The organism is Novosphingobium panipatense, from assembly GCF_900182875.1.
GTDB lineage: Bacteria > Pseudomonadota > Alphaproteobacteria > Sphingomonadales > Sphingomonadaceae > Novosphingobium > Novosphingobium panipatense.
In genome coordinates this window covers 1-56,031 of the sequence record NZ_FXUI01000010.1, presented here as the reverse complement: position 1 = coordinate 56,031, position 56,031 = coordinate 1, and the positions used below count along the sequence as shown (strand labels likewise).

Annotated in this window: 56 protein-coding genes, 1 tRNA gene and 1 pseudogene (1 of these 58 only partly in view); 44 read left to right on the top strand and 14 right to left on the bottom strand. The window is 65.3% G+C overall.

What is annotated here, in order from left to right; genetic code table 11:
- From tsf to QOL62_RS14260, 13 genes are all read left to right on the top strand, one after another.
- A protein-coding gene (gene tsf / locus QOL62_RS14320; protein ID WP_103730101.1) for a translation elongation factor Ts crosses the window boundary here: on the top strand, positions 1–805 show its 3' portion. The gene continues 119 nt to the left of window position 1, outside the view; the window shows 805 of its 924 coding nt (coding positions 120–924); its start codon lies off the left edge, out of view; the stop codon is at positions 803–805.
- Positions 806–993: 188 nt separating this feature from the next.
- Positions 994–1,533 carry a carboxymuconolactone decarboxylase family protein gene (locus tag QOL62_RS14315; protein WP_103730102.1) on the top strand — a complete coding sequence of 180 codons (540 nt, stop codon included), beginning with the start codon at positions 994–996 and terminating at the stop codon, positions 1,531–1,533.
- Between the two features lie 214 nt (positions 1,534–1,747).
- Positions 1,748–2,470 (top strand): UMP kinase, encoded by a 723-nt coding sequence (gene pyrH, locus QOL62_RS14310; protein ID WP_103730103.1) that lies wholly within the window; start codon positions 1,748–1,750, stop codon positions 2,468–2,470.
- 3 nt (positions 2,471–2,473) lie between these two features.
- Positions 2,474–3,031 carry a ribosome recycling factor gene (frr, locus tag QOL62_RS14305; RefSeq protein WP_103730104.1) on the top strand — a complete coding sequence of 186 codons (558 nt, stop codon included), beginning with the start codon at positions 2,474–2,476 and terminating at the stop codon, positions 3,029–3,031.
- Positions 3,032–3,062: 31 nt separating this feature from the next.
- A complete protein-coding gene (gene uppS / locus QOL62_RS14300) occupies positions 3,063–3,767 on the top strand; it encodes a polyprenyl diphosphate synthase (protein ID WP_283406764.1) in 705 nt (234 codons plus the stop codon).
- On the top strand, positions 3,754–4,530 hold the full coding sequence (locus QOL62_RS14295) for a phosphatidate cytidylyltransferase (protein WP_283406763.1): 777 nt from the start codon (positions 3,754–3,756) through the stop codon (positions 4,528–4,530). Before uppS ends, QOL62_RS14295 begins: the two co-directional genes overlap by 14 nt.
- 5 nt (positions 4,531–4,535) lie before the next feature.
- A complete protein-coding gene (locus QOL62_RS14290) occupies positions 4,536–5,687 on the top strand; it encodes a 1-deoxy-D-xylulose-5-phosphate reductoisomerase (RefSeq protein ID WP_283406762.1) in 1,152 nt (383 codons plus the stop codon).
- Positions 5,688–5,700: 13 nt separating this feature from the next.
- Positions 5,701–7,080, top strand: a complete 1,380-nt coding sequence (rseP, locus tag QOL62_RS14285) for an RIP metalloprotease RseP (RefSeq protein ID WP_283406761.1) — start codon at positions 5,701–5,703, stop codon at positions 7,078–7,080.
- A 172-nt stretch (positions 7,081–7,252) separates the two neighbouring features.
- The gene (bamA, locus tag QOL62_RS14280) at positions 7,253–9,892 is read left to right on the top strand and encodes an outer membrane protein assembly factor BamA (RefSeq protein ID WP_283406760.1); all 2,640 of its coding nucleotides are present in this window, start codon (positions 7,253–7,255) and stop codon (positions 9,890–9,892) included.
- Positions 9,892–10,605, top strand: coding sequence for an OmpH family outer membrane protein (locus QOL62_RS14275; RefSeq protein ID WP_283406759.1), 714 nt, complete (start codon positions 9,892–9,894; stop codon positions 10,603–10,605). The genes bamA and QOL62_RS14275 overlap by 1 nt, the downstream gene beginning before the upstream one ends.
- 17 nt (positions 10,606–10,622) lie before the next feature.
- Positions 10,623–11,075 (top strand): 3-hydroxyacyl-ACP dehydratase FabZ, encoded by a 453-nt coding sequence (gene fabZ, locus QOL62_RS14270; RefSeq protein ID WP_283406758.1) that lies wholly within the window; start codon positions 10,623–10,625, stop codon positions 11,073–11,075.
- A gap of 113 nt (positions 11,076–11,188) precedes the next feature.
- Positions 11,189–11,416, top strand: coding sequence for a 50S ribosomal protein L31 (gene rpmE, locus QOL62_RS14265; RefSeq protein ID WP_103730111.1), 228 nt, complete (start codon positions 11,189–11,191; stop codon positions 11,414–11,416).
- 164 nt (positions 11,417–11,580) lie between these two features.
- The gene (locus QOL62_RS14260) at positions 11,581–12,153 is read left to right on the top strand and encodes a superoxide dismutase family protein (RefSeq protein ID WP_283406757.1); all 573 of its coding nucleotides are present in this window, start codon (positions 11,581–11,583) and stop codon (positions 12,151–12,153) included.
- A 102-nt stretch (positions 12,154–12,255) separates the two neighbouring features.
- Here the strand turns inward: QOL62_RS14260 and QOL62_RS14255 are convergent, their stop codons facing one another.
- Positions 12,256–12,888, bottom strand: coding sequence for a prolyl hydroxylase family protein (locus tag QOL62_RS14255; RefSeq protein ID WP_283406756.1), 633 nt, complete (start codon positions 12,886–12,888; stop codon positions 12,256–12,258).
- 169 nt (positions 12,889–13,057) lie between these two features.
- Here QOL62_RS14255 and QOL62_RS14250 point away from each other — a divergent pair.
- From QOL62_RS14250 to QOL62_RS14210, 9 genes are all read left to right on the top strand, one after another.
- A tRNA-His gene (locus QOL62_RS14250) sits at positions 13,058–13,134 on the top strand.
- A 112-nt stretch (positions 13,135–13,246) separates the two neighbouring features.
- Complete coding sequence (gene ccmC, locus QOL62_RS14245) at positions 13,247–13,981, top strand: heme ABC transporter permease CcmC (RefSeq protein ID WP_283406755.1); 735 nt, start codon at positions 13,247–13,249, stop codon at positions 13,979–13,981.
- Entirely contained in the window at positions 13,981–14,121 is a 141-nt protein-coding gene (locus tag QOL62_RS14240; RefSeq protein ID WP_283406754.1) for a hypothetical protein, read from the top strand. The genes ccmC and QOL62_RS14240 overlap by 1 nt, the downstream gene beginning before the upstream one ends.
- Positions 14,121–14,579: a cytochrome c maturation protein CcmE gene (gene ccmE / locus QOL62_RS14235; RefSeq protein WP_283406753.1), complete on the top strand. Its 459-nt coding sequence runs from the start codon at positions 14,121–14,123 to the stop codon at positions 14,577–14,579. Before QOL62_RS14240 ends, ccmE begins: the two co-directional genes overlap by 1 nt.
- On the top strand, positions 14,576–16,555 hold the full coding sequence (locus QOL62_RS14230; RefSeq protein ID WP_283406752.1) for a heme lyase CcmF/NrfE family subunit: 1,980 nt from the start codon (positions 14,576–14,578) through the stop codon (positions 16,553–16,555). Before ccmE ends, QOL62_RS14230 begins: the two co-directional genes overlap by 4 nt.
- Positions 16,552–17,100, top strand: a complete 549-nt coding sequence (locus QOL62_RS14225) for a DsbE family thiol:disulfide interchange protein (protein ID WP_283406751.1) — start codon at positions 16,552–16,554, stop codon at positions 17,098–17,100. The genes QOL62_RS14230 and QOL62_RS14225 overlap by 4 nt, the downstream gene beginning before the upstream one ends.
- Positions 17,097–17,525, top strand: a complete 429-nt coding sequence (locus QOL62_RS14220) for a cytochrome c-type biogenesis protein (RefSeq protein WP_283406750.1) — start codon at positions 17,097–17,099, stop codon at positions 17,523–17,525. Before QOL62_RS14225 ends, QOL62_RS14220 begins: the two co-directional genes overlap by 4 nt.
- Positions 17,522–18,190 (top strand): tetratricopeptide repeat protein, encoded by a 669-nt coding sequence (locus QOL62_RS14215; protein ID WP_283406749.1) that lies wholly within the window; start codon positions 17,522–17,524, stop codon positions 18,188–18,190. Before QOL62_RS14220 ends, QOL62_RS14215 begins: the two co-directional genes overlap by 4 nt.
- A 123-nt stretch (positions 18,191–18,313) precedes the next feature.
- A complete protein-coding gene (locus QOL62_RS14210; protein WP_103730120.1) occupies positions 18,314–20,269 on the top strand; it encodes a potassium transporter Kup in 1,956 nt (651 codons plus the stop codon).
- A gap of 4 nt (positions 20,270–20,273) precedes the next feature.
- Here QOL62_RS14210 and QOL62_RS14205 read toward each other — a convergent pair whose 3' ends face one another.
- Positions 20,274–20,942 carry an extensin-like domain-containing protein gene (locus QOL62_RS14205; RefSeq protein ID WP_283406748.1) on the bottom strand — a complete coding sequence of 223 codons (669 nt, stop codon included), beginning with the start codon at positions 20,940–20,942 and terminating at the stop codon, positions 20,274–20,276.
- Positions 20,943–21,133: 191 nt separating this feature from the next.
- Here QOL62_RS14205 and QOL62_RS14200 point away from each other — a divergent pair, with 191 nt between their 5' ends.
- From QOL62_RS14200 to QOL62_RS14155, 10 genes are all read left to right on the top strand, one after another.
- Positions 21,134–22,267, top strand: coding sequence for a phosphoserine transaminase (locus tag QOL62_RS14200; RefSeq protein WP_283406747.1), 1,134 nt, complete (start codon positions 21,134–21,136; stop codon positions 22,265–22,267).
- 104 nt (positions 22,268–22,371) lie between these two features.
- The gene (serA, locus tag QOL62_RS14195) at positions 22,372–23,955 is read left to right on the top strand and encodes a phosphoglycerate dehydrogenase (RefSeq protein ID WP_283406746.1); all 1,584 of its coding nucleotides are present in this window, start codon (positions 22,372–22,374) and stop codon (positions 23,953–23,955) included.
- A gap of 332 nt (positions 23,956–24,287) precedes the next feature.
- Positions 24,288–25,430, top strand: coding sequence for an ATP phosphoribosyltransferase regulatory subunit (locus tag QOL62_RS14190; RefSeq protein WP_103730124.1), 1,143 nt, complete (start codon positions 24,288–24,290; stop codon positions 25,428–25,430).
- Positions 25,431–25,595: 165 nt separating this feature from the next.
- Positions 25,596–26,885, top strand: coding sequence for an adenylosuccinate synthase (locus QOL62_RS14185; protein ID WP_283406745.1), 1,290 nt, complete (start codon positions 25,596–25,598; stop codon positions 26,883–26,885).
- Between the two features lie 7 nt (positions 26,886–26,892).
- Positions 26,893–27,399 carry a L,D-transpeptidase family protein gene (locus tag QOL62_RS14180; RefSeq protein ID WP_283406744.1) on the top strand — a complete coding sequence of 169 codons (507 nt, stop codon included), beginning with the start codon at positions 26,893–26,895 and terminating at the stop codon, positions 27,397–27,399.
- A 127-nt stretch (positions 27,400–27,526) separates the two neighbouring features.
- Entirely contained in the window at positions 27,527–27,979 is a 453-nt protein-coding gene (locus QOL62_RS14175; RefSeq protein WP_103730127.1) for a MarR family winged helix-turn-helix transcriptional regulator, read from the top strand.
- The gene (locus tag QOL62_RS14170; protein WP_283406743.1) at positions 27,976–30,030 is read left to right on the top strand and encodes an FUSC family protein; all 2,055 of its coding nucleotides are present in this window, start codon (positions 27,976–27,978) and stop codon (positions 30,028–30,030) included. The genes QOL62_RS14175 and QOL62_RS14170 overlap by 4 nt, the downstream gene beginning before the upstream one ends.
- On the top strand, positions 30,027–30,242 hold the full coding sequence (locus tag QOL62_RS14165) for a DUF1656 domain-containing protein (RefSeq protein WP_283406742.1): 216 nt from the start codon (positions 30,027–30,029) through the stop codon (positions 30,240–30,242). The genes QOL62_RS14170 and QOL62_RS14165 overlap by 4 nt, the downstream gene beginning before the upstream one ends.
- Positions 30,239–31,144 carry an efflux RND transporter periplasmic adaptor subunit gene (locus tag QOL62_RS14160; RefSeq protein WP_103730130.1) on the top strand — a complete coding sequence of 302 codons (906 nt, stop codon included), beginning with the start codon at positions 30,239–30,241 and terminating at the stop codon, positions 31,142–31,144. The genes QOL62_RS14165 and QOL62_RS14160 overlap by 4 nt, the downstream gene beginning before the upstream one ends.
- Positions 31,141–32,559, top strand: coding sequence for an efflux transporter outer membrane subunit (locus tag QOL62_RS14155; RefSeq protein ID WP_283406741.1), 1,419 nt, complete (start codon positions 31,141–31,143; stop codon positions 32,557–32,559). The genes QOL62_RS14160 and QOL62_RS14155 overlap by 4 nt, the downstream gene beginning before the upstream one ends.
- A 16-nt stretch (positions 32,560–32,575) precedes the next feature.
- Here QOL62_RS14155 and QOL62_RS14150 read toward each other — a convergent pair whose 3' ends face one another.
- Positions 32,576–32,746: a DUF1674 domain-containing protein gene (locus tag QOL62_RS14150; protein WP_283406740.1), complete on the bottom strand. Its 171-nt coding sequence runs from the start codon at positions 32,744–32,746 to the stop codon at positions 32,576–32,578.
- A 54-nt stretch (positions 32,747–32,800) separates the two neighbouring features.
- Between QOL62_RS14150 and QOL62_RS14145 the strand changes: the two genes are divergently transcribed.
- The 4 genes from QOL62_RS14145 to QOL62_RS14130 all read left to right on the top strand — a co-directional run bounded on the left by QOL62_RS14145 (position 32,801) and on the right by QOL62_RS14130 (position 36,895).
- Positions 32,801–34,033, top strand: a complete 1,233-nt coding sequence (locus QOL62_RS14145; protein ID WP_283406739.1) for an RsmB/NOP family class I SAM-dependent RNA methyltransferase — start codon at positions 32,801–32,803, stop codon at positions 34,031–34,033.
- Positions 34,034–34,364: 331 nt separating this feature from the next.
- A complete protein-coding gene (locus QOL62_RS14140; RefSeq protein WP_283406738.1) occupies positions 34,365–34,943 on the top strand; it encodes a TetR/AcrR family transcriptional regulator in 579 nt (192 codons plus the stop codon).
- A gap of 160 nt (positions 34,944–35,103) precedes the next feature.
- Entirely contained in the window at positions 35,104–36,084 is a 981-nt protein-coding gene (locus tag QOL62_RS14135; protein WP_283406737.1) for an NAD(P)H-dependent flavin oxidoreductase, read from the top strand.
- Positions 36,085–36,112: 28 nt separating this feature from the next.
- Positions 36,113–36,895 carry an enoyl-CoA hydratase-related protein gene (locus QOL62_RS14130; protein WP_103730135.1) on the top strand — a complete coding sequence of 261 codons (783 nt, stop codon included), beginning with the start codon at positions 36,113–36,115 and terminating at the stop codon, positions 36,893–36,895.
- Between the two features lie 64 nt (positions 36,896–36,959).
- On the opposite strand, the gene QOL62_RS14125 is transcribed toward QOL62_RS14130, so the two are convergent.
- The gene (locus tag QOL62_RS14125; RefSeq protein WP_283406736.1) at positions 36,960–38,204 is read right to left on the bottom strand and encodes a CaiB/BaiF CoA transferase family protein; all 1,245 of its coding nucleotides are present in this window, start codon (positions 38,202–38,204) and stop codon (positions 36,960–36,962) included.
- Positions 38,205–38,349: 145 nt separating this feature from the next.
- On the opposite strand from QOL62_RS14125, the gene QOL62_RS14120 reads away from it, so the two are divergent.
- From QOL62_RS14120 to QOL62_RS14105, 4 genes are all read left to right on the top strand, one after another.
- Positions 38,350–39,135: an SDR family NAD(P)-dependent oxidoreductase gene (locus QOL62_RS14120; protein WP_283406735.1), complete on the top strand. Its 786-nt coding sequence runs from the start codon at positions 38,350–38,352 to the stop codon at positions 39,133–39,135.
- A gap of 105 nt (positions 39,136–39,240) precedes the next feature.
- The gene (locus tag QOL62_RS14115; RefSeq protein WP_283406734.1) at positions 39,241–39,726 is read left to right on the top strand and encodes a VOC family protein; all 486 of its coding nucleotides are present in this window, start codon (positions 39,241–39,243) and stop codon (positions 39,724–39,726) included.
- Positions 39,727–39,837: 111 nt separating this feature from the next.
- Positions 39,838–41,091, top strand: a complete 1,254-nt coding sequence (locus tag QOL62_RS14110; RefSeq protein ID WP_283406733.1) for an MFS transporter — start codon at positions 39,838–39,840, stop codon at positions 41,089–41,091.
- 103 nt (positions 41,092–41,194) lie between these two features.
- Positions 41,195–42,409, top strand: coding sequence for an acyltransferase family protein (locus QOL62_RS14105; RefSeq protein WP_283406732.1), 1,215 nt, complete (start codon positions 41,195–41,197; stop codon positions 42,407–42,409).
- A 95-nt stretch (positions 42,410–42,504) separates the two neighbouring features.
- Here QOL62_RS14105 and QOL62_RS14100 read toward each other — a convergent pair whose 3' ends face one another.
- From QOL62_RS14100 to QOL62_RS14065, 8 genes are all read right to left on the bottom strand, one after another.
- Positions 42,505–43,668, bottom strand: coding sequence for a thiolase family protein (locus tag QOL62_RS14100; protein ID WP_103730141.1), 1,164 nt, complete (start codon positions 43,666–43,668; stop codon positions 42,505–42,507).
- The gene (locus QOL62_RS14095; RefSeq protein ID WP_103730142.1) at positions 43,668–44,072 is read right to left on the bottom strand and encodes a Zn-ribbon domain-containing OB-fold protein; all 405 of its coding nucleotides are present in this window, start codon (positions 44,070–44,072) and stop codon (positions 43,668–43,670) included. The genes QOL62_RS14100 and QOL62_RS14095 overlap by 1 nt, the downstream gene beginning before the upstream one ends.
- Positions 44,073–44,176: 104 nt before the next feature.
- On the bottom strand, positions 44,177–45,097 hold the full coding sequence (locus tag QOL62_RS14090) for a TIGR03619 family F420-dependent LLM class oxidoreductase (RefSeq protein ID WP_103730143.1): 921 nt from the start codon (positions 45,095–45,097) through the stop codon (positions 44,177–44,179).
- A 35-nt stretch (positions 45,098–45,132) separates the two neighbouring features.
- Entirely contained in the window at positions 45,133–46,383 is a 1,251-nt protein-coding gene (locus tag QOL62_RS14085) for a CaiB/BaiF CoA transferase family protein (RefSeq protein WP_283406731.1), read from the bottom strand.
- The gene (locus QOL62_RS14080; RefSeq protein WP_283406730.1) at positions 46,380–47,537 is read right to left on the bottom strand and encodes a CaiB/BaiF CoA transferase family protein; all 1,158 of its coding nucleotides are present in this window, start codon (positions 47,535–47,537) and stop codon (positions 46,380–46,382) included. The genes QOL62_RS14085 and QOL62_RS14080 overlap by 4 nt, the downstream gene beginning before the upstream one ends.
- Positions 47,534–48,289, bottom strand: coding sequence for an SDR family NAD(P)-dependent oxidoreductase (locus QOL62_RS14075; RefSeq protein WP_283406729.1), 756 nt, complete (start codon positions 48,287–48,289; stop codon positions 47,534–47,536). Before QOL62_RS14075 ends, QOL62_RS14080 begins: the two co-directional genes overlap by 4 nt.
- Positions 48,286–49,716, bottom strand: a complete 1,431-nt coding sequence (locus QOL62_RS14070) for an aromatic ring-hydroxylating oxygenase subunit alpha (RefSeq protein ID WP_283406728.1) — start codon at positions 49,714–49,716, stop codon at positions 48,286–48,288. Before QOL62_RS14070 ends, QOL62_RS14075 begins: the two co-directional genes overlap by 4 nt.
- A gap of 22 nt (positions 49,717–49,738) precedes the next feature.
- A complete protein-coding gene (locus tag QOL62_RS14065) occupies positions 49,739–51,022 on the bottom strand; it encodes a metal-dependent hydrolase family protein (protein WP_283406727.1) in 1,284 nt (427 codons plus the stop codon).
- Positions 51,023–51,255: 233 nt separating this feature from the next.
- Between QOL62_RS14065 and QOL62_RS14060 the strand changes: the two genes are divergently transcribed.
- From QOL62_RS14060 to QOL62_RS14050, 3 genes are all read left to right on the top strand, one after another.
- On the top strand, positions 51,256–51,591 hold the full coding sequence (locus tag QOL62_RS14060) for a 2Fe-2S iron-sulfur cluster-binding protein (protein ID WP_283406726.1): 336 nt from the start codon (positions 51,256–51,258) through the stop codon (positions 51,589–51,591).
- A gap of 119 nt (positions 51,592–51,710) precedes the next feature.
- Positions 51,711–53,036 (top strand): cytochrome P450, encoded by a 1,326-nt coding sequence (locus QOL62_RS14055; protein WP_283406725.1) that lies wholly within the window; start codon positions 51,711–51,713, stop codon positions 53,034–53,036.
- Between the two features lie 26 nt (positions 53,037–53,062).
- The gene (locus tag QOL62_RS14050; protein WP_283406724.1) at positions 53,063–53,989 is read left to right on the top strand and encodes an SDR family NAD(P)-dependent oxidoreductase; all 927 of its coding nucleotides are present in this window, start codon (positions 53,063–53,065) and stop codon (positions 53,987–53,989) included.
- 221 nt (positions 53,990–54,210) lie between these two features.
- Here QOL62_RS14050 and QOL62_RS14045 read toward each other — a convergent pair whose 3' ends face one another.
- Complete coding sequence (locus QOL62_RS14045; RefSeq protein WP_283406723.1) at positions 54,211–54,990, bottom strand: alpha/beta fold hydrolase; 780 nt, start codon at positions 54,988–54,990, stop codon at positions 54,211–54,213.
- Positions 54,991–55,006: 16 nt separating this feature from the next.
- On the bottom strand, positions 55,007–55,498 hold the full coding sequence (locus tag QOL62_RS14040; protein WP_283406722.1) for a flavin reductase family protein: 492 nt from the start codon (positions 55,496–55,498) through the stop codon (positions 55,007–55,009).
- Between the two features lie 318 nt (positions 55,499–55,816).
- On the opposite strand from QOL62_RS14040, the pseudogene QOL62_RS14035 reads away from it, so the two are divergent.
- Positions 55,817–56,031 (top strand): annotated as a pseudogene (locus tag QOL62_RS14035) (aldehyde dehydrogenase family protein); the annotation flags it as partial.

Below are 56,031 nucleotides of genomic sequence, written 5' to 3'. Positions count from 1 at the left end.
GCGCGCCAAGGGTCTTGCCGCCGCCGCCAAGAAGTCGAGCCGCACGGCTGCTGAGGGCCTGGTCGGCGTTGCCGTGACCGGCACCAAGGGCGTCGCCGTCGAAGTGAACTCGGAAACGGACTTCGTTGCCAAGAACGACCAGTTCCAGGATTTCGTGCGCAAGACCACCGAAGCCGCCCTGGGCGTTTCGGGCGACGATGTCGATGCGCTCAAGGCAGCGGCATACCCCGGCGGCGGCACGGTTGCCGATGCGCTGACCAACAACGTCGCGACCATCGGCGAGAACCAGCAGGTTCGCCGCATGAAGACCGTCGAAGTGTCGAACGGCGTTGTCGTTCCCTACATGCACAACGCCGCCGCGCCGAACCTCGGGAAGATCGGTGTTCTCGTTGCGCTCGAGTCGGAAGCTCCGGCAGACGTTCTCGAAGCGCTGGGCAAGCAGATTGCGATGCACATCGCGGCCGCTTTCCCGCTTGCGCTCAACGCTGACGACCTCGACGCGGAGCTGATCGCCCGCGAGCGCAAGATCGCCGAGGAAAAGGCAGCCGAATCGGGCAAGCCCGAAGCGGTCCAGGCCAAGATGGTGGACGGTGCGATCGCCAAGTACGCCAAGGAAAACGCACTGCTCTCGCAGGTCTTCGTTATGGACAACAAGACCCCGATCCAGCAGGTCGTCGACCAGGCTGGCAAGGACGCTGGCGCCAAGATCGTCCTGAAGGACTACGTTCGCTTCCAGCTCGGCGAAGGCATCGAGAAGGAAGTCACCGACTTCGCAGCGGAAGTGGCCGCAGCCGTAGCCGGCTGATTTATCCATTTCGCTGAATGAAACGGCGGGCCGGGGAGCGCACAGCTTCCCGGCCCGTTCTGTTTCTCCGCTGACGGATGCCCGATTGACTTGGCGCAGGGCTGGCGTAGCCTTCCCATGGAACCGACCCTTGCACGAGGTCGGCCAAGCCGCCCGCCATGCTTCGGGCGCAGACCGGAGAGGCTCTCATGCGCGTAGAACTGGCTCCTCAGCCGCAGAACCCCATTCCTGACCTGTCGCTGCACTATTCGCCCGAGTTGGTTCGCGCCGGCAGCGCCTTCGGTCTTGCTCCTTATCAGCACTCCAGGCTGCCGCTCCGGTTGTTCGAGGCGTGTCGTATCGCGACGGCGGTCATCAACGGCTGCACGGTCTGCATGAACTGGCGGGCACAGCGCGATCTGCGAATTCTGGGCCACGAGGGCGGTGTCATCGAGCAGGCGGATGCTCCTGACGAGGCCATGTATCAGGCGGTGCTAAGCGGTGAACTGGACAAGCTGACCGAGAAGGAGCGCGTCGCCGTCCGGTTCTCGCAGAAGATGGGGACCGACTCACGGGCACTTGGGGAAGATGAGGCGTTCTGGGCGGAACTGAAGGGGCTGATGACGGATGCGGAGATAGTCGACCTCACGCATTGCACCGCTGCCTGGATGGCCATGGGGCGCGTGGCGCATGTCCTTGGAGTGGATAGCGTCTGCACGATTGGCGGCCCCCTGGCCGAGGCGGCATGACGTAGAGGGACGCTCCCTTCGCTTTGCAGCCGAGGAGAAGGAGCAGTGCCCTTCCGCATGTGGGCAAACCGGCACTAGGCGGTCGGCCGCCCGGAAGGATGCGGAGTCCCGATCCGGGCGCGCGTTCGCGGGCCTTGCGCCACCTCGCCCCTTGGCAATCGGTGCTGGCGCTCCTAAAGCCGGCTCACCCCCCGCCACCAGGAGAGCAAGCGGCATGTCATCCCCCCCCTACAAACGCGTCCTGCTCAAACTGTCGGGCGAGGTGCTGATGGGGAGCCAGCAGTTCGGGATCGATCCCGCTTTCGTCGCCGAGCTGGCGAAGGAAGTTAAGGCGGCCAAGGAGACCGGCCTGGAGATCTGCCTGGTCATCGGCGGTGGCAACATCTTCCGCGGCATGGCCGGAGCGGCACGGGGCATGGACCGCGCGCAGGCCGACTACATGGGCATGCTTGCAACCGTCATGAACGCTCTGGCCATGCAGAACGCGCTGGAGCAGCTTGGCGTCGAGACCCGGGTGCAGTCCGCGGTGCAGATGGACCAGGTCTGCGAACCGGTGATCCGTCGCCGGGCCGAGCGTCACCTTGAGAAGGGCCGCGTCGTGATCTTCGCGGCCGGTGTGGGTGCTCCCTATTTCACCACCGATTCGGGGGCCGCGCTGCGGGCCGCCGAAATGCGGTGCGATGCCCTTCTGAAGGGAACGAGTGTCGACGGCGTCTACGACAGCGATCCCAAGACGAATCCGGCCGCGAAGCGGTACGACACGGTCGACTATGACACCGTCCTTGCCGACAACCTGAAGGTGATGGACGCCTCCGCCGTGGCCCTGTGCCGCGATAATGCCATTCCGATCGTCGTGTTCTCGATCCGTGAGGAGGGCAACCTTGCCACCGTCCTCGCGGGTGGCGGCATCAAGACGGTCGTCCAGAAAGGAGCCTGATACATGGCCAAGTACGACAAGGCGGACCTCGAGCGCCGCATGAAGGGCGCGATTGATGCGCTCAAGCACGACCTCTCGGGCCTGCGCACCGGGCGCGCCAACACGGCGCTGCTGGAGCCGATCACCGTGACGGTCTACGGCAGCGCGATGCCGCTTACCTCGGTCGCCACCATATCGGCGCCCGAACCCCGCATGCTCTCCGTGCAGGTGTGGGACAAGTCCAACATCGGACCCGTCGAGAAGGCGATCCGGTCGGCCGGTCTGGGTCTCAATCCGATCAACGACGGCAACACCCTGCGTCTGCCGATTCCCGATCTCACCGAGGAGCGCCGCAAGGAACTGGCCAAGCTTGCCAGCTCCTACGCCGAGAAGGCTCGCGTCGCCGTGCGCAACGTGCGCCGCGACGGCATCGAGGCGCTGAAGGCCGACGAGAAGAAGAAAGAGATCTCTGAAGACGACCGCAAGCGGGGCGAGACCGAAGTCCAGAAGCTGACGGATGACATGATCAAGGCGCTCGACGAGGAATTCGCGCGCAAGGAAAAGGAAATTCTCGGCAAGTGAAGCGGTTGCGCTTCGCCGAGAAGGGAGCCTGATGGTCAAGGTCGAACCTATCGCACGTGGCGCGGGATCCGCCCGCCACGTCGCCATCATCATGGATGGCAACGGGCGCTGGGCGAAGAAGCGGCTGCTTCCGCGCGCCGTGGGGCACCAGCGCGGCGTGGAAGCCGTACGGCGCGTGGTACGTGGTGCGCGCGAACTCGGCCTCGAGGCCCTGACGCTCTACGCATTCTCCACGGAGAACTGGCGGCGGCCCGAGGACGAGATTTCCGATCTGTTGGGCCTGATGAAGCGGTTCATCCTGTCCGACATCGACGAGTTTGCCGCTGCCGGCGTGCGTCTCAAGATCATTGGCGATTACAAGGCGTTTCAGCCGGACGTGGTCGAACTCGTCGAGGGCGCGATGGCGCGCACGGCTGGCAACAGCGGCACGACACTGGCCGTCGCACTTAACTACGGGTCGCAGGACGAGATCGCCCGGGCGGCCACCAAGGCGGCGGCCAAGGGTGCAATCACCCCCGACACGATCGCCGCCGAACTCGACACCGCCGACCTTCCGCCGCTTGACCTGCTCATCCGAACGTCAGGTGAAGTGCGCTTGTCCAATTTCCTCCTGTGGCAGGCGGCCTATGCCGAAATGCTGTTCACGGATGTTCTCTGGCCGGATTTCACGGCCGACCACCTGCGTGAGGCTCTCGAGGCCTTCACCACTCGCGAGCGGCGCTATGGCGGGCGCTAAGCGGCCAAAGCGCGGCTTGTCCGATCTCGGCGTTAGGACGGCGTCGGCGGTCGTCATGATCGTCGTCGCGGGGGCGGCGCTCTGGCTGGGCGGGGCGGTCTGGACCGCGTTCGTCTGCGCGATCTCGGTGGGGGTGCTGTGGGAATGGGTGCAGCTTGCCCGCGCCGCCACGCCCGCTCCGGGCGCGCGAGCCGCGTGGAACTTCGCAGGTATGCTTTACGTCGGCGTCGGCGCGGCAATGCTTCTGTTCCTGCGCAACCCCGTCTTCACGTTGATGCCGGTCGTCACTCTCCTGCTGACAGTCATCGCCGTGGACGTTGGCGCGTACTTCGCCGGACGCACATTCCGTGGTCCCAAGATCGCGCCTTCCATCAGCCCTTCCAAGACCTGGTCGGGGCTTATGGGCGGTGTGCTCGGCGCTACGCTGGTGCTCTTCGGGGCAGCGCGCCTCTGGCAGGGTGGCGCGATCTGGCTCCATGCTGAAGGCCCAGCGGCCGACGTCCGCGCCTGCCTTGGCGGGCAGCCGTGCTGGTATCTCACGGCGGATGCCCTGTCCCTTTTTACGACCTGCCTGATGATGGGCGCGCTGGCAGCGGTCACGGCACAGGCCGGTGACTTCTTCGAAAGCTGGATGAAGCGCCGGGCAGGCGCGAAGGACTCCGGCGCTCTCATTCCAGGCCACGGCGGCTTTTTCGACCGGGTCGACGGCCTCCTAGCCGTCCTCTTCATGATCGGGCTGCTGATCCTGTTCCAACCGCGATGAGGTCCATGCGTTCACTTACCGTTCTTGGCGCGACAGGCTCGATCGGCGCGTCCACGCTTGACCTGATCCGGCGCAACCGTGACCAGTGGCGGGTGGTCGCACTGACCGCCCACTCGAACGCCGGCGATCTGGCGAAGCTGGCGTTGGAGTTCGGAGCCGAACTGGCCGTCGTGGCGGACGAGGCGCATCTTCCCGCCCTTCGGGAGGCGCTGGCCGGATCGGGTGTCGAGGCGGCGGGCGGCCCTGCCGCGCTGGTGGAAGCGGCAGCGCGCGGTGCCGAGGTGACGGTGGCTGCGATCGTCGGCTGCGCCGGACTGGCACCCACCATGGCCGCTATCGAGCAGGGCGGCGTGATCGCGCTGGCGAACAAGGAAGCGCTCGTTTCGGCGGGTGAGGTGATGATGGCGGCCGTTGCCCGCCACGGAGCCACGCTGCTGCCGGTGGATTCCGAGCACAACGCAATTTTCCAGTGCCTTGCGGGCAACCGCGCCGAGCATGTCCGCTGGATCACGCTGACAGCCAGCGGCGGACCGTTCCGCGACTGGAGCCTGGAGCGGCTTCAGGCCGCCACACCTGCCGAAGCGGTCCGCCACCCGAACTGGGACATGGGCGCGAAGATCAGCGTCGATTCGGCGACCATGTTCAACAAGGGGCTCGAACTGATCGAGGCCTACCATCTTTTCCCTGTCGGGCTGGACCGGCTGCGCATCATCGTACACCCGCAGTCGGTGGTGCATTCGATGGTCGAGTATCGCGACGGATCGACGCTGGCGCAGCTGGGGCCTTCCGACATGCGGGTGCCGATCGCGTCCGCGCTGGCCTGGCCCGAGCGCATGGACACGCCCTGCGCTCCGCTCGACCTTGCAGAGATCGGCGAATTGACCTTTCGCATGCCGGACGAAGCGCGCTTCCCGGCAACCCGTTTGGCGCGGGAGGCGGCGCAGGCGGGCGGAGGCATACCGGCGGTGCTGAACGCGGCCAATGAGATTTCCGTTGCGGCCTTCCTTCATGGTCAGATTTCGTTCACGCGTATCGCCGCATACGTGGAAGACGTGCTAGGTTCGTACGCGCCACCGCCGCCTGCCTCGCTTTCGGATGTTCTGGAAGTCGACGGGGAGGCCCGGGCGAGGGCGCGCACGCTCGTGACCAGCACCTGAAAAGAGGCCAAGCTTGACCGGTTCACCAGGACTTTTGACGACGATCTTCGCCTTCCTCCTGGTGCTTGGGCCGCTGGTCCTCATCCATGAGCTCGGTCACTATCTGGTCGGACGTCTGTTCGGCGTGAAGGCAGACGCCTTTTCTATCGGCTTCGGCAAGGAACTTGCCGGCTGGACCGACCGGCGCGGAACGCGCTGGAAGCTCTCGGCCTTGCCGCTCGGTGGCTACGTGCAGTTCGCAGGTGACATGAACCCGGCGAGCGCGGCGGCCGCCGCCGACCCGCGTCTTACCCCCGCAGAAAGGGCGCAGACCTTCCACAGCAAACCGCTGTGGCAACGTGCCTTGATCGTTCTGGCAGGGCCGATGACAAATCTGCTGCTTTGCGTGGCCATCTTCGCCGCTTTCTACGGTACCCAGGGTCGGCTCGTGGACGACGCCGAGATCAGCGGCTTCGAGGCAGGATCGGCGGCGCAGAAGGCGGGTATGCGCATCGGCGATCGGATCGTCGCGATCGACGGCGATGACGTGGACGGTGCCTTCGACGTGGCAGGGCGCGCCGCATATTTTCCCGGAAAGACGCTTTCGGTGGCCGTCGAGCGCGAGGGACGCACCGTGGTGGTGCCCGTCACGCTCGCCGAACGGGTGCTGACCGACCAGTTCGGCAACACGGCGCGGATAGGCGATCTGGGCGTCCGGATGATGCCGCCGGTCGTGGGCGGCTTCTACGGCGATTCGCCCGCGGAAGCCGCAGGGTTGAAGCTGGGTGATCGCATCGTATCGGTGAACGGCGTCGCCGTCTCCGGATTCGAGGAGATCCCCGAGCTGATCCGCCCGAACGCCGGTCGCTCGGTCGACCTCACCGTGCGGCGGGACGGTGCCTTGCTGACGCTGCCCGTCAAGGTCGCGGAGGCTACCCTCACGGACGCGACCGGGAAGCCCCGGAAGGTGGGGCAGATCGGCGTCCGCGCGGGTCGTCTGGAACAGGTGGGTCCCTTGCGCGCCGTCGGTCTCGGCTTCTCTCAGAGCTTTCGTGTGATGGGAGACATGGTGACCGGCATCATGCAGATATTCACCGGCGACCGATCAGTTCGCGAACTGGGCGGCCCAGTGAAGATCGCGCAGTATTCGGGGCAGCAGTTCACGCTGGGATGGGAGGCGTTCGTATCCTTCGCCGCTCTCATCTCGATTAACTTGGCATTCATCAATCTCCTGCCAATTCCGGGCCTCGACGGCGGGCATTTGGCTTTCTACGCCGCTGAAATGGTTCGCCGCAGACCTCTTGGCGCGCGCAGTCAGGAATGGGCGATCCGGACGGGGGTGGCATTGGTGCTGGCGCTGATGGTCTTCGTCACCGTGAATGATCTGGCTTCTCTCCCTATTTTCGGGGGATAGCGGAGGGGAATCACTACCGATCACATGTTGCCGGGCTTTGTCTGCTTGATTGGACCGGCTCCATCGGGCAGATGGCTGCGGTTGCTTGCGGGGTCTGGTGCCTCCCTGTCGGTGGTCTGTTTTTCATCGCGAAAGCGAATACGGGATTTTTCGTAGAATGATGGGACGGGAAATGGTTCGCAGCACTCGCCTGCGCCGGGCTTCGCAAGTCGCGGCGGTACTGCTCGCAACCACTATCCTCGCGGGCGCTCCCGCAGAGGCGATGGCTCAGGCGGCGGCTCCGGCTGCTCCGGCACCGGCGGTTGCGCCGACTCCCGAAGGGGAACCGATCCAAACCATCGTGGTGAAGGGCGCAGAGCGTCTCGAGGCGCAGACCGTGCTTTCGTACATCAAGCTGCGCGTCGGACAGAACTACACGAAGACCGCAGCCGACCAGGCTCTTAAGGACCTGTACTCGACCGAGTTGTTCAAGGATGCACAGGTCGCGTTCGACGCCGGTGTGGTGACTATCACGGTTCAGGAAAACCCGGTCGTCAACCGGATCATCCTCGAAGGCAACAAGCGGATCAAGGACGACAAGATCCTTCCGGAGATCAAGGTCGCGCCGCGGCAGATCTTCACCCGCTCCAAGATCCGTGCAGACGTTGCCCGCATCATCGAGCTGTACAAGCGCCAGGGCCGGTACGCCGCGACCGTCGAGCCCAAGATGGTGGCGCTCGACCAGAATCGCGTCGATATCGTGTTCGAGATCACTGAGGGCGACAAGTCCAAGGTTCGCCAGATCAACATCATCGGCAATGACCAGTTCTCGGATGGAGAACTGCGCGGCCAGATGGTGACGAAGCAGGCGCGATTCACCCGGCTGCTCAGCTCCGGCACGAGCTACGATCCGGATCGCATGGCGTTCGACCAGCAGAAGCTGCGACAGTTCTATCTGACGCAGGGCTATGCGGACTTCCGCGTGGTTTCGGCAGTGGCGGAACTGACGCCCGACAAGAAGGACTTCATCATCACTTACGTGGTGGAGGAAGGCCAGCGCTACAAGTTCGGTGACGTGAAGGTCGAAAGTCAGCTGCGCGACTTCGACGGTGAGAAGATGGCCGCCAACCTGCCCATGAAAGCGGGCGACTGGTACAACGCCAAGCTGGTCGAAGACACGATCGAAAGCCTGAACGAAACGGCCGGCGCGTTCGGCTATGCCTTCGCGGATGTCCGTCCGCAGTACGATCGCGACAAGGAGAACCTCACCATGGGGTTGACCTTCGTGATCCAGGAGGCCCCGCGCGTCTACGTTGAGCGGATCGAGATCAACGGCAACACGCTGACCCAGGACAAGGTCATCCGCCGCGAGTTCCGCCTTGCTGAGGGTGACGCCTTCAACTCGCTGCAGGTGCGCCGTTCGACGAACCGCATCAAGTCGCTCGGCTACTTCCAAGAGAAATTCGAGGTCGAGCAGAAGCCCGGAAGCGCCGACGATCGCATCGTCCTCGAAGCGAACGTGGAGGAACGCCCGACCGGCGAACTCCAGCTTTCCGCCGGTTTTTCCAGCCTCGAAAGCTTCATTTTCCAGGCGTCCATCCGGCAGCGCAACTTCCGCGGCCGCGGGCAGACGGTCGGCCTGTCCGGCAGTATTTCGCGCTATTCGAAAAGCGTTGAGGCCAGCTTCGTCGAGCCGTACCTGTTCGACAAGAACATTTCGCTTGGCGTGAACGTCTACCGCCGCGACTTTAACAGCTTCCAGTACCTGAACTCCAACCGCAACACGACGTACGAGCAGTCCACCACCGGCTTCGCGGTGCGTGCGGGCGTGCCGCTGACCGAGTACCTGACGGCGGTGGGCAGCTACACGCTGAACTACGACGACGTGAGCCTGGATAAGGACACGTATTACTCGTATCGTCAGAACCCGGACGTCTACCAGTGCGACCCGCTGTTTGCCGGGCGATACCTCTGCGACGCTATCGGCAAGCGCCTGAGCTCGATCCTGGGCATGTCGCTGATCTATGACACTCTCGATAACCGCGTGCGACCGACGCGGGGCCAGACGATGTCGGTCAACGTCGATTTCGCCGGTCTGGGCGGCGACGTGAAATATGCCCGCATCCGCGGCAACGCGTCAAAGTTCTTCAACCTGGGCAAAGGCTTCATCTTCTCTCTTTCGGCTGAAGGTGGCGCCATCAAGGGGCTCTCGGGCCAGGATATTCGCCTGACGGACCGCTTCTACCTCGGTGAACCGCAGATCCGCGGCTTCGCCATTCGTGGCGTCGGTCCGCGCGTGTTGCGCAAGTTCCTCGTCGACACCGACGGCGACGGCGTGCGGGATTCGCCGTCGACCAAGCGCAGCGAATGGTCGGACGATGCTCTTGGCGGCCGGTACTACTACATGGGCCGTGCGGAGCTCGAGATCCCGCTGGGCTCCGGCGCTCGTGAAATGGGCCTTCGCCCGTCGATCTTCGCCGACGTCGGCGCCGTGTGGAGCGTCAAGCGTCCGGAACTGACGCAGTGCGACCCGGGCTGTACGCCGACGTACTACCCGAACAACGCCGACGGCACGCCGAACCAAAGCGGGACGCCGGTCACGACTCCGACCGACCCGACGACTAACGCTCCGCTGACGCCGACCGGTGGCTACGCCTACCAGTTCGTCGAAGAGTTCGTGGGCGACACCGTCAAGCCGCGCGTCGCGGTGGGCATCGGTGTAAACTGGAACTCGCCGTTTGGTCCGTTCCGAATCGACTTCTCGCGCGTCCTCCTCAAGCAGGAGGGCGACGATCCCAAGGCCTTCACATTCAACGTGGGAACCCAGTTCTGATGACTACCAAGACCAAGATCGTCGCGTTGGCCGCCGGCCTCGCGCTTACCGCCGTCGCCGCTCAACCCGCGTTCGCGCAGAAGAAGGGCGCCACCGCTGCCACCGGCACGATCGTGCAGGGCCTGGGCGTTGCCAGCTTCGACGCAGTCATCGCCAATTCGAACGCCTTCAAGACGGCCGAGCAGCAGCGTCAGACCACGTTCAAGGCCCAGTTCGATCAGGCGCGCACCCGCCAGGATGCGCTTAACGCCCAGATCAAGCCGCTGATCGACAAGTTCAACGCCGATCGCCAGAGTGGCAAGGCCAGCCAGACCGCTCTCGAGCAGCAGGCCGCCTCGATCCAGCAGATCCAGGAGAACGGCAAGGTCGAACTGCAGCGCATCCTGCAGCCGGTCGGCATGTCGCAGGCCTATGTGAACGAGCAGATCGAAGAGAAGCTCGACGGCGCGGTCAAGGCCGCCATGACCAAGAAGGGGGTCTCGATCCTTCTGTCGCCGGACGCGATCCTTGCCGTCAACGGCGGGGCCTACAACCTCAACCAGGACATCCTGAACGAGCTGAACACCGCACTGCCTTCCGCGCAGTTGGTGCCGCCGGCCGGTTGGGAACCGCGTCAGATCCGCGAACAGCGTGCTCAGGCTGCGGCGGCTCAGGGGCAGGCCGCTCCCGCCGCTCCGGCTTCCAACCCGGCTCCGCAGCCTTCGGGCCGCTGATCGGACGGACATCGCGCATGAGTGACGCTACCACGCCGGTCTACGATACGGCCAAGATCCTGTCGGCGCTTCCGCACCGCTACCCGATGCTGCTCGTGGACCGCGTGGTCTCGATCTCCGAGGAGGAGATCGAGGCCGTCAAGGCGGTGAGCTTCAACGAGGATTTCTTCCAGGGGCATTTCCCTGGGCGTCCGATCATGCCGGGTGTCCTGCAGATCGAAGCGCTGGCACAAGCGGCCGGCATCCTCGCAATCGAGAGCCTCGGCCTAGCCGGAACGGGCAAGCTGGTGTACTTCATGGCGATTGAAGACGCGAAGTTCCGGGCTCCCGTCACCCCGGGGCACCTGCTCACGCTGCGCACCGGCTTTGTCCAGAAGCGCTCGCGCGTCTGCAAGTTCTGGGGCAAGGCCTCCATCGACGACAAGGTGACCTGCGAGGTCAACTTCACCGCGATGATCGCCGATAGCTGACGAGGGCGGCGGGCAGGGTCCGACTGCTCTTGCTTCCCGGCGCCTTTCGCAGTAAGGGCGCCGCTTTCCAAGCCAGGCCGGTCGGAACCGGCCACATGCGAAAGAGACATACCATGAAGGCCGATACGCATCCCGACTATCACATGATCACGGTGCAGATGACCGACGGCACCACGTTCCAGACCCGCTCGACCTGGGGCTCGGAAGGTGACACGCTGGTTCTGGACATCGACCCGACGTCGCACCCGGCCTGGACCGGCGGCACGAAGCAGCTTCAGGAAGGTGGCCGCGTCGCGCAGTTCAACAAGCGTTTCGGCGGTCTCTCGCTCAAGAAGAACTGATTTCGGCTTCGCCGCCGAATCACTTTATTCAAGGAAGGCGGTCCTGCGGGGCCGCCTTTTTTGTTGCCTGCGGAACTTTCATCCTCTGATACACTTGGCTGAGCGATGTCCGGTCGGATCGCATGCGTCGGCCGGGGGCAAAGCCTGAACAACGGAGAGACTACATGAAACGACCGATGCAGATCCTTTTGGCTTCAGCGATCACCGCGCTGGCGCTTGGCGGAGCGGCTTATGCGGCGGACGAACACGCGGGGCACATGGCGAAGGGTAATTCGGCAGCGCCGATGGTTCATGCCGACGTGATTGGGCAGGACGGCAAGAAGATCGGCATGGTCATGCTCCATGAGACTCCTGCCGGCGTTCTCGTGAAAGCCGATGTGCGCGGAATTCCGGCCGGTGAGCACGGGTTCCATTTCCATCAGAAGGGGTCGTGCGACACGGCAACCAAGTTTGAGAGTGCAGGGGGGCACTTCACGGGCGGCGACCGTCAGCATGGCTACATGGTTGCCTCCGGCCCGCACGGCGGCGACATGCCCAACCAGTTCGTGGGCGCGGATGGCGTTCTGAAGGCGCAGGTGATGAACACCGGCGTCACGCTTTCGGCTGGCCCGCGATCGCTGCTCGACGCCGACGGCTCCGCGCTGATGATCCACGCCGGTGCGGACGACTACACCTCGCAGCCTTCAGGCAACGCCGGCGGCCGGATCGCCTGCGCGGTGATCAAGGCCGCCAAGTAAGTCCCGGACGGTCGCCTGGCTCCACCTCTTGCGAGGTGCGAGCCTGTGCGGCGCGTTACCCCTCCTTTCGCCCGCGCCTCGGGCCAACCCTGTCGCACGATCTCAGCCCCAGGGGCGTTCGCGATACCACTGGGTGATGACGTACTTGCGCCCCCGCCGGACGGGCATGGCGTGGTGCAGGGTCGATGGGTTGGGGTTGCCGTCGGGCTTGCGATTGTTCCAGCCGATGAGCTTTCCCGTCTCCGGTTGGACCAGCTTGTCGATCACCTTGAAACGCGTGGCGCCGCCGGCCTCCACCTCGTTCAGATAAATCATGAAGGTCCATGTCCGCTGCCCCGGGACGGCGCAGTAGCGGTCGAAATCATGGCTTGCAGGCTCGAAGTAGTCCGTGTGCGCCTTGAATTCCTGCCCCACTTCATACCTTTGCCCCTGTAGCGGTTCCGCGTGTGCGGGATCGATGCCCGATAGCGATGAAAGCGCTGCCACCACCTGCGCCACCACGGCATGCTCCTGCGGGAGGTCGCACGTCGAACTCGTGCGGAACGCATCATCGCCGTTGTAGTCGGCGATCGTGGAGGGGCGATGATTCGTCTCGATCAGCTCGATGAGCGCGCTGCACTGAGCCGGGCTCAGGAACCCGCGCGCCGTGAACAGGTCAAGCCGGGACGACGGGAAGCGCTGAACGCCAGGACGTGAGAGAAGCTGTTCCGCAGACGATTCGCCGGAGCCATTCATGGTTCGCAGTCTAGCCGCCCGTTTTACGTGGGAAAATGCGGCGTTGTGCCGTGAAGCCGAATATTTGCTTTGCAAGAGTGCTCATCCTGTGCAAAGGGGCGCTCCCGCACCGGATGCAGCTGCTTCCGGATGTGGAACAGGCGAAGCCCGAAGGTCGGGCACGCATGTGGCGATCGTAGCTCAGTTGGTTAGAGCGCCGGTTTGTGGTACCGGAGGTCGTGGGTTCGAACCCCATCGATCGCCCCATTTTCTTCAACTCACCACTTCACAGGAATCCGCTGCCAAGGCGGACGAAAAGCGCGCGGTTTGATCTGAGTCACTTGCTCCTTTCAAACGGCGCTATAGAAGCGCGCCTGTGATGCACGGCTTTGCCAATCCTGCCCGTTTCCTGCGTATTGCCCGATGGCTCATGCCGCTTTGCATGGGGGCGGGGCTTGTCGTGGCTGCGGCCGCGCTTGGCTGGGGGCTTTTCGTGGCCCCGGCCGAAAGGCTGCAAGGCGAAACGGTTCGCATCGTCTATCTGCACGTCCCCGCCGCCTGGTTGGGGATGGCCGGGTGGATGAGCATAGCAGCAGCAAGCTTTGCGGAACTGGTGTGGCGCCACCCCCTGGCGGGGATCGCCGCAAGGGCCAGCGCTGTGCCCGGGGCAGTCTTCACCGGGGTCTGTCTTGTCACCGGTTCCCTGTGGGGACGACCGGCCTGGGGCACCTGGTGGGTGTGGGACGGCCGACTGACCTCCATGCTGGTGCTGCTGTTCCTCTATTTTGGCTGGATGGCGCTGTCCCAGGCCAGCGAGGCGGCCGACGGGGGACAGAACAAGGCTCCGGCGATCTTCGGGCTGGTGGGTGCGGTGAACATTCCCATTATCCATTATTCTGTGATCTGGTGGAACAGCCAGCATCAACCGCCCAGCATCACCGTCGGCAAGTCGGCCATGTCGGGCGATTTCCTCTACCCGCTGCTCTTCGCCATGCTGGGCTTCACCCTGGTCTTCGCAGGCTGCGTGCTGGCGCGGATGCGGGCGATCCTGGCGGATCAACAGGCCGAAGCACGGCTACGGCGCAAGGCGCGCGCCGATGTAGAGGCATTCTGATGCGTGAAGCGATGAACCCGTGGACCTTCGTGATCGCTTCCTACGTCATCGGTGTGGGGGCGACGCTGGCAGTGGCGGCGTGGTCCATGCTGACGATGCGCCGCGCGGAAAAGCGCCGCGATTCGGTGAGGAACCGCTGATGGCGGGTGGTTTGAAGGCAAAGCACCAGCGCCTCGTCCTGCTATCCCTTGCCCTCGTCGTGCTCCTGGCCGCGGGGCTGTTGGCGGCATGGGCGCTGCGCAATCAGGCGAGTTACTTCTACGTTCCCAGCGAAATCATCGCCGCGCCGCCGGAGCCTGACCGCGCCGTCCGCCTCGGCGGGATGGTCGAGAACGGATCGCTCAGGACTGCGGCTGACGGCGTCACGATCATGTTCGCCGTGCAGGACGGCAAGGCGCGCGTGCCCGTGACATTCAAGGGCATCGTTCCCTCGCTCTTCGTCGAAGGCTCGGGTGTCGTTGCGGAAGGCAGGATGAGAGCGGACGGCACCTTCATCGCCGACAACCTCCTTGCCAAGCATGACGAGAACTACGTCCCGCGCGAAATGCAGGACATGACCATGGAACAGGCCGAGAAGGTCGTGCGCGAGACGAAATGATTGCTGAACTCGGACTTGCCGCCCTCTGGCTGGCCGCGGCGCTGGCCGGCCTGCAACTTGTTGCGGGGAGCCTTGGGCTGACGGCACGTGGCGCTTCACTGGCGGCGGCGGTGCGCCCGGTTGCCGTCATGCAGGGGGCGCTGGGGCTGCTGTCCTTCACGTGCCTGGTCTACGTCTTTTCGGTTACTGACCTTTCCGTCAAGCTGGTCGCTCTCAACTCCCATTCGATGAAGCCGCTGGTCTTCAAGGTGGCAGGCAGCTGGGGCAACCACGAGGGGTCGATGCTGTTGTGGGTGACGGTGATGGGCCTTGCCGGCGGCTTCATGGCGCTGGTGGAAAAACGCCTGCCGGAGCGCACGATGCTGGCGACGCTGGCGGGGCAGGCCTTCGTCAGCCTTGGCTTCTATGCGTTCCTGCTGTTCGCTTCCAACCCGTTCGAGCGCCTTTCGCCGGCTCCCGCCGAGGGCAACGGGCTGAACCCGCTGCTGCAGGACCTGGGTCTCGCGTTCCACCCACCGACGCTTTACCTCGGCTATGTCGGCCTTTCGATCGCCTTCAGCTTCGCGATCGGGGCGATGGTGACGCGCGAAGTCGGCCCGGCTTTCGCCAAGGCCATGCGCCCGTGGGTGCTGGGAGCCTGGATCTTCCTGACGATCGGCATCACTGCCGGTTCCTACTGGGCCTATTACGAGCTCGGCTGGGGCGGCTGGTGGTTCTGGGACCCGGTGGAGAACGCCTCGCTTATGCCGTGGCTTGCCGCAACGGCCTTGCTTCATTCGGCCGGCGTGCTGGCCGCCCGCAACGCCTTGCGCGCATGGACCGTGATGCTGGGTGTCGTCGCCTTCTCGATGTCGATGATCGGCACTTTCCTTGTACGCTCGGGCATCCTCACGAGTGTGCATGCCTTTGCCGTCGATCCGCAGCGCGGGACCTTCATTCTCGTGTTGCTGGCGATCTACATCGGCGGTGCCCTGACGCTGTTCGGCCTGCGCGCATCGACCGTGACGGAAGGGGAGCGTTTCGCCCCAATCAGCCGGGAGGGCGCGCTGGTATTCAACAACGTGATGCTGTCGGCGATACTGGGCATCGTGCTGTTCGGGACTCTCTACCCGCTGGTTGCGGAAGCGATGGGCGCGAAGGTCTCGGTGGGGCCGCCGTACTTCAATCCCATGGGCGCGCTGTTTACCGTCCCGATGCTGGTCGTTCTTGCAGTCGGCCCGCTGCTGCGCTGGCGCCGCGACAGCTTTTCCCGGGTGGGGCGTAGGCTGGTCCTGCCGGGGATGCTCATTTTGGCCGGAGCCATGGCCCTGCTGCTGATGGGGGGAATTGCCCTCCTGCCGTTCCTCGGCCTTGCGCTCTCGGTCGGCCTTGCCGTGGCGACGCTCCTGCCTTTGCAGAACCGCAACCTTCGCCGCACGCCGCTGGCGGTCTGGGGCATGGTGATCGCCCATTTTGGCGTTGCGGTGTCGCTGTTCGGGATGAGCAGCGAGAGTGCCTTTTCCGTGGAGAAGCTGGTGGCGGCGCGACCGGGCGATGTGACGCAGGTTGGGCCTTGGGCGGTAAAGCTGGACGCGGTGGAGCCGGTGGCCGGTCCCAATTGGACAGCGCTCGAAGCGCGCCTGCTCGTGCGGTATGGTGATGACGGGAAGGTCATGCGCCTGCAGCCGCAGTCACGCAGTTTCTGGGCGCCGCCGCAGCAGACGAGCGAGTCGGCCTTGCTGACCCGCTGGAACGGCCAGCTCTATGCCGTCCTGGGGGGTGAGGCGCCGGGCGCGGGAACTGCGGGGCTCGGCCGGGCCGATAGCCGCTGGCAGCTGCGCCTCTGGTGGAAGCCGTTTGCGCCGCTGATCTGGATCGGTGGCTTGTTGATTGCACTTGGCGGCCTTCTGGCGCTCATCGGCCGCGTGGCGGCGGACCTGCGGCGGATCGTCGCGAAGGACAAGATCGCGTATCGCAGGGAGAGGCAGGGCCGATGAGCACGCAACGCACCGCGCCCCGCTGGGCGATCTGGCTGCCGCTGGCCCTGTTCCTCGGCTTTGTCGCGCTGGTCATGATCGGGCTCTACCGCCCGGCCGATCGGGTGGTGACGAGCGCGCTGGTCGGCAAGCCCATGCCCCACTTCAACCTGCCGCCCGCGCTTCCCGGGCGTCCGGGGCTCGACAGCAGGGTTCTGGCCAACGGCAAGCCGCACCTCGTCAACATCTTCGCAAGCTGGTGCATCCCCTGCCGGGTGGAGGCGCCGCAGCTTGCAGCGCTGGCCAAGGCCGGTGTCCCGATTGAGGGGATTTCGGTGCGCGATACGCCTGAGAACCTCGATACCTTTCTTGAGCAGAATGGGGACCCCTTCCAGCGGATCGGGGCGGACGACGACGGGAAGGTTCAGCTGGCTCTCGGATCGTCCGGCGTTCCGGAGACCTACGTCGTCGATGGCAAGGGGATGATCGTCTACCAGCACATCGGCGAGATCCGGCCGGAACACGTGGCCCTGCTGATCGAGAAGCTGCAGGAGGCGCAGGAATGAGGCGGCTGGCCCTTACGGCGGCGCTGCTGCTCGCGTTCCCGCTGCCTGGGGCCCCCGCGCGCGCGCAGGAGGAGCAGTCCACCGCGCCTTACGCCTATCGCCAGTTGGACGATCCCGCCAAGGAAGCAAGCGCGCAGGATCTCATGGAAACGCTGCGCTGCCTGCAGTGCCAGGGGCAATCCATCGCCGATTCGGACGCGCCGATCGCGGGGTCTATGCGCTCGCTCGTGCGGGAAAGGATAGCAGCCGGTGAGACGCCGGAGCAGATCCGTACCTGGCTGATCGAACGGTATGGCGACTACGTCAGCTATTCCCCGCAGCTCACCGGCCTGACCTGGCCGCTGTTCGCGGTGCCGGCCATCCTCATGCTGATCGCCTTCCTGCTACTGCGACGCCGCTTTTCGAGCCGGGGAGAGGTACAGTGACCTGGGTACTCGTGATCGCTTTGGCCTTGGCGGTGCTGATGGTGCTGCTTTTCGCCTTCAAGATCGGGCCGGGCCCGCGCGAGGCTGTCGCGGCGGCGGTGTTGCTGGGAGTCGCGGGCTACGTGACGCAGGGGTCTCCGACCCTGTCGGGCGCGCCCCGGCAGGCGGCCGCGCCGGTTGCTTCCGATCCGGCGGCGCTCGTGGAGGGACGGGCGAAGGTGACCAACAGCGGGATCCCTACCAACAACCGCTGGGTCGTGATCGCGGACGCACTCGCCCGCAATGGCCGCTACGCCGACGCCGCCGAAGTCCTGCGCGGCGCGATCAATGATGATCCGCACAATGCCGACGCTTGGCTGGCGCTGGCCAACGCCCTGGTCGCGCACGCCGACAACAGGCTGACGCCTCCGGCTCTCCTGGCGTATGGCCGCGCGATCGAGGCGGAGCCGGACGCGCCCGGACCTCGCTTCTTCCTCGGGCTCGCCTACGCGCAGGAAGGGCGCCTCGTCGAAGCGCGCGAGCTGTGGCTCGACCTGGTGAAGAGCGCACCGGAAGATGCTCCGTGGCGGCTCCCTCTTGCCCGGCAGTTGATGAGGCTCGACGAAGCGCTTGCCGGGCAAAGTGGCGAATCGGCAGCCGTTCAGCCGCCGCCACCCGCTTCCTGAACACTGGATGGCCGATAGGCGTCGCGACGCAACTATCGTTGCCTGCCCCCCATCATGCTGCTAACGGCGCAGGTCTGCCGCAGCCGCCTGAGCGTGTCTGCCAGTCCATTACAGGACGCGTGAATGAGTGATTCTTCAGCGGACACGTCTTACGTACCTACGACGGTCGACGAGTCTCATGCCCATTATCGCCCAAAGGATGGCCACGGCTCGGGCAATATTACCAAGCTGGCACTTGGGGCCGTGGGTGTGGTCTTCGGCGACATCGGAACCAGCCCGCTCTACGCCTTTCGTGAAACTTTCGTTGGCCCGCACCCGCTGGCCATCGACGAGTTGCATGTGCTGGGTGTCGTCAGCCTGATTTTCTGGTCGATGACGCTCGTCGTCTCGATTCAGTACGTGACCATCCTGATGCGCGCGGACAACAAGGGGCAGGGCGGAAGCCTTGCGCTCGTCGCTCTGATTTCAGGCGCTATCCGCAAGTCGGGATACGGCTCGCTGGTGGTTCTGCTGGGGGTGTTCGCAACCTCGCTGTTTTACGGCGACTCCATGATCACGCCGGCGGTCTCGGTGCTCTCCGCGGTCGAGGGCCTGACGGTCGTCCAGGCTGACCTGGCGCCGTTCGTCCTTCCCATCGCACTGGTCCTGTTGGTCGCGCTGTTCGTCGTCCAGAAGAGCGGCACCGCCAAAATCGGTGCGTTCTTCGCGCCGGTCATGGTGGTCTACTTCACCACGCTCGCCGTGCTCGGGATCTACCATCTCGTGCAAATGCCCGAGGTGCTGGTGGCTCTGAATCCATGGTATGCGATCCAGTTCTTCCTCACGGACAAGATGCTGGGCTTCCTGGCGCTCGGCTCGGTCGTGCTCGCCGTGACCGGGGCCGAGGCGCTCTATTCGGACATGTCGCACTTCGGGCGAGGGCCGATGCGGCTTTCGTGGTTCGGCTTCGTCATGCCCTGCCTGCTCATCAACTACTTCGGGCAGGCGGCCATGATCCTTGGCCTCGACGATGCGCAGGCAGCCGTGGCGATGGAGAACCCGTTCTTCAATCTCGCGCCCGAATCGCTGCGCCTTCCGCTGGTCATCCTCGCTACCGCCGCGACCTTCATCGCCAGCCAGGCGGTGATCTCCGGGGCCTTCTCGATCACGCACCAGGCGATGCAACTGGGTTTCATCCCGCGTCTTTCGACCCGCCATACGAGTGAACACGAGGCCGGGCAGATCTACATCCCGTTCATCAACTGGGCGCTGATGACCGGCGTCATCGTGCTGGTGCTGGTGTTCGAGAATTCCTCCAACCTTGCGTCGGCCTACGGCATCGCGGTGACCGGGGCGATGCTGATCGACACCTGCCTCATGGGCGTTCTCGTAATCGTCCTGTGGCGCTGGAAGCTGTGGCTTGCCATTCCCGTCCTTGTCCTGTTCTTCGTGGTGGACGGCGCGTATTTTGCCGCCAACGCGGCCAAGGTGCCGGACGGCGGCTGGTTCCCGCTGCTCATCGGCGGTGTCGCCTTCACGCTGCTGACGACCTGGAACAAAGGCCGCCATCTCATGCGTCAGCGCATGACCGAGGCCGCGCTGCCGCTCAACGTCTTCGCCAAGAGCGCGCACGGCAGCGCCGCGCGTGTTCCGGGTACGGCTATCTTCATGGCCTCCACCAACATGGGTGTGCCCTCGGCGCTGCTGCACAACATCAAGCACAACAAAGTCCTGCATGAGCGCGTGGTCGTCCTGACCGTGGAGGTCCAGGACGCGCCCTACGTCGAGCGGGACGAGCGCTTTACCGTTGTCGATCTGGGGCAGGGTTTCTACCGCATGACCCTGCGCTACGGCTTCATGGAAGAAACGGACATTCCCGCCGCGCTTGCTCATGCGCCGATGTGCGGGGCGCCCTTCGAGATGATGAAGACGAGCTTCTTCCTCTCACGCCAGACCCTCGTCGCGTCCGAACGGCCCGGCATGGCGATCTGGCGGGAGAAGCTCTTCGCGTGGATGATGCGCAACGCGGCCAGCGCGATGGAGTTCTTCCGCCTGCCGACCAACCGCGTGGTCGAACTGGGAAGTCAGCTCGAGATCTAGGCCTTCAGCGGCAGAACCTGGCGCCGTCCGCTTCGAGGTGGAAGTGGTCGGCGTGGGCTTCGTTGTAGCCGGGCCCAAGAGTGGTTCCGAAGCGCTTGCAGGCGCTGCCGTGAACCACGCGCAGGAAGCGTCGCTCCTCGGCTGTGCCGTTGTTCCAATGCTGGCGCACGGTCAGTCGGCGGCCATCACCCAGCACGAACCCAGAGACGTCGATGGCGTTCGCAAGGGCGTGGCCTGACCGGCGGGAGGTGCCTGCGACATTCCGGCACGAATAGCTGCCGAACGTCTCGATCTTGACCAGACGTGTGCCGAGGATCTGGTGCGCGGCCCGGTCCACTCCATAGCGCGCCCAGGCGGCAAAGGGCCGTGCCGCACTGCAGGTCACCGGGCCAAGGTTGGCAAGAGACACGGTGGCGTTGTCGGTGTTCAACGCCGCCAGCTTCACTGTGCCCACCGTCGCGCAGGAATTGCCATACCAGCGATCCTCCACCGGCGTGAACACGGCCTGCTGTGTCTTGAGGTTGGACAGGCACTGGCGCAGATCAGGCCCGGGCCGGCTTTGCGGCGGGGTTTTGGCCGCCGGTCGGGCGGGTTGGCGTCGGGACGGGGCCGGGCTCTCGATACAGCCGCCGACCAGGGCGATGAGAGGCAGGGCGAGCACAAGTTTTCGCATCGGGCAACTTCTGGATGGCTTGGCTGAACCGAACCTTACCCATGCGCGGGCGCTACCGGCCAGACGCCAGCGGCGATTTTGCACAGGCGATTCGGTTGCAAGGCGATTGACATATCGGTGCGCCACTTTAGGACCGGCTCCGGGCCACGCGGTCCCAACGCCGCGCGAGCTCTCTGCAAGGAGAGTCAGACATGACTGACATTACGGTTCCGGCGCGCAAGCCTGCGCGTCCGCATTTCTCTTCCGGTCCCTGCGCGAAGCCGCCGGGATATTCCCCCGCAAAGCTCAACGTCGAATCGCTCGGTCGCTCGCATCGCGCCAAGATCGGCAAGACGCGTCTCGCCTACTGCATCGACCTGATGCGTGAAGTGCTGCAGCTGCCTGATACGCACCGCATCGGTATCGTTCCCGGATCGGACACGGGCGCCTTCGAAATGGCGATGTGGACGATGCTCGGCGCGCGCGGCGTAACCACGCTGGCATGGGAAAGCTTCGGTGAGGGCTGGGTGACGGACGCGGCCAAGCAGCTCAAGCTGGATCCTGTCGTGATCCGTGCCGACTATGGCCAGCTGCCGGACCTCTCGCAGATTGACTGGAGCACCGACGTGCTCTTCACCTGGAACGGCACGACCTCGGGCGTGCGCGTGCCCAATGCCGACTTCATTCCCGACGATCGCGAAGGTCTGACTTTCGCGGACTCGACGTCGGCCGTGTTTGCCTGCGACATCGACTGGTCGAAGATCGACGTCGCCACCTTCTCCTGGCAGAAGGTGCTCGGCGGCGAAGGCGGCCATGGCGTCCTGATCCTCGGCCCCCGCGCGGTCGAGCGGCTGGAAACCTACACTCCGGCATGGCCGCTCCCGAAGGTGTTCCGCCTCGTCTCCAAGGGCAAGCTGGCGGAGGGCGTCTTCAAGGGCGAAACCATCAACACGCCGTCGATGCTGGCCGTCGAAGACGCAATCTTTGCTCTCGAATGGGCAAAGTCGATCGGTGGTCTGGAAGGCCTGAAGGCGCGTTCCGATGCCAACGCGGCAGCGCTTTCGAAGATCGTCGAGGAGCGTGACTGGCTTGGTCACCTCGCCGTTGACCCTGCGAGCCGTTCGACCACCTCGGTGTGCCTCACCGTCGAGGGTGCAGACACCGACTTCATCAAGAAGTTTGCCGCTCTCCTCGAGAAGCAGGACGCTGCCTACGACGTCGCCGGATACCGCGACGCTCCTGCCGGCCTGCGCATCTGGTGCGGCGCCACCGTCGACACGGCGGATATCGAGGCTCTCGGTCCCTGGCTGGACTGGGCCTACGCCACTCTCAAGGCCGAGGCCTGATTTTCAACGTTGTCCCGGCGTGAGCCGGGACCGCTTCCCCGAAGGTGCCGCGCATGCGGCCAGCGATCCCGGCATCGACCGGGATGACGAGAAGGAACACTTCCATGACCAAGCCTAAAGTCCTCATTTCCGACAAGATGGACCCTAACGCTGCCCGCATCTTCGAAGAGCGCGGCTGCGACGTCGACGTCATCACGGGCGAAACGCCGGAGCAACTGATCGCCCGCATCGGCGAATATGATGGCCTTGCGATCCGCTCCTCCACCAAGGTCACGCAGGCCATTCTTGATGCCGCGACCAACCTCAAGGTCATCGGCCGCGCCGGTATCGGCGTCGACAATGTCGATATCCCCGCCGCTTCGGCCAAGGGCGTCGTCGTCATGAACACGCCGTTCGGCAACTCGATCACGACTGCCGAACATGCGATCGCGCTCATGTTCGCCCTTGCCCGCCAGCTGCCCGAAGCCAACGCGCAGACCCAGGCCGGCCTGTGGCCCAAAAACGGCTTCATGGGCGTGGAAGTCACGGGCAAGACGCTCGGCCTCATCGGCGCGGGCAACATCGGCTCGATCGTCGCGAGCCGTGCACTCGGCCTGCGCATGAAGGTCGTCGCCTTCGACCCGTTCCTGACGCCTGAGCGTGCCGTGGAAATGGGCGTCGAGAAGGCGGACCTCGACACGTTGCTTGCCCGTGCCGACTTCATCACGCTCCACACGCCGCTGACCGACCAGACCCGCAATATCCTCTCGGCTGAAAACCTCGCCAAGACCAAGAAGGGCGTGCGGATCATCAACTGCGCCCGCGGCGGACTGGTGGACGAAGCCGCGCTGAAGGCCGGGCTCGATTCGGGCCACATCGCCGGCGCCGCCCTCGACGTGTTCCAGACCGAGCCGGCGAAGGAATCGCCCCTGTTCGGTACGCCCAACTTCATCTGCACGCCGCACCTTGGCGCTTCGACCACCGAGGCACAGGTCAACGTGGCGCTGCAGGTCGCCGAGCAGATGGCCGATTTCCTCGTCAACGGCGGCGTCACGAACGCGCTGAACATGCCGTCGCTGAGCGCCGAGGAAGCGCCCAAGCTCAAGCCGTACATGAAGCTTGCGGAACTGCTGGGCTCCATGGTCGGCCAGCTGACCCGTGATTCGATTCCGCGGATCTCGATCCATTGCGAAGGCGCGGCTGCCGAGTTGAACCAGAAGCCGATCGTGGCAGCGGTTCTTGCCGGGTTCCTGCGGGTGCAGTCGGCCACGGTGAACATGGTCAACGCGCCGTTCCTTGCCAAGGAGCGCGGCCTTGAAGTGCGCGAAGTGAAGACAGAGCGGGAAGGCGACTACCACACCCTCATCCGCGTCTCGGTGAAGACGGAGGCAGGTGAGCGTTCGGTCGCCGGCACGCTGTTCAACAACGTCGAACCGCGACTTGTCGAGATGTTCGGCATCAAGGTGGAGGCGGAGCTCGCTGGCAACATGATGTACATCGTGAACGAGGACGCGCCGGGCTTCATCGGGCGCATCGGCACGCTCCTGGGTGAGAACGCGATCAACATCGGCACCTTCAACCTCGGCCGCCGCGAAGCGGGTGGCGAAGCGGTGCTGCTGCTTTCGGTCGATAGCCCCGTCGCCGGGGAAGTGCTGGATCAGGCCGGCAAGCTGCCCGGCGTGAAGACGGTGAAGGCGCTGGCGTTCTAAGCGCTCGAAACACGCTCCCAACGGAAGAGGGGTCGGTGCGCATGCGCCGGCCCCTTTTTCGTACAATCGGCAAAGTCTACTGGTAGCCGCCTTCCTCTTCCCGCTGTTCCGCAGCGTCTTCCTGGGCTTCCTCCAGGGCCTCCTGCTCTTGGTCCTGCTTGTTTTCGTCCCTGTCGTCCGGCTCGTGAGGCATGATCAAAGTCCTTCGTGAGAGTACAGGAGGGCAACAACCCTGCGCGGCGCGCGGTTCCGCAGGCCCGGCTGGTACGAGCCGCATTGTCGGCGCTTCGCCATTCGACAAGTGCGCGGCGCATCGCTAAGGCGCGGCCATCATGCACGAAAACGATCGCGATCTTCTGCCCGAAGGATTGGGCGACCGCCTGCCGCAGCAGGCCTGGGCTTCCCAGTCGGTGCGCCGCGCCGCGCACGACGTCCTTGCCAGCCATGGCTACGCGCGCGTGGAAACGCCCGTTCTCGAGTTCGAGAAAGCTCTGGCCAGTCGTATGGCGGGTGTGCAGGTGCGCCGCATGTTCCGCTTCGTCGACCCTGTGTCGGCGCGAATGCTGGCGCTGCGATCGGACATGACGGCCCAGGTGGCGCGTATTGCCGCAACGGGTCTTGCCCACGCGCCGCGGCCGCTGCGGCTGAGCTATTCCGGGCAGGTGGTCACCATCAAGGGCGACGGTCTTGATCCGGCGCGGGAACGCCTGCAGCTCGGCGCGGAACTGATCGGCGCCGACTCCACTGAAGCGGCTGCGGAGATCGTGGAACTGGCGATCGAGACATTGCGCGGCGCGGGCGCGACCGGAGTCTCGGTCGACTTCACGCTTCCCGACCTTGTCGACACCCTCAGCGCCGGTCCCCTGCCGCTGCCGGCGCGCAGCATCGAAGCCGTGCGTCAGATGCTCGACGCCAAGGATGCAGGCGGTCTCGTCGACGCCGGTGGCGAGGGCTATCTTCCGCTTCTCTACGCCATCGGACCGTTCGAGGCCGCGATTGCGCAGCTTGCCGCCTTCGACGTGCATCCCTCTCAGGGTGGCGGTGTTCTCGCCAGCCGGATCGCGGCGCTGCGCGCGATCGCGCAGCGCGTCGGCGCGAAGGCGCGCCTGACGCTCGATCCCTCCGAACGCCATGGCTTCGAGTACCAGTCCTGGTTCGGCTTCACCATTTACGCCGACGGTGTTCCCGGCAGCCTCGGTCGCGGCGGCACCTACGCGATCCTCGGGCAGGCCGGACGCGACCCTGAACCGGCGACCGGCTTCTCGCTTTACCCCGACCCACTCATCGAAACGCTCACCGCCACTGCCGGAGAGGAACGCCGCCTGTTCCTCCCGCTCGGTCATGACCGTGACGTCGCCGCGCGGCAGAGGGCGATCGGCTGGAGCACCGTGGCAGCGCTTTCCGACCAGGACGATCCCATTGCGCTGGGGTGTTCGCACCGGCTCGAGAACGGGGAAGCCGTCGCTCTCGTCTGAGTGGCTTACGGCGGCAGCGGGCCGCCCTCTTGACTACCCCGCTGCCTTCACCCTAGGGCGCGCACCGAAAAGCCGGGGCGCTCCCGCCCCACTGTCCATCCATTTCGCCGAGTCCTGTCGAAGGGCGTTATTGGATCCACCTTGGCAGGGTGGAGGAGTATACCCATGGCTAACGTTACCGTGATCGGCGCCCAGTGGGGCGATGAAGGCAAAGGCAAGATCGTGGACTGGCTCGCCAGCCGCGCGGACGCCGTCGTTCGCTTCCAGGGCGGGCACAACGCAGGCCACACGCTGGTGGTGGGCGAGCAGGTCTACAAGCTCTCCCTGCTTCCCTCGGGTATCGTCACCGGCACGCTTTCGATCATCGGCAACGGCGTCGTGCTTGACCCCTGGCACCTCAAGTCCGAGGTCGAGAAGCTGCGCGGACAGGGTGTGGAGATCAACGACGAGAACTTCGCGATCGCGGACAACTGCCCGCTGATCCTGCCGGTCCATCGGGAACTCGACGGTCTGCGCGAGGCTGCCGCCGGCGCAGGGAAGATCGGCACGACCGGGCGCGGCATCGGCCCCGCCTACGAGGACAAGGTCGGCCGCCGCGCCATCCGTGTCTGTGACCTTGCGCATCTCGATGCGCTGGAACCGCAGCTCGATCGCCTTTGCGCCCATCACGATGCGCTGCGCGCCGGCTTCGGCCAGCCGCCTATCGACCGTGAGGCGCTGCTTAACGAGCTGCGCGAGATCGCACCCTTCGTTCTTCAATTCGCGCAACCGGTGTGGAAACGCCTGAACAAGGTGAAGAAGGCCGGCGCCCGCATTCTGTTCGAAGGTGCGCAGGGCGTGCTGCTGGACGTCGATCACGGCACGTACCCGTTCGTCACGAGCTCGAACACCGTATCCGGCACCGCTGCCAGCGGTTCGGGTCTTGGCCCTTCGGCCACGGGCTTCGTCCTCGGCATCGTGAAAGCCTACACCACGCGCGTCGGCTCCGGCCCGTTCCCGACCGAACTCGATGACGAAACCGGGCAGCGCCTTGGCGAGCGAGGCCACGAATTCGGCACCGTCACGGGTCGCAAGCGCCGTTGCGGCTGGTTTGACGCGGTGCTCACCCGTCAGTCCTGCGCCATCTCGGGCGTCACGGGCATCGCTCTGACCAAGCTCGATGTCCTCGACGGATTCGAGAAGGTGAACATCTGCACCGGCTACCGTCTGCGCGGCAAGGTGCTGGACTACTACCCGAGCCACGCCGCCGACCAGGCGGCGGTCGAGCCGATCTACGAGGAAATGGACGGCTGGCAGGGCACGACCGCGGGCGCACGATCCTGGGCCGATCTCCCGGCGCAGGCGATCAAGTACATCCAGCGCGTGCAGGAACTGATCGAGACGCCGGTGGCGCTGGTATCCACCAGCCCTGAGCGCGAGGACACCATCCTCGTGCGCGATCCTTTCGCGGACTGATCGGAAGATGCGGGGCCTGCTTCGGTTCGCCCCGCTTTTCCTGGCGCTGGCAATCGGCGGCGCCGCGACGGGAGCGCAGGAATCCTCGGCGCTCCCGCAGATCGACCTCATCCGTGTGCGCAAGGCCGCGCGGATCATGGAGCTTCACTCCGGCGGGCAAGTGGTCCGGGTGTTGCAAGACCTTCAGTTCGGTCGCGTGCCCACAGGTCACAAGCGGTTCGAAGGGGACGGTCGGACGCCCGAAGGCCGCTATACGATCGACTGGCGCAATCCGAAAAGCGCCTTTCACCTGTCCCTTCACATATCCTATCCCGGCGAGGCCGACCGTTCGTACGCCCGGGCAAGAGGGCGGTCGCCGGGCGGCATGATCATGATCCACGGGCAGCCGAACGCGTGGCCGGCAGGGCGGGTGCCGGGTGACTGGACCGATGGCTGCATCGCGATCACGAATGCTGAAATCGAAACGCTCTGGTCACTGGTGCCGGATGGCACGCCCATCGAGATCGAGCCCTAGCGCCGCGGAGGACAGCCGCGTTGCAAATAGGTCCATTGCTGCATTGTTAAAAGCAATGGCAACTCTCACTGCCTGGTAATAGTTAGGAGCCTAAGCACCGCTCCTCCTCCAAGCGCTTTCCGGAACCATGTCTGAACGATCGAAGCTCGCCAACGACCTCGCCACGCAGCTCGCGCCCGTTGCGCGCAGCTGGCGGCAGCTGGCGGATCGCATCCTCGCCTCGCTCGCGATCTCCAACTCGGCGGGTTGGGCGCTCGTCCGCCTCAAGCGGCTGGGAGCAGGGACGCGGCAGGCGGATCTTGCCCGGGCTATCGGCATCACAGAGGCGTCGCTGACGACTACAATCCGGCAGCTTGAGGCGACGGGTTTGGTGGAGCGGCTGGCGGATGAGCAGGACCGGCGCGCGAACCGGCTGCATCTGACGCAGGAAGGCACCAGGATCGCTCGCAAGGCCGACGCGCGGCTGGTGGCCCTGCGGGCTGAACTTCTGGACGGAATACCTGACGCCGATCTCGAAACGACCGTGCGCGTCATCGGCACGATCGGCGCGCGCGTGGCCGACATGCGGGCGCGGACATGAACAGGGAGGCCCTGGCACGGTGGGGCGTGCCCGCCGCCGTGTTCTCCCTCAAGGCCTTTGTGGCCGCGATGCTGGCGGCGTACATCTCGTTCTCCATCGGTCTGGAGCGGCCGTACTGGGCCTTCCTGACGGCCTACATCGTGGCGGCGCCGCTTGCGGGAGCGGTGGTCTCGAAGGCCCTGTTCCGCATCGTGGGGACCTTCATCGGAGCGGCGGCATCCGTGATCATGGTGCCACCCCTGGCGCACAGCCCGGAACTTCTGACGCTCGCAATCGCCGCCTGGCTGGCGCTCTGCGTGTTCGTTTCGCTGCTGGACCGCACGCCGAGGGGGTATGCCTTCGTTCTCGCGGGGTACACCGCGTGCCTCATTTCCCTGCCGGCGGTGAACACGCCCGACCTCATCTTCCACGATGCCGCCCTGCGCGTCCAGGAGATCCTGATCGGCATCCTGTGTGGCAGCCTTATCCACGGCGTGGTGTTGCCGGGGTCCGTGTCCACTTTCCTGCTCGGCCGGGTGGCCATGATGCTGCGCGACGCGGAGCGGTGGTCGCGCGATTCGCTGGAACTGGACCCTGACCCCTCGGTGGAGACCGAAAAGCGGCGTCTCGCGCAGGACGTGACGGAGCTGCACCAGCTTTCCATCCACCTGCCGTTCGAAACCAGTCGTATGGCGCCGCGCGTGCGGACGGTGCGGGCGCTCCAGGATCAGCTTTCGCAACTCATGCCGCTGGGCGCAGCCGTGGCCGACCGCATCAAGGCGTTGCGGGAAGAAAACGCGCTGACGCCCGAAGCGGAGGCGCTGCTGGCCGATACGCGGGCGTGGCTTGCCACGATCGAGGGCGACCGGGAGCAGCGGGAGCGGACGGCGGTTACACTGAAGCAGCGCTGCGCTGCGATCGAACCGGATGTCGGGCCGCAGTCGGGCTGGGGCGCGATGCTGCAGCTCAGTCTGGGCTCGCGGCTGGCAGATCTGATCGAAGCGCATCTCAACTGCCGCGACCTTGCCGCGCAAATGGGCACGATGAGCCGCAAGCCGGTGTCGACCCGCATCCCGGTGCTCCTTGAGGGACGCCGAAACCGGGAGCTTCACCGGGACTATCGTGGCGCCTTGCGGGGTGCGGCGGGGGCGGCGCTCACCATCGTGGTAGGGTGCGCCCTGTGGATTGGCAGCGGCTGGCACGACGGGGCGGCGGCGGTCATGCTCGCGGGCGTGTTCCTGGCGCTGTTCTCCGCTTCGGACAACCCGCTGCTGCCGCTGCGGCTCTTCTTCAACGGCACCGTGATCGCGACGGTCCTTGGCCTGATCTATGCCTTTGCGATACTTCCCGCGATCGACGGGTTCCCGATGCTGGCGCTAACCCTGGCGCCTCCGCTGCTGGTGCTGGGGGCGCTGATGCATTCGCCGCGCTATGCCGGTGTCGCCTTGCCGGCGCTGCTCGGGATGGGAAGCCCGTTCATTATCGCGCAGTCGTACTCCGATGATTTCGCCACCTTCCTGAACCAGGCGATCGCGCAGTTGCTGGGCACGCTTTTCGCCATTGTCATGGCCCGCCTGCTCCATACGGCCGGCCTGCAGAGCGCGATCCGGCGGACGCTCCGTGCAGGCTGGCAGGACATCGCGGATCGGGCCAATCTGGCGGGGCCACCGGACGTGCGGGGCTGGGTTAACCGGATGCTGGACCGCATCGCAGTGCTCGGCCCGCGTGTTGCGCTCACGGGTAGGCACCCGGGCGAGCCGCTCTACGACGTCCTGCGTGATCTGCGCACGGGGGTTGCCATCGCTGAGCTGCGCGAGCTGCGGCTCGGGCTTCCCGCCGCCCGGAGTGCGCCGCTCACGAGCGTACTGGCCGATGTCAGCGACTACTACCGGCGCATGAACCCTGACCACCGGAACCCGGCCGACGTGTCCCTGCTGCGCGACATCGACAGGGCGCTGGGCCTGTTCACCCGCGATGAAAACCATGACGTGCGCCGCAAGGCCGTGCTCGCGCTCGTGTCTCTGCGGCGCAACCTCTTCCCCGAAGCCGATGCGCTGAAAGGTCAATCATGAACGGCGAGATCGCCATCTTCGGCGTCTATATGCCCACCATCCTCCTGATCGCGGTCGCCGCGTCGGCCCTGACCCTTGCACTCATGCGGGTGGCGGACTTCGTCGGCTTCTACCGTATCGTTGGCTACCGCGCGCTGGTCGACCTGTGCCTCTATGTCATGGTGTTCGGCCTGCTTTCCTTTCTTGCCATCCACTCTGGTTTCCACCCATGAAAAACCTGCTTCCCGCGATCGGCCGCAGCGCCGCCACTATCATCATCGTCATCGTCGCGGCGTTGATCGCCTACTGGATGTGGGCTCATTACGAGCGCAGCCCTTGGACGCGCGACGGCCGGGTTCGGGCTGACGTCGTACGGGTCACGCCCGATATCGGCGGCCTCGTCACCTCGGTGCAGGTTCGTGACAATCAGACCGTCAAGGCGGGTGACCTGCTCTTCGTGATCGATCGCCCGCGCTACTCACTCGCTGTGGAGCAGGCGCAGGCATCGGTCGCCAGCGCGAAGGCGACGCTTGGGCAGGCCGGCCGCGAATCCGCCCGCGACCTCGCCCTCGGCGACCTCGTGGCGACCGAGACGCGGGAGCAGAACACCGCTCGCGTTGCCACGGCCCGCGCGGCGCTGGCGGAGGCGGAATCGGCGCTGAATGCGGCGAAGCTGAACCTGGCGCGCACGCAAGTCCGCGCCTCGGTCAACGGCACGGTGACGAACCTCGACCTCCATCCAGGCGATTACGTCGCGGCCGGCACGCAGGCCATGGCGCTCGTCGACGACGACTCGATCCGGGTGGAAGGCTATTTCGAGGAAACCAAGCTCCCGCTCATCCACGTCGGTGCCCCCGTTACGGTGAAGCTGATGGGAGAGGGGCAGGTGCTGAAGGGCCGGGTGGAAAGCATCGCGGCCGGCATCAACGACGAGACTCGCAGCGATGCGGGCAACCTGCTGCCGAACGTCGAGGCGACGTTCTCCTGGGTGCGTCTGGCGCAGCGTATTCCGGTGCGCGTGAAGCTGACGCACGTGCCGAAGGACGTCCGCCTGATCCTCGGACGCACGGCGACGGTCACGATCGACGAACCGACGGCGGGCAGGAAGGCTCCGGCTAACGGAGTGGCGAAGTGAGCGCGCGGCGTTGGCTATCGTCGGCGGTGCTCCCGCTCGCGCTTTCCGCCTGTGCCACCGCCGGCCCGGATTACCATCTTCCTGAGGATGCGGTTGTGAACGCACCTTCGGCTCAGGCGAACTTCACCGCTGCGAAGGGCCCCGGCTTCTCTCAGGAGCCGCTTCCCGAGCGGTGGTGGCGGCTGTATGAGGATCCCCGGCTCGACGGTCTGGTCGAACAGGCCCTTGCGGCCAATACCGATCTTCGCGTGGCGGAGGCAAACCTCGAGCGCGCCGAAGCTATCCTGCGCGAAGCAGCCGCCTCCCGCACGTTGCAGACCGGCCTTACCGGGGGCATCGACCTGTCGCGCCAGTCGGCTACCGGGCGTCCGCTGCCCGGGGTGATTACCGACAACCTCGGATTGGCGCTCAGCTATCCGCTGGACCTCAGGGGCAAGCTGCGCCGCGCGATCGAGGCGAGCGCGGCGGATCGCGAAGCTGTGGAAGCGGCGCGCGATGCCGTTCGCGTCAGTGTGGCAGCGGCGACCACGCGCGCCTACGCGCAGGTCTGCGCGGCAAACTATCAGCTCGGCGTCACGCAGCGGGTGGTGCAACTGCAGCGCCAGACCCTCTCCGCAACGCAGCGGTTGCAGAAGGGCGGGCGGGGGACCGCCTTCGACGTCAGCCGCGCGTCGGCGGCCGTGGAGAGCAGCGCGGCGGCTTTGCCGGCGTTTACCGCTCAACGCCAGAACGCGCTCTATCTTCTGGCCACTCTGCTGGGACGGCCCCCGGCGGAATTCCCCGCAAACGCGGCCGATTGCTCCACGCTGCCGCGCCTTGCCACCGGCGTTCCGGTAGAGGACGGCGCCGCGCTTCTGCGCCGCCGTCCCGACATTCGACAGGCGGAACGGGTCATCGCCGCCGACACAGCGCGCATCGGCGTGGCCACGGCTGACCTCTATCCGTCAGTGAGCATCGGCGGGTCGTTGGGCCTTTCCGGAAGGGCGGAAGACTTCTTCAGCGGTGACAGCTTCGGCTTCAGCCTTGGCCCGCTGCTGAGCTGGTCATTTCCCAACCGGCCTGCGGTCCACGCCAGGATCGCGCAGGCCGACGCACAGGTGCGCGCCGATCTGGCCAGCTTCGACGGCACGGTGCTCGAAGCGCTGCGCCAGGCGGAGACGGCGATGGAGACCTACGCCCGGAACCGGGAGCGGGTGGCAGCGCTCGGCCGGGCGGCAGATGCGGCGGCCTTGTCGGCTGCACAGGCCAACAAGCTGTTCCGCTTCGGCCGGAGCGATTTTCTCGACGTCTTGAGCGCGGAGGCAAACCTCGCGACGGCACGCGTCAACCACGCAGCGGCGGAGGCCTCTCTCGTGGACGACCAGATCTCGGTCTTCCTTGCCCTTGGCGGCGGCTGGCAGCAGACGGGCGGTTAAGCCAGCGGCACCGCCGTCAGAAATCGATGGTGATGCCTTTCTGCACCCAATCGCCGTACCGGGTCGGCGAAAGGCCGTCCGGATCCTTGTCGTCCTTCGACTGGGGCGCCGGTGCGGGCGCAGGGTCGTTCGTCCAGTGAGCGGGCTTGGTGAAGCTGGCGGGACGCTGGGTTGCGCGCTTGGTCATGGCCTCCATGTGGTGCCGCTGGCAGGAAAACGCAATCCGGTATAGGGGGCGGCAATGGACATTCCCGGCCTTCCGGCGCGCCGCGCCGCACTTAACCTCATCGATGCCGTACTGCGCAGGGGCGAAACACTCGACCAGGCGGGTGGCTCTGCGCTGGCGCGCGTGAAGGGCGATGCGGATCGCGCGCTTGCCCGCGCCATTGCCGGTGAAGCGCTGCGCTGGAGGCAGGATCTTGACGAACTGATCGATTCCGCCACGCGCCTGCCGCTTGCCGAAGACGCCAAGGCTCGCGCCGTGCTGCAGATCATGCTGGCGCAGGTGCTGCGGCTGGACACGCCCCCTCACGCCGTCATCGCGACAGCCCTGCCATTGCTGATGGGCGGCCCTCGGCGCCTCGCCCATGGCGTGTTCTCCACCCTGACGAAGCGCGGCGTCACTCTGCCTGACGTGCCGACGCTGCCCGAGACCGCCACGCACCGCTGGGGCGAGCGGGCGAGCGCCATCGCGGCAGGCCTGGCCGAGCCACCACCGCTTGATCTGGCGCTGCGCGATCCATCCGCGACGGCGGAATGGGCGGAGCGTCTCGGCGGCGTTTCGCTGATGCCGGGCCATGTGCGCCTGCCGCGTGGCGCGGCGGTGGAAAGCCTCGAAGGTTTCCGCGATGGAGCCTGGTGGGTGCAGGATCTTGCGGCCAGCCTGCCTGCACGGCTGCTCGGAGCGGGGCAGGGCAGGCGCGCACTGGACCTGTGCGCCGCGCCGGGCGGAAAGACCATGCAACTGGCGGCGGCGGGCTGGCAGGTCACCGCCGTGGATAACGCGAAGCGCCGGCTGGAGCGGCTGAGGGAAAACCTGACACGCACCGGCCTTGAGGCGGACGTGGTACTGGCGGACGCCTTTGCCTGGGAGCCGGAGGAAGGCTTCGACGCGATCCTGATCGATGCGCCGTGTACCGCCACGGGTACGGCACGCCGCCATCCCGACGTCCTTCACCGTATCGGAGAGCGGCAGATCGACGATATGGCGGAAGTCCAGAGCCAAATGCTGGCCCGGGCGAGCGGCTGGCTGAAGCCGGGCGGAACCCTGGTCTACGCCGTCTGCTCCATCGAGCGGCAGGAGGGCGAGGAGCAGGCCGCGCGCGTCAGCCTGACGCCGGTTCCGATCGCAGCGGACGAACTTCCACAGGGTGTCGCTCCCGCGGAGGAGGGCTGGGTGCGGACCGATCCCGGGATGCTGGGTGATGCGGGTGGCCTGGATGGCTTTTTCATCGCCCGTTGGACGAGGGACTAACCCAAAGTTCGGAGGCTCCGCATCTCCGGCCTGTCATCTGCGCCAAGGCTGCCCTGCGTGGCCGCCGGATTTCGCTCGATCACGGGGCTGCGCAAGTGTGCGGCAGACCGGCACCGTCAGTACCGCCAGTAGCATGACCGTATTCATCCCGTTCACGTCTCTTTGACTCCTTGAGCCGTCCTCATTGCGCATCTAGGGGTGGGTGGCGGGGCCCAACGGCGCAGGCCATCCTCGCACCGGCAATCACAAACCGTAAAACCGGCAGGACACAGTGGCGAGCCCCGAACAGACATCCCCCCTCCCTGTACGACGCCGCCGCAGCTCGGAAGAGGTGGCAGACCGCATCCTCGAAGCGGCTGCCGAAGAATTCGAACAGTCCGGCTACGCGGGGGCGACAACGGCGGCAATCGCGCGGCGCGCAGGTGTGACGGAAGCGCAGATATTCCGCCTTCATGCCTCGAAACAGGCGCTTTTCCGGGCGGCGATCTTCACGCCCCTGAACCGCCACTTCGCGGATTTTCAGGCGCGCTCCGCCAGCGACCCCGGCAAGGGGCGCGATGTCGCGGCGGCCTACATCGGCGAATTGCAGGAGTTCATGGCAAGGCACGCGCGCATGTTCCTCTCGCTGCTGGTGACGAATGCCTACTCGCCCGAGGCGTCGGCAGGGATCGACGCGCTCGATGGTCTGCAGGACTACTTCCGACAGGGCGAGGCCATGTCGCAGCGGAGGCTGGGTGAAAACCCCCCGGTGGCGCCCGAGCTCATGGTGCGCATCGCCTTTGCCGCCGTGCTGGCGAACCAGATGTTCCGTGAGTGGCTTTTCCCCGCCGGCATGGCGACTGACGACGAGATCAGGGACGCGATCGCCGCCTTCGTCATTCAGGGGATCGAGGCGAACGGCCCGGTCTGACGTGAGCGCCGATGGTCACGCAGGCCCGCAACTGGCTTCGCTGCGGCGATGGTCAAGCGCTCTGCTCGCAGGGTGAACGCCGCCGTCTTGAAGGGGTGCGCGCCATCGCATAGCCCACCGGCAAGGGCGGATCCGTCCACCAGAGGGAGCAGCGAAGACCATGCCATTCAAGACCCGCATTACCGATAGGCTCGGGATCGAGCATCCCATCGTTCAAGGCGGTATGCAAGGTGTGGGCTATGCCGAACTGGCAAGCGCCGTGTCCAACGCCGGCGGCCTCGGCACGCTCACCGCACTGACGCAGCCCAGCCCGGCTGCCCTGCGCGAAGAGATCGAGCGGTGCCGGGCAATGACCGACAAGCCCTTCGCCGTGAACATCACTGTCCTGCCGACGATCCTTCCGCCCGATTACAAGGCCTACGCAGAGGCGGTGATCGAAGGCGGCGTGAAGATCATTGAGACGGCCGGCACGCAGCAGGTCCGGGAGATTTGGGAGATGGTCAAGCCGCACGGCATCACCGTGCTTCACAAGTGTACCGCTGTACGCCACGCGCTCTCGGCCGAGCGCCATGGATGCGACATCATCTCGATCGACGGCTTCGAATGCGCGGGTCACCCGGGCGAGGACGACATTCCCGGCCTGATTCTGATCCCAAGCGCCGCGGATAAGGTGAAGATCCCCATGCTCGCCTCTGGCGGCATCGGCGACGGACGCGGTCTGGTCGCGGCTCTGGCCCTCGGCGCCGAGGGCATCAACATGGGCACACGCTTCTGCGCGACCAAGGAAGCGCCGATCCACGACAACGTGAAGGCCAAGTACGTCGAGAACGACGAACGCGGCACCAATCTCATCTTCCGCAAGTTCAAGAACACCGCCCGGGTTGGCAAGAACGAGGTGTCGGACGAAGTCGTGGCGATCTCGGAACGCCCCGATTCACGCTTCGAGGACATTCGCCATCTGGTCGCCGGCGCGGTGGGCCGCGAACTCCTGCAGACGGGGGACCTCACGAAGGGCATTTTCTGGGCCGGGATGGTTCAGGGGTTGATCCATGACGTTCCGACCTGCAAGGAACTCATCGACCGGATCATGGGGGAGGCCGAGGCGATCGTGCAGGATCGGCTGGGAGCCATGCTCGCCTGACCAGTCCAACCGCTGGAGAGGACTTTCAATGAGTTACGAGCACATCCTCTATTCGCTGGAGGAGGGCGTGGCGCGGATCTCGCTCAACGACCCGAAGACCATGAACGGGGTTACCGAAGCGATGGGCCACGAAATGGTCGATGCGCTCGACATCGCGGCGCGCGATGCACGTGCCGTGCTCCTGACGGGTGAAGGGAAGGCCTTCTGCTCGGGTGCGAATCTCGCTGCGGCGCAGGATATGCTGAGCGATCCCATGCGCGACGTTGGCGGCATGCTGGATCGTGCGTTCAACCCGGTGATCATGGCGATCAAGGCTATGGAGCAGCCGGTTATCACGGCCATCCGGGGCCCGGCTGCCGGCTATGGTGCAGGGCTCGCGGCCGCCGGCGATGTCGTCCTGATGGCGGAAGGATCGTACTTTTTCTGCGCGTTCTGCCACGTCGGTCTCGTTCCCGATGGCGGCGCCACGTACCTTCTTTCGCAGGCCGTGGGACGTGTGCGCGCCATGCAGATGATGCTGCTCGGCGAAAAGGTGGACGCGCGCACTGCACTGGATTGGGGCCTGGCCACCAAGGTCGTGGCTGACGAAGATCTGGACGGCGAGGCGATGGCGCTGGCCAGGCGGCTGGCCAGCGGGCCTCGATCACTCGGCCTCATCAAGCGCATGGCGTGGGATGCGCTGGACTCCACCCTTGAGACGGCGCTCCAGGCGGAACGCCGCGGGCAGCAGATGGCTGGCCGGACGGAGGACTTCCTGGAGGGAGTGAACTCCTTTATCGAAAAGCGGAAACCCGTTTTCAAAGGCCGTTGACCCGCAAAAGGCGCGGGCACGGTAAAGAACAAGGGCCGTAGCGCAAGCCGCAGCCCCTTGTTCTTCAGATGACCTGTGCGTCACGGAGCGCCTTCACACGCTCTTCGTCGTAGCCGATTTCGGCCAAGATCGCGTCGGTGTGCTCTCCCAGCATGGGTGGGGCGAGCCGAATCGTGGCGGGGCTTGCCGACATCTTGGCTAGCGGGCTGGCGATGAGGTCTACCGAGCCGCTCTCCGCGAACGCGTGGGGGGTCGTGGCGCGCAGCTGTCGGTGCTGCACCTGGGGATCTTCCCAGACATCCGCCAGTTCGTTGTAGCGCGCCGCCGGGATGCCGGCTTCATCCAGCATGGCCTGCATGTCGGCGGCGGAGAAACCGCGGCTCCACGTGTTGATGATGTCCATCAGTTCGGCGCGGTTGGTCTTCCCGCGCTTCAGGTTGGTGTCGAAGCGTGGGTCTTCGTTCAGTTCCGGCTGCTTCATCACCACGGTGAGGCGGCGCCAGTGCTCGTCCGTCCCGGCAGTCAGGTAGATGATGCCGTCCGCGCAATGGATGAGATCGGCCGGGCCGCCCCCGTTCCCCCCGTTCCCGAGGCGGGGCGGCGCGTTTCCGCTGATGAGGTAGTCCTGCATGATGTGGCTCACCATCGCCACCGAACTGTCGAGCAGGGCGATGTCGATGTACTGCCCCTCTCCCGTCGCGTTGCGGTGCATCAGTGCTCCCATGACGGCGAGGGCGGTGTTGTGGCCCGTCATGAAGTCCACCAGGCTCGGGCCGGTCTTGAGGGGCCCCGCGCCCGGCTGGCCTTCGGGAACGCCGGTGACGGCCATCATGCCGCCGGTGGCCTGAAACAGGCCATCGTAGCCCGGCAGCGCGGCCATGGGGCCCGTTTGCCCGAAGCCGGTGACCGAGCAGTAGATGAGGCGCGGGTTGATGGCCTTCAGGCTCTCGTAGTCGAGGCCGAAGCGCTTCAGGTCACCGACCTTGTAGTTCTCGATCAGGACGTCGGCGGTCTTGACGAGATCGCGCAGGACCTCCTGCCCCTCCGGCCTCGCGTGGTTGAGGGTGATGGACCGTTTGTTGCGGTTGGAAACAGTGAAGAAGCTGGATTGGCGTGTCTCGATTCCGCCCTTCCCCGGAACCCAGGAGAAGCCGTATCCGCGCCCGTCGTCACCGATCAGGGGCCGCTCGACCTTGATGACGTCCGCTCCGAGGTCACCAAGGATCTGGGCACCGACGGGAGCGGCAAAGACGCGGCTCATGTCGATGACGCGAATGCCTTCGAGGGCGGCTCTGGAAGTGGTTGTCATGTCGTGTCAGTCGCTTGTTCAGGGTGTCCATCTGACTACCCGGCCCATGGACGGGAGCAAGGCGGCGCGCGCCAATACCGCCCCGGCGGTTCGACGCTTCACGGCCTCGCGGCTAACACCGAAGGGCAACGGCGGAGGATCTGAAGTGAACGTAGCGATCATCACGGGCGCGGGCAGCGGCATCGGGTTGGAAACTGCCAGGATCCTGCACCGCGAAGGCTTCGCGATCGTGGGCGTCGGGCGCTCCAAGGACAAGCTCGCCACCCTCGAAGCCGCGATCGGCAACCCCGATCATGTGCTGGCGATCAGCGCCGACGTGACCGATCCGGCGGCACCGAAGGAGATCGTGGACCAGGCCCTGTCCCGCTTCGGTCGCATAGACGCGCTGGTCAACAACGCGGGCGTCGGGAGCCCCAAGCCTTTGGACGAGACGGATGACGCGACCCTTGACGGGTTTCTCGACATCATGCTCGTGGCTCCTTTCCGCCTCTGCCGGGAGGTGATCCCGCACCTGGAAGAGGGGGCAAGCGTGGTGAACGTGACCAGCACCTTCGCCCATATCGGCGGCCGGCGTGGCGGTGCCTATTCAGCGGCCAAGGGAGGGCTCAAGTCCCTGACCGAGCACATGGCCTGTGAATACGGACCGCGCGGTATCCGCTCGAACTGCGTGGCGCCCGGGGTGACGATGACGGACATGGTGCGCCATCGCTTCGAGGATGAAGGGTTCAGGCGCAACAACGTGGAAACCACGCCTTACCCGCGCCTTGCCCAGCCGGAGGACGTGGCCTCCGTCATCGCCTTCCTCTGCCTTCCGGGAAGTGAGATGATCAACGGCCAGTCGATCGTGGTGGACGGCGGCTGGACGGCGACGAAGTACCTGTCCCCGCGCGTGACGCGCACCACCTGGGTCGAGCCGGACGAATCCGCGTAAGGCACGCTGGCGGCCGGTGCCCTGATCCCTCACAGACAAGCATCGGGCGTTGTCATGAGAAAGCGTCTCCCGATAGCCTGCGCTGAAAAGGCAAGGGAGAAAGCCATGATCCGCGGCATTCATCACATCGGCATGAACTGCCGCGACCTGAAACGGATGAAGCGGTTCTACTGCGAGGCGCTCGGCTTTGAACCCGTGGATGAAGAGGGCTTCGGCTGGGCCGATGAGCCGGTGATGGACCATATCACCGATGTTCGCGGCTCGGCGGCCCGAGGGTGCATGCTGAGAGCAGGCACCTGCTATATCGAAATGTTCGAGTATAGTGCCCCGCCTTCCGATCTCGCGCGTCCGCTTCGCCCGAACGACCGTGGCTACACGCATTTCTGCATCGACGTGACGGACATCGCACAGGATATCGAGCACCTGATAGCCTGCGGCATGACCTTCAACGAAAGGGACTTCGTCGATGTCGGGCATGTGAAGACGCTCTACGGCTACGACCCGGAAGGGAACGTGATCGAAGTGCAGCAATGTGCCCCGGGCAACGGTTTCACCCTCGAAGAACTGCGTGCCGCGATCCTGTCGGCCTGACGCAGGTCCCCTGCATCGCCGGGGCGACGTTGGGTCGCGTGCATTTGTCTTCAGAGACGCCGCAGGGCAGGTTCCGGCTGTCGCGCCTGCTGACAGGGCCGGGAGAGAAACTTGCTCGAGGAAAACCTGACGGCGCGGGAGGAGTTTGGCCGCCACTGGCGCATGGTCGTCGCAGCGGCGGTGGGCTTCTCCTTCACGTCGGTCGTGACGGCGTCCACCGGCCTCTTCATCGGTCCCATCAGCCGCGAGTTCGGCTGGAGCATCACGCTGGCCGCCTCCGGCGTGTCGATAACGGCGGTCCTCACGTTCCTGTTCTCGCCGCTGTTCGGCCTGTTCATCGACAAGTGGGGCGTGCGCCGCATGGCGCTGCCCGGCCTCCTTCTGATGGGGCTGGTGATAGCGTCTCTGAGCCTGCTCGACGGTTCGGTGTGGCAGTGGTTCGCGATATGGACGTTCTATTCGCTCGCCGCGCTGATGACCAAGTCTACCGTTTGGACGGCATCGGCAAATAGCACCTTCAGGGCAGGCCGGGGCATAGCCCTTGGGCTGGTGCTGTCGGGGTCGGCCCTTGCTCAGGCCTTCACGCCGGTGATCGCGGAGTACCTCATCCGCCAGTACGGCTGGCGGCTGGCATTCGTCTACCTCGCGGCGGGCTGGGGTATCCTTGCCGTGACGGTGTGCTTCTCCTGGCTGCGGGACGGCTACGAGATCGGACGAGAGGCGGGCCAGACGCGCGGCGGCCCTCTGCTGGACGTTCCCGGGCTGACCGTGCGCGAGGCACTGCGCAACGGCGCTGTCCTGCGTGTTGCGGCATCGACGTTCCTTGTCATGATGGTGACGATCGGACTGGTCGTACACCAGTTCCGCATCCTTACCGGCTCCGGGTTCAGCCCCCAGACAGCGGCACTCGCGTCGGTTCCGGCCGGGTTGGCGGGCATCGCCGGGAAACTGATCACCGGCGCCCTGCTGGACCGCTATCCCGCGCGGTGGGTCGGTGGGCTGACGATCGGCGTGTCGGCGGTGACGTTTGCTGCCCTGCTCATCCCGCACGCGCCTGTGTGGATGGTGGTCGGCGCCCTGGTCGTCAACGGCTACGCCAGTGGGACGAAGCTGCAGCTCGTCGGGTACCTGACTGCGGCTTATACGGGCATGCGGCAGTTCGGCGCGATCTTCGGACTCATGGCCAGCCTGATCGCGGCCGGGTCGGGGCTTGGCCCGGTTCTGGGGGGATGGATCTACGATACCTGGCAGAATTACGATGTGGGGCTTTGGGCAGGCCTTCTGCTGACGCTCATCAGTTCATGGTTGCTGCTGCGCCTGCCGGCTTATCCGGACTGGAGCGAGCGTCGCGGGGCGCAGGGCTGATCCTGCCTGACGCACGCGCGCGAAGCCCGATACTCTCTGTTACAAGCGGATCGTTGCGAAGAGCAGACAACGCGCCTAATGAGCGGGCGATCTGCGGGCCCGCATGGGACGGCCGCTTTTGCAATGGAACGTGATGACCGCCGCCACCAGCCAGCGTCACTATGGAATGGATTGGCTGCGCATCGGTGCGTTCGTCATGCTGATCTTCTACCATGTGGGCTTTTCCTTCACCCCTTGGGGATATCAGACGCCCACCCGGGGCGTGGTTTCTTGGGCGGAGATACCGCTGCTGGGCCTCAACGCATGGCGGCTCGCGCTGCTCTTCGCGATTTCCGGCTATGCCAGCGCTGCCCTTCTGGCGAAGGACGGAGACACCGGCCGCTTTCTCAAGAGCCGCCTGCTTCGGCTGGGCCTGCCGCTGCTCTTCGGATTGACCGTGATCGTGCCGCCGCAGCCGTACCTCGGGCTGCTCAACACGGGGTACACGCACAACTACGCCTATTTCCTCTTCCATGACGCCTTCAGCTTCCGCCGGGTGATCTACGAGAACCTGCCGGCGGTCATGCACCTTTGGTTCGTGATCTACCTGCTGGCGTACACCATCATCCTGTGCGCGGCGTTGATGGTCATGCCGCGTTCCTGGCGCCAGGGGCTGAAGCGGGGCGTTGAGCGGGCCATAGCCGGCCCCTGGCTGCTGCCACTTGGCTGTCTTGCCACCTATGCTGTTCGTGCCGGAGACGGCTGGACAGACACGCATAGCCTGTTCACCGACCTGCGGGCACACCTTCACTACGGAAGCATGTTCCTGTTCGGCATACTGCTGCGCGGTTCCCCAGGTCTGCGGGAGGCGATCGCCCGCCAGTGGAAGCCCGCCTTGGGCCTGGGAGCGCTGGGCTACGCCTTCGTGGTGGTCGAGGCCTGCTACTTCCCCGGCAATGTGCGCACGCCGCCGAGTTGGATCGCTCCGCTCGATTTCGCGAAGGCTGTGCAGTGCTGGGGCACAGTAATTGCCCTTTTCGGCATCGCAGATCGTTTCTGGAACCATGATGCGCGCTGGCGCGCAACTTTGGCCGAAGCGGTGTTCCCGGTGTTCATCGCACACCAGACGGTCATGGTGCTTGCCGGATACTGGCTGCGCGACAAGGGCCTTACCGCGCTACCGGAATTCCTCGCGCTCTGCTTTGCGGTGGCGGCAGGGTCGTGGCTGTTCTACCTCGCGGGGCGAGAGATCGGGCCGCTGCGCCCGCTTATCGGCCTCAAGCGCGCCAAGCAGAAGCCTTCGGCGATCACCGTTGCGGTCGCGTCCGGCGCCGTCTGACCGCCATCCCCGACCCCGCAGAAGGAGAGCCTGCAGGGTCGGAGCCGGAACGATCACAGACCTGGTCGAGCTGACTTCCTTGAAACCGCGGGTATTCAGTCCCTGGCCAGAAGAAGAGCCGCCGCCAGCGGACCACCGCCCGATGTCGCCACCGCGACCTTCGGGCTTCCGGGGATCTGGCGCTCGCCGGCGTTCCCGCGTAGCTGTGTGACCGCCTCGTGCGCGAAGCCGAAGCCATGCAGGCGCCCCGCTCCCAACTGGCCACCGGCAGTGTTCAGCGGAAGTTCGCCATCGCGGGCGATCCGGGTGCCGCCTTCGATGAAGCGGCCGCCTTCGCCCTTTTCGCAGAAGCCCAGTCCTTCCAGCCAGGTGATCGGCAGGAACGCGAAGCCGTCGTAGAACTGTGCGGTGTCGACATCGTCCACGGTGTAGTCGGTGTGCGCCCATAAGTCCCGGCCGGCGTCGTAGGCCGCGGGCCATTCGACCTGGTCCCACGAGTAGCGGTCCACGGAGCCGGACATTGCCGCAATGCGGATGGGTTCGCACGTGACCTCGTCCAGCGCGTCTCCGGCGGACACGATGACGACAGTAGAGGCATCGGAGAAGCGGTCGCAGTCGTAGAGGCACAGCGGCGTGGAGATCATCCGCGCCGACATGTACTTGTCCAGCGTGAGCTCCTCCTTCGTGATGGCCCGCGCCCGGGGGTTCAACATGGCATTTTTGGAGCCGTTGATGGCGATCTGGCCCAGCTGCTCGCGTGTCATTCCGTACTTGTGGACGTGCCGTGCAGCGTACTGTGCGGTCCAGCAGGCGGCCGAAGTGGCCCAGAAGGGGCTGGTCCACTGCGAAGCCCCTGAAACCGTGTCAGATCGTGCGGGCATGTACTGCGCCGGATCGGCCATGCCGCCCGCTTCGTAGACGGTGCGAAAGCAGAGTACATGGCGGCAGATGCCTTGCTTCACCGCCCAGGCGGCCATGCCGATTGCGGAAAGCTGCGCGGGCTGTTCCATGCCGCCCATCTGCCACTTGGACCTGATTCCGAGGGCTTCGATCACGTCATCCGTCCCGACGGGCGAGAACGCGAGATATCCCGAAACCTTGCCGGGGAACGAGAACACGCCGTCGATCTGATCGAAGGTGAGGCCGGCTTCGGCGATGGCTTCGCGGGCGGCGTCCACCGTCAGCAAAAGGGGGTGGCGCGGCAGGCGCACGCCCACTTCGGACTGGCCGACGCCGGTGATGTACGCTTCGCGGCTCATCAGGCAACTCGCTCGAACAAGGGGTAGTGGATGCCGTCCTGTTCTTCGAAAAGGACACGCACCCGGTCCCCGAAGGCCACGTCTTCAACGGCGCAATTGACGATGTTGGTCGTGAGGTACACGCCCGGAATGCCGTCGAGCGCGACGCGGGCGATCACGTAGGGAACCTCGAGATCCTTGGCCCAGGGCTGATAATTGATCGTGAACGTGTCGATGACGCCGGTCCCGGGTGCGGCCTTCGGCGCGATGTTTTCCGATTGGCAGTGGCGGCACAGGACGCGCGGCGGATGGGTATACTGCCCACAATCGCCGCAGTGGACGATGTTCAGCCGTCCTTCCGCGCCGCCGGTCCAGAAGGCCATGTTTTCCTGATCGAGCTTGGGCCTGGGCCGCTTCGGCTTCATGACTGCGCGCTCATGATCGTTTTCTCCCCTTTGTTGCTGCATCAGTCCGGTGGACCTGCGCGAAGGTCAAGTGGACCCGCCGCAGTCATCGCCGCTACGTTCGCTCAGCGCAGGGCAGGCATGATCTCCTCGGCGATCCATTGCGTATAATCGTAGTAGGCTTCGATGCTCGGCAGGGCGGGTATGGGCACGGAACTCCAGGTGACCCCCTGAGCGGCGAGCCAGCCCAGACGATCGACGATCTCCTGCCGGGTCTGACCGGGGCGGGCGGTCGGATCATCGATAACCGCATGGCCTTCGCCCACACGGCTGGTGGACATGCCGTAAAACACGTCCGCAAGCTGGCCGTTGTAATCCGGCTGCGAGCGGATGAAGTCGATGCGCGCGGCGATGTTCTCGGGCTTGGTGAGGAAGGGCCACCAGCCCTGTGCATAGCGGGCGACGCGCTTCAGGACTGGATCGGCATCGCCCCCGAACCAGATCGGCAGGTGCGGCTTCTGAACGGGCTTGGGTTCGAACGCGACGTCGCGAAAGGAGACATACTTGCCGTCGAACTCCGGGTTCTCCTGTGTCCACAGCGCGAGGATCGCCTGGATGTACTCCTCGGCCATGGCGCCGCGCTCGTGGAATGGGATGCCCAGGATCGCGAACTCCTCCTCCAGCCACCCCACGGCGAAGGTGATGGTCACGCGGCCGCTTGAGAGCCAGTCCATCGTCGACAGCGCCTTGGCGGTGATGATCGGGTTCTGGGCGGGAAGAATGGCGATGCAGGAGTTCACGCGCACGCGTTCGGTCGCCCCTGCGAGGTAGGCCATCGCGGTGTAGGCGTTGAAGTAGAACGGCCCCGACAGATCCACATGCGCGCGGGGGATGATGTGGTGTTCCGGAACGGCGATCATTTCGAAACCGAGCGTCTCCGCCCATTTCGCGAGTCGGGTCTGGTCGGCACCGGTGACGCGCGTCTCCCACGGCTGCATCGTTGCCTTGAGCCGCAGCATGTGCGGCATCGCGAAACCCAGTTTCATGATCGTTTCCCTCCGTGCCGCCGGGCCGCGCCGCCCTAGTCGATCACCTTGCGGGCAATCAGATCGTTCATCTCGTCCTCGCGCAAGCCCATGATCGTACGGAAGACATGGGCGTTGTGCTCCCCCAGCCGGGGAGCGCCATTGTTCAACAAGGGGGGGTCGGGGTTCATGCGCCAGGACGGGCCGATGACGGGGCGGCTGCCGGCGTTGTCGTCGGATACCATGCGGAAGGCTTCGCGCTGCCATAGGAAGGCGTTCGTCGTGAGGTCGAGCGAGCTCATGCAAGGGTATGCGGCGACCCCCGCTTTCCGCAGCTTTTCCGCCAGTTCGGCTGCGTCGTGGGAGATGGTCCTTGCGGCGATCTCTGCCTCGAGGGCAGTGCGGTTGGCGAGGCGGGCGGCCAGGCTCGAGAACCGCTCGTCCGCAGCCAGCGGTTGCGCGCGCAGCACAGTGCAGAGGGCCTGCCACTCTGCCTCGTTCGCTATGGCGATACTTGTCCAGCCCTGGTCGGCGCAGGGATAGGCGCCGTGCGGGCACATGTCGGGGTGCCGGTTGCCGTCGGCCTGCGGCACCACGCCCGTCACATTCGCGGCGAAGAGGCTGTCACCGACAAGGCTCGTCATCGCCTCCACTGCCGAGAGGTCGATGAACTGGCCTTCGCCTGTACTCTCGCGATGGTGGAGGGCCGCGATGCAGGCGAGCGCCGCCAGCGCACCGGCCGTGGAGTCGCCATAGCGGATGTTCATCCCCTTGGGCGCCTCGTCGTCATGGCCGACCAGCGCGGTGAGCCCGGACAGCGCGGCGAAGCACGGAGCATAGCCGGTCTGATAGCCGAGAGGGCCTTCGCTGCCCCACATCTTGATCGAGCACTGTATCAGATCAGGCTTGATGCGCTTCAGGCTGTCGTAATCGAGGCCGGAACGCTCCAAGGCTCCGGGGCGTATGTTGTCGATGAAGATGTCCGCGCGAGCCACGAGGCTTTTCAGAAGGTCGAGACCTTCGGCGGTCTTCAAGTTGATCTGCGCCGACAGGATCTCCTGGTTGATCGAAAGGAAATAGGGGGCGGCGTCGATGTCCACACCCCCGTAGGCGCGCATCTCGTCCAGATTCGAGCGGCTTTCGATCTTGATGACCTCTGCGCCCAGGTGCGCCAGCATCTTCCCCGCGTAGGGACCGGCCCAAACCTTGGTGAGCTCGACCACGCGGACGCCTTTCAAGGGACCGCCACGATCGGGCAATTCGCTGGAGGTCTGGTCGAAAAGGGCGGGGGGCGGGCGGCGTGTCATGCCGACAATTCCCCCTGGTCCGCGCCGAGAGCGGGAGCGGGCGCGCGCACCCCTGCCGGAGTCGCGCTCATGCGGTAGCAGGCGCCCGGGTAGGCTACCGGCCCAAACGTCGGATGATCGGCAGGCTGGAAGAAGGCGCGGTGGACGAACTGCTCATGCACCGGAAGGTCGGCGGCGGTGTTGATCGGCACCATCGCTACGCCCGCCTTCTGCGCGGCCACGGTTACGGCGTGTTTGTGCCGCAGCGCGATCCAGGAGGCGAAGTTTTGGCGAAAGGCCGCGACGTTGGCGGGCGTGCAATCGAACTCCAGCCAGTCCTGACGGAAGTTCCGGCTCCAGTCCGGATCGCCCATCAGGCCGCAAAGCGCCTTCCAGTGCAGGCTCGTCGTCATGAACAGGAACACGTGGCCATCGATGCAGGCGAAGGAAGTGCCCGGACCGCCCATGTCATAGGCGGTACGTGCGACCGAAGGGTCTGCCTCCCCGGCGAGCATCCTGCCCAGCACGGCATCCGCCCGGTTGAGCTGCACCTCCACTTCGGAGATGTCGATGAACTGGCCCTTTCCGCACCGGCGCAGGCGCAGGAGCGATGCCATCGTCGCCATCGCCGCGTCTATGCCTGCCTCATAGTCGGGGAGAAAGCGGCCTGCTCCCTTCAGGGGCGGCTTGTCGGGGGGAGCCTCGCTAGGGCTGTGATAGCCCCAGCCCCCGGCATTGATGACATTGACGGAGCGCAGAACCTGCAGGTCCTGCGGAGCGTCCTGTCCGAACGGAGTGACGATGGTATGGACCAGGTGGGGGTGCCGCCGCGCGACGTGGTCGGGGCTCAGTCCGCTCCGCTGCGTCCACGCCTCGCTGTGGTCGTCCACGAGGCCGTGCGCCCGCGCCAGCAGCCTGTCCAGCAGCGCCTGCTCTCCTGTGTCCTCAAGGGCCAGTGCGACGGACTGCTTGTTGGTGTTGAGGTAGGCAAAAAGCGTGCTTTCGCCCTTGTGGTACGGCCCCATATGCCGCGTGGGCGCGCCCTTCGGACACTCCACCTTGATCACCTGCGCACCGAGGTCCGCCAGCAGCTTGCCGGTGTATTCTCCTGCTGGCCGTTCCGCCGTCTCGACGATCAGCAGCCCGGCAAGTGCGCCTGCAGTGGTCTGGGTCATAGGGATTGGCCATCATCGATTGTGAAGGTGCTGCCGGTTACCTGCGCAGAGGCATCGGAGAGGAGATAGAGGAGCATGGGGTTGAGAGCATCGGCTGCGAGAAGGCGCCGGCGGTGGAGGCCTGCGATGTCCCTTCGGCCGCGTTCGCTGCCGAACCATGTGGAGTTGATCCCGGTGGGTATCCACCCCGGCTCCAGAGTGTTCACGTTGATGCCCTGGCGGACCCATTCGCGCGCGAACTGACGGCCCAGGTGCGCAAGCGCGGCCTTGCTGGCTGCATAGAGCGCATCGCCCGTGCCGTTCTGCCGGGCCGTAATCGAGCCGATCAGGACGATCCGGCCGTCGTGCCGATGGCCGCTGCCGCTCGCGATGAGCCGGCGGGCTCCTTCACGCGCGACGAGGTAGGCGCCGAGAAGGTTGGTGTCGATCACCCCGCGAAGCGCAGTGACCGGCACGTCCGTCGAGCGTCCGCCGGTCCCGATGCCGGCGTTGGCGACCACGCCATGAACGATGCCGAAGTGCGCCTGCGCCGTATCGAAAGCCGCCGCTATGGAGGCCTCGTCCGTGACGTCCATCGGCACTGCCAGCGCTGCCGAGCCGATCTCTCGGGCAAGCGCCTGGGTGCGCTCAAGGCGGCGGGCTGCGAGGATGACCCGTCCTCCGGCGCCGGCAACGGCCCGTGCGAACGTGGCTCCGATGCCGGAGGACGCGCCGGCGATGAGAGTGGTCCGTCCCTGCAGGGTGAAGCTCACGTGCGTTGCAGCGCCGTCCAGTCCGGGAGCTTCGGCGGCATGGCGATGTACTTGTCGATCGCGCGCTCGAAGTGACGGATGCGGATCTCCTGGTAGTCGCCCAGCGTCAGCCCCGGCTTCGCGGAGGCCTCCAGGCCCTCCTGCTGGGCGTGGAGATTGTCGGTGTCCTGGTCGAGGATGATGCCGAAGCCGGGATCCATGCCGTCCGCCTCGGCGAAAGACTGGTGATCCTGCAGGATCTGCATCTCTGCCGTTTCAACCTGGCTGCCGTCGCGCGGCTTGGGCCGCATGAACATGACTTCGTAGATAGTGCGCCGGTGGTCCCTGGCGTCCGGGCGGAAGCGGTAGATCATCGGCAGCGAGATGCCCGGGAACAGGAACAGGTTCGGGAAGAACGTGTAGCTGTAGGTATCGAGAAGTTCCGTGTCGGATACGGCCGAAAGATCGGAGTTGGTGGCACTTTCGAACAGGGTGCGGAACATGTCCGCCATGACCTGCCGCGCGCGTTCCCCGTCCTTGAGTTCGGGCCTGGTTCCTCCCAGCGAGGAACTGTCGCCCAGCGTGAAATTGTCGATGATGTCCTTCTCGGAGTATCTGTTGCGCAGCTTGGGGCTGACGACGCCAAGCGCGGAGATGAAGCGGTTCACATGCTCTCCATAGACGTCGTACTGCGAGTTCACGTCGCCGTTGGCAGGCGCCACCTGGGGGTGCGTGTCGCCAACGTGGTAAGCCTCCATGAAGGCTTCCATCGTCAGCTTCCAGTTCGCCGGGTAGCTCTTCTGGACGTGGAGGTAGATGTAGCGGTCTTCAAGCCGCCAGGCCGCCATGTGTGCCTTGATCTCCGGCCCGAGATATTCGGCAAGGGAGGGAGCGTCCGGGTCCATGTTGATCCACACGAAGCCGCCAAGCCGTTCCACCCGCGCCTCCGGAAGGCAGGTCCGGCGTGTGATGGCGTGAGCGAAGTCCCATCGCTCCGGGATTTCCTTCAGCGAGCCGTCAAGATTCCAGGTCCAGCCGTGGAAGGGACATTTGAGGTTCATGGTGTAGCCGCTTGTTCCGGAAGGCTTCAGCTTCGTCCCGCGGTGCAGGCAGGCGTTGAAATACGCATGAATGGCGCCGTTCTCGTTGCGGGTGACGATGAACGAATAGGGGCCCACATCGTAGACGTAGTAGTCTCCCGCTTCCGGGATGTGATCCTCGCGGCAGGCCATCTGCCAGGTGCGGGTCCACATGCGCTCCATCTCGGCGGAGGCGAAAGCCGGGTCCACGTAGCGATCCTTGGAGACATCCTCGCTGCCAAGATACTCGTAGCTTTCGCTCGCGGCCCACACAGGCGCCGCCACCTTGTCGCGGGCGATGATCTCCTGCGTGGTTTCTGCCGGACACCGGGCCTCGCCCGGCTGCAACGTGCCGGTCTGGACGTTCATAGCCTCTAGCTCCTGATCGAAGTCATTCCGCCGCCTGGAGCACGGGCGAAAGGCCGCGCGCCGGGATTGGCAGTGTGGATTTGTGGATCGCGCCGCCCTTCATGACGAAGACGACCTTTTCCGGTCCCGCCAGAACCGCGATGTCGGTAAGGGGGTCGCCGTCGATCAGGATCAGGTCGGCCAGGTTTCCCGGCTCGAGCGTTCCCAGATCGTCATACCCCATCGCCTGACCGCCGTTGCGCGTGGCGCAGAGCAGCGCCTCGGTTGTGCTGTATCCAAAGTGGTCGACGAAGAACTCGAGGTCGCGCCCCTGCGTCCCCTGCTTGCTCCACCCGAAGCCGTAGTCTCCGCCGATGAGGTGTCGGATGCCGCGCTTGCGCAGTTCTGTGTGCGTGTGAATGGAATTTTCAAGCAACTCGGGAATGTTCATGTAACCGCCCACTTCGGGCGTGAGCCCGTGGGCCGAGGCCTCCCCTGCCATGATCTGCGCGAAAAGGCCGATCGTGGGCACCACGAAGATGCGATCGCGCGCCTCTTCCATGAGGTCGAGCAGTTCCTCGTCGGAATATTCTGTGTGAAAGAGGCCATCGACGCCGGCACGCACGCACCGTTTCGACCCTTCGATGGATCGGGTATGCGCGTTGATCCTGCGCCCGTAGGCGTGGGCGGTTTCCGCCGCCACGCGGATCTCCTCGAAGGTCATGGGCGTAACGTGGGCGGGAGTGTTGGGATAGAAGGGGTCGCCCGAGACATCGAGCTTCACGTTGTCGACCCCTTCGCGGCAGTGCAGGCGCACGGCCTTCCGCATTTCCTCGACGCCGTCGACGATGGTGGATGGGCCGACGCGCGGATTGTGGAGCCGGCTTTCGTCACCCATGGCGCCGGTGACGCTGATCTCAAGCCCGCCGGCCCGGATGCGAGGGCCGGGGAGCCGCCCCGCGTTGACTTCGTCGCGCACCGCCACGGCCAGCTTGAGCTTCGCCTCCGACGCGCCGTAGGCACTGGTGAAGCCGGCGTCGATAAGTGCCTTCGCTCCGCGTGCGGCCGTGAACACCTGGGTTTCGGCACAAGGCGTGATGAGGTCTTCGGTGGCGCACACGTTCTCGAAGGAGAGATGCGCATGTCCTTCGGTCATGCCGGGCATGCAGAACAGCCCCGTGGCGTCGATGACGATATCGTCCGGGCGTACCTGCGCGGTGCTTCCGACAGAGACGATCCTCTCGCCTTCGACTACGATATCGCCGGAAAGCGGAGCCGCTCCTGTGCCACAGAACAGGGTTGCATGTCGGATCACTGTGCGGGCCACGTCGTCCCCTCCTTGTTTCGACGAGACTAGGCGGGACACCCCGCGTCGCAAATGACTGGTCCTGCAGAGCCGGTGTCCCCTGACGGCGGGCGCTTCCGGGTCAGTCAAGAAGGGCCGCGGCGCTGGCACTTTTCACGGGGCCGAGGCTGCGGGCAAGGAAGATGCAGAAGTCAGCGTGCCGGCGACTCCGCGGCTGGCCGCCACGCTCGACGATGGAGAGGACGGAACACACGATGGCGTCTCTGACAGTGACGATGACGGATGTCGAAGGCAGGACTCATGCGCTTGAGGACGTGGAGGACGGTATCAGCCTCATGGAACTGGGCCGGCGGCACGGTGTGGCCGGCATCATGGGGGACTGCGGAGGCGGCTGCGCCTGTGCCACCTGCCATGTCTATATCGGCGAGGAGTGGTGGGAGAAGGTCGGCGGCCCGGACGATGTGGAGTTCGCCATGCTGGACATGGTCGCCGACGTGATGCGGGACAATTCGCGCCTTGGCTGTCAGGTGCGCATGTCGCCCGAGCTGGACGGGCTTGCCGTCACCGTCGCGCCCGCATCGTCCGCCTGAGTGCAGACCGGGACAAGCGCGGGTTCGAGGGCGGGCATGGCCCGCCCGCCCGGGCGCGTTCATAACCGGCGTCATCGCTGACCTGAGACAGGTCCGGGACAAGCAGGATGAGATCGAGCATGGCGACTCAGATTACCCAGGATGGCATCTCTGCGCGGCAGGCGCTCACCGGAGCGCAGGAGAGACTGCTGAAGGAAGGCTCGCTGGCGGACACGGCCATCCAGGCCCAGCCACGTGAATACTACGCGGCAATGCGCCGGGCGGATCCGATCCACTTCGACGCGCGACTCGGCTCGTGGCTGGTCACCCGCCACGAGGACATCTCCGCCATTCAGTCCGACCCGGTCACCTTCTCGGTCCAGCACGGCTATTCCGAGCAGCAGGCGCGCGGCATGCGGAACGAATTCGAAACCTACCTGCGCGAGCATGGCGGCGGCTACTTCCCGGACGCGATCATGTCGGATCCTCCGTACCACACGCGTATTCGCAAGCTGATGGAGCAGGCGTTCACGGCGCACCGGGTCAAGGCGCTTGAGCCGCGCATCACCGATATCGTTCGCGGGGTCATCGCCGAAGCCATCGCGAGGGGTGATGGCACATGCGACGCGGTGAAGGACATCGCGATACCGCTCACCATCCGGATCATCGTCGAGCAGCTTGGTCTCGATACCGGCATGGAGGAGAAGATATCGCGCTGGTCGGTTGCGGTGACGGCCCAGATTGGCGCGATGCAGAACCGCGAGACGATGCTGGCGAACGCGGCTCAGATCGCAGAGCTGCAGAAGTATCTCATCGCCAAGATGAAGGCTCGGGAGGCGGAGCCGGCAGAGGACATGATCTCCGACCTCGTACACGCCCAGGTCACCAACGCCGACGGCTCTACGGAGAAGCTTACCTTCGCAGAAGCCGTCTCGCTGGTGCGCGCTACCCTGATCGCGGGGAACGACACGACGGCCACGGCGATCGGCAATCTCTTCTATGTGCTGACCACCAGGCCCGGTATGGCCGAGCTTCTGGAAAGCGTCGTCGATGACGAACGGCAACTCAATCGCTTCATCGAGGAGCATCTTCGAAACGAACCCCCGGTCAGGGCACTGTCCCGCATGACCACCCGCGAAGTCGTTGTGAACGGCACCACGATCCCGTCGCATGCGCATCTCCTGCTGGTCTATGGCTCGGGCAACGACGACGAGACCGTGTTCCCCGAACCGCGCCGCTTCGACATCACGCGGCCGAACCTGGGTCGCCATGTTGCGTTCGGAGGCGGGCCGCACCGGTGCATCGGTCTGGCGCTTGCCCGGATGGAAGTGAAAGTCGCCGCGCGTGAGATCGTGCGTCAGATGAAGAACCTGCGTCTGGCGATCGGGGAGGAGGAGATCCGCTACACGCCCTCGGTGGCGACCCGCACCATCGAATCCCTGCCCATCACCTTCGAGAAGCGCTGACCGGTCGGGGGAGGGGAGGCAGTACCATGGGAACGGAACTCAGCGGCAAGGTCGCCATCATCACGGGCGGTGCAGGAGGAATCGGCCGCGCGACAGTGGAACTGTTCGTAGCCGAAGGGGCACGCGTCGTGATTGCCGATCTGGCGGACGAGGCGGGCGAAGCCCTGGCAGGGCGGCTCGGGGCGCAGGCGATCTATCTTCGAACAGACGTGAGCGAACCGGACGCGATGCAGGCCCTGGCCGATACGGCTGTGGAATGTTTCGGCGGTCTCGACATCATGTTCAACAACGCCGGCATCTCCACGCGTCCCTACGCCAGCTTCCTTGACGACGAACTGGAGGATTTCGACCGGGTCATGCGGGTAAACGTGCTGGGGCCGATGCTCGGCACGCGCAACGCCGCACGCGTGATGCAGGCGCAGGGTCGAGGCGGCGTGATCCTCAACAACGCTTCCATCGCCGGCACTCTCGCGGGACATGGGATGATGACCTACCGCGCCTCCAAGGCAGCGCTGATCCAGTTCTCGAAATCGTCCGCCATTGACCTCGCCCGGCACGGCATTCGGGTGAACTGCCTCGTCCCGGGACATGTGCGGACGGAGTTGTCCTCTTTCGGCCAGGCCGGGGCCGACGCAGAGCTGGCGGCGCGCATCGAGGAGGGCGTGAACCGGGTCTATCTTTCGAACCAACTCATCAAGCGGCGGGGCGAACCGGATGATGTAGCACAGGTCGCTCTCTTCTTGGCGAGCGACAGGGCGCGCCATATGACCGGCGCGGTCATCCCGGTGGAGGGGGGCGTTACCGTCGGCGATCCTGTCAATCATCTGCAGGACATTCTTGACGCACGATCCGCCGCGATGAGCACCCGGGTCGCGGCAGCGGAAGACGGGGCAATGAACGGCGGGGCAATGAACGGCGGGGCAATAACGCAAGAGCATCCCGCCGAAGCCTGAAATACGATCCTGCCGGGCCGAAGGGGAGAGGGATGATGAGGACCATCTTCGTAGCGACGCTCGCCGCAGACGTCATCTGCGGGCCGACAGCCTTTTCGGTGGCACTGATCGCCAGGAACTGACGGACAAGGCCCAGTTCTCGGCGGCATGACGCCGGGGGCGGCGTTCGGCTACAAAGCGGCCGCCGTGGGCGAGCCGCGAACCTGCGGGGTTGAACTGAGCTAACGGTTCTGAAGAAAGGCCTCGATCTCCTCCGCAATGGTGCGGGGGAGTTCGAGGTTCAGCATGTGTCCCGCGTCCTCGTGATCAATGCGGGTTACGGCGGGGCTCAGGGCCAGGAGGGCATCCGCGATCATCCGGAAGTCAGTGACATCCTTCTCGCCGGTGAGCAGGAGCGTCGGCATGGACAGTGCGCTCACGCGGTCGGTGTCGGGCTGGGCGGGACGCTGCGCATCGTGGATCCACTGCGCGCCGGAGAAAGCCTCGATCGAAGTGCGCATCTGTTCGGCGGCGGCACTTTTTCGCACCGTCTCGAACAACGGGTGTGCCCACCAGAGGTCCCGCGCCCGGGCCATGTCGCCGCTGCGCGCCGCCGTGCCGATTGCCTTCCACCGCGCGACCCAGTCCGACGTCCATGTCCAGCCCACGACGAGCGGGCTCACCAGTACAAGGCGTCGCACCCTGTCTGGATGGTCGAGCGCGAAGTTGAGCGCGGTGGCGCCTCCCAGCGACATGCCGCATAAGTCCGCCTGCGCGATCCGGCGACTGTCCAGCAGCGCGAGCAGGTCATCCGCATGTGAATAGGCGTGCCCCGGCTCCGTTTCCGAAGCACCGAAACCGCGCTGGTCGTAGGCGACGAAGGGGCGATCGGTTGGAAGGTTGCCAATCACCCCGCGCCAGTCCTCTCGCGTTCCGCCGAAGCCGTGGATCAGGACGAGGGGCGTGCCTGTGCCATCGCGCCAGTCACCCGCCAGCGTTCCCCCTTCGACCGGAATGCGCAAGTTGCGGGGCAAGTCGTCACATCTTCTCGGCGAAGCTGCCGTAGCGTCCCCGGTGGAACAGCATCGGATCATCTTCGCGTACCGTTTCCATGCGCAGGATCTGGCCGAGCACGAACCAGTGATCTCCCGCTTCGGTGACGGAGTAGAGCTTGCACTCGATCGCGGCGATGGAGTCGGCGATGATCGGCAGATTGTGCTCCGAAATCACGTACTCGACACCGACGAACTTGGCGTCGCCCTTGGCCATCACGGCGCGGCAGACCTGCCCCTGGTCGCTGGCCATGACGTTGACGCAGAAATGGCCCGCCTTCTCGATCAGCGGCCAGGACGTGGAGGACTTGTCCGGAAAAAAGCCCACCAGCGGCGGGTCAAGCGAGACGGACGTGAAGCTGCCTACTACCATCCCGGCTGGCTTGCCTTCGTCAAGCGCGGTGATGACGCATACGCCGGTAGGATAGCTGCCGAGAACCTTGCGGAACTCCGCCGGGTCGATGGTCGTCTCACTCACGCGTTTTCACCTTTTCCTGGTGGGCAGAGCTTCGCTTGCTGCCTTTCCTCATGTGGAACGCGATTGCGAAGCTGAACAGAAGCGCCATCGCGATATTGCGGCCCCCTAGTGCCCGTTAGACTGGTGCCGGGCAAGAGGGCACGCATATGCAAGGGCGTGCGGCGGCTCCGGAAGAGCTTACGGAGGCGGCGCTAAACATGGTTTTTGGTGGTCCGGCGTGTGCTGGATGGCGGCCCGTTGCAACGACCGACCCGATTCCTGCCGCAAGCGGGGCTGGAACGCTGGACACCTGCGCGAAGAACATAGGGAACCTTGCACATGGCGACTGCCGAACTGATTGCCGAGACGCCCGTTGCGGCGGAAGTTGCTGAGCTTGTGGCGCGCTCGCGCGCTGCGCAGCAGCAGATCGAGAACGCCACGCAGGAAGAGGTGGACCGGTGGATTCGCGGCATGGTCTACGCCGTGTGCAAGCCCGGCATGGACGAGCAGATCGCCCGCGAGACAGTCGAGGAAACGCAGCTGGGCAACTACGA

Coding starts and splice junctions, on each gene's coding strand:
- QOL62_RS14315 (WP_103730102.1), top strand. CDS start 994: ATGCGCGTAGAACTGGCTCCTCAGCCGCAGAACCCCATTCCTGACCTG.
- pyrH (WP_103730103.1), top strand. CDS start 1,748: ATGTCATCCCCCCCCTACAAACGCGTCCTGCTCAAACTGTCGGGCGAG.
- frr (WP_103730104.1), top strand. CDS start 2,474: ATGGCCAAGTACGACAAGGCGGACCTCGAGCGCCGCATGAAGGGCGCG.
- uppS (WP_283406764.1), top strand. CDS start 3,063: ATGGTCAAGGTCGAACCTATCGCACGTGGCGCGGGATCCGCCCGCCAC.
- QOL62_RS14295 (WP_283406763.1), top strand. CDS start 3,754: ATGGCGGGCGCTAAGCGGCCAAAGCGCGGCTTGTCCGATCTCGGCGTT.
- QOL62_RS14290 (WP_283406762.1), top strand. CDS start 4,536: ATGCGTTCACTTACCGTTCTTGGCGCGACAGGCTCGATCGGCGCGTCC.
- bamA (WP_283406760.1), top strand. CDS start 7,253: ATGGTTCGCAGCACTCGCCTGCGCCGGGCTTCGCAAGTCGCGGCGGTA.
- QOL62_RS14275 (WP_283406759.1), top strand. CDS start 9,892: ATGACTACCAAGACCAAGATCGTCGCGTTGGCCGCCGGCCTCGCGCTT.
- fabZ (WP_283406758.1), top strand. CDS start 10,623: ATGAGTGACGCTACCACGCCGGTCTACGATACGGCCAAGATCCTGTCG.
- rpmE (WP_103730111.1), top strand. CDS start 11,189: ATGAAGGCCGATACGCATCCCGACTATCACATGATCACGGTGCAGATG.
- QOL62_RS14260 (WP_283406757.1), top strand. CDS start 11,581: ATGAAACGACCGATGCAGATCCTTTTGGCTTCAGCGATCACCGCGCTG.
- QOL62_RS14255 (WP_283406756.1), bottom strand. CDS start 12,888: ATGAATGGCTCCGGCGAATCGTCTGCGGAACAGCTTCTCTCACGTCCT.
- ccmC (WP_283406755.1), top strand. CDS start 13,247: ATGCACGGCTTTGCCAATCCTGCCCGTTTCCTGCGTATTGCCCGATGG.
- QOL62_RS14240 (WP_283406754.1), top strand. CDS start 13,981: ATGCGTGAAGCGATGAACCCGTGGACCTTCGTGATCGCTTCCTACGTC.
- ccmE (WP_283406753.1), top strand. CDS start 14,121: ATGGCGGGTGGTTTGAAGGCAAAGCACCAGCGCCTCGTCCTGCTATCC.
- QOL62_RS14230 (WP_283406752.1), top strand. CDS start 14,576: ATGATTGCTGAACTCGGACTTGCCGCCCTCTGGCTGGCCGCGGCGCTG.
- QOL62_RS14225 (WP_283406751.1), top strand. CDS start 16,552: ATGAGCACGCAACGCACCGCGCCCCGCTGGGCGATCTGGCTGCCGCTG.
- QOL62_RS14220 (WP_283406750.1), top strand. CDS start 17,097: ATGAGGCGGCTGGCCCTTACGGCGGCGCTGCTGCTCGCGTTCCCGCTG.
- QOL62_RS14210 (WP_103730120.1), top strand. CDS start 18,314: ATGAGTGATTCTTCAGCGGACACGTCTTACGTACCTACGACGGTCGAC.
- QOL62_RS14205 (WP_283406748.1), bottom strand. CDS start 20,942: ATGCGAAAACTTGTGCTCGCCCTGCCTCTCATCGCCCTGGTCGGCGGC.
- QOL62_RS14200 (WP_283406747.1), top strand. CDS start 21,134: ATGACTGACATTACGGTTCCGGCGCGCAAGCCTGCGCGTCCGCATTTC.
- serA (WP_283406746.1), top strand. CDS start 22,372: ATGACCAAGCCTAAAGTCCTCATTTCCGACAAGATGGACCCTAACGCT.
- QOL62_RS14190 (WP_103730124.1), top strand. CDS start 24,288: ATGCACGAAAACGATCGCGATCTTCTGCCCGAAGGATTGGGCGACCGC.
- QOL62_RS14185 (WP_283406745.1), top strand. CDS start 25,596: ATGGCTAACGTTACCGTGATCGGCGCCCAGTGGGGCGATGAAGGCAAA.
- QOL62_RS14180 (WP_283406744.1), top strand. CDS start 26,893: ATGCGGGGCCTGCTTCGGTTCGCCCCGCTTTTCCTGGCGCTGGCAATC.
- QOL62_RS14175 (WP_103730127.1), top strand. CDS start 27,527: ATGTCTGAACGATCGAAGCTCGCCAACGACCTCGCCACGCAGCTCGCG.
- QOL62_RS14170 (WP_283406743.1), top strand. CDS start 27,976: ATGAACAGGGAGGCCCTGGCACGGTGGGGCGTGCCCGCCGCCGTGTTC.
- QOL62_RS14165 (WP_283406742.1), top strand. CDS start 30,027: ATGAACGGCGAGATCGCCATCTTCGGCGTCTATATGCCCACCATCCTC.
- QOL62_RS14160 (WP_103730130.1), top strand. CDS start 30,239: ATGAAAAACCTGCTTCCCGCGATCGGCCGCAGCGCCGCCACTATCATC.
- QOL62_RS14150 (WP_283406740.1), bottom strand. CDS start 32,746: ATGACCAAGCGCGCAACCCAGCGTCCCGCCAGCTTCACCAAGCCCGCT.
- QOL62_RS14145 (WP_283406739.1), top strand. CDS start 32,801: ATGGACATTCCCGGCCTTCCGGCGCGCCGCGCCGCACTTAACCTCATC.
- QOL62_RS14135 (WP_283406737.1), top strand. CDS start 35,104: ATGCCATTCAAGACCCGCATTACCGATAGGCTCGGGATCGAGCATCCC.
- QOL62_RS14130 (WP_103730135.1), top strand. CDS start 36,113: ATGAGTTACGAGCACATCCTCTATTCGCTGGAGGAGGGCGTGGCGCGG.
- QOL62_RS14125 (WP_283406736.1), bottom strand. CDS start 38,204: ATGACAACCACTTCCAGAGCCGCCCTCGAAGGCATTCGCGTCATCGAC.
- QOL62_RS14115 (WP_283406734.1), top strand. CDS start 39,241: ATGATCCGCGGCATTCATCACATCGGCATGAACTGCCGCGACCTGAAA.
- QOL62_RS14105 (WP_283406732.1), top strand. CDS start 41,195: ATGGGACGGCCGCTTTTGCAATGGAACGTGATGACCGCCGCCACCAGC.
- QOL62_RS14100 (WP_103730141.1), bottom strand. CDS start 43,668: ATGAGCCGCGAAGCGTACATCACCGGCGTCGGCCAGTCCGAAGTGGGC.
- QOL62_RS14095 (WP_103730142.1), bottom strand. CDS start 44,072: ATGAAGCCGAAGCGGCCCAGGCCCAAGCTCGATCAGGAAAACATGGCC.
- QOL62_RS14090 (WP_103730143.1), bottom strand. CDS start 45,097: ATGAAACTGGGTTTCGCGATGCCGCACATGCTGCGGCTCAAGGCAACG.
- QOL62_RS14085 (WP_283406731.1), bottom strand. CDS start 46,383: ATGACACGCCGCCCGCCCCCCGCCCTTTTCGACCAGACCTCCAGCGAA.
- QOL62_RS14080 (WP_283406730.1), bottom strand. CDS start 47,537: ATGACCCAGACCACTGCAGGCGCACTTGCCGGGCTGCTGATCGTCGAG.
- QOL62_RS14070 (WP_283406728.1), bottom strand. CDS start 49,716: ATGAACGTCCAGACCGGCACGTTGCAGCCGGGCGAGGCCCGGTGTCCG.
- QOL62_RS14060 (WP_283406726.1), top strand. CDS start 51,256: ATGGCGTCTCTGACAGTGACGATGACGGATGTCGAAGGCAGGACTCAT.
- QOL62_RS14055 (WP_283406725.1), top strand. CDS start 51,711: ATGGCGACTCAGATTACCCAGGATGGCATCTCTGCGCGGCAGGCGCTC.
- QOL62_RS14050 (WP_283406724.1), top strand. CDS start 53,063: ATGGGAACGGAACTCAGCGGCAAGGTCGCCATCATCACGGGCGGTGCA.